Raw genomic sequence first — 57,671 nt, forward strand, 5'->3', positions numbered from 1 at the left:
CCATGGTTGGTTAAGTGAATCTGAATTTGGTTTACTTGAGCTTGTAGATTTTTATGTAAGCTTGGGCGTTATTGATTTTTTATGCACGGACATCAGTAAAGATGGCACCATGACTGGCCCATCGTTTGAGCTTTATGAAGATTTAACTCGCCATAACAGCAGCATTAAAGTGCAAGCTTCGGGTGGCGTAAGCTCACTTGATGACATTAAAAAGCTTAAAGAGCTGGGCGTAGGCGGCGTTATTTTAGGTAAGTCACTACTTGATGGCGCATTTAGTGTTGAGGAGGCGTTGGCATGTTATCAAAACGCATAATCCCGTGTTTAGATGTAAAAGACGGCCAAGTAGTAAAAGGCGTTAAATTTAAAGGCCACGAAATAGTGGGCGATATTTTAACAATGGCAAAAGCCTACAGCGATGCCGGCGCCGATGAACTGGTTTTTTATGAAATCAGCGCAAGCGTTGAAAAACGCCTACTTGATGTAAATTGGGTAGAGAGCATTGCCCGCCACATCGATATTCCATTTTGTGTGGCTGGCGGTATTAAATCGGTAGCCGATGCAGCACGTGTACTAGAGCGTGGCGCTGACAAAATAAGTATTAACAGCCCTGCTATTGCCCGCCCTGAGCTTATAAAAGAGCTACATGATGAATTTGGTAAGCAATGTGTTGTTGTAGGTATTGATAGCTTTTACGATGAAGTAACCGGTGAATACTTAGTGTATCAATTAACCGGCGATCCTAATGCATCAAGCCGTACACGTTATAAAACCGAAGAATGGGTTAAACGCGTACAAGACTTAGGCGCAGGCGAAATTGTTTTAAACTGTATGAACCAAGATGGCGTACGTAACGGTTACGACAATGAGCAGCTAAGTAAAATGCGCGCATTGTGTAATATTCCTTTAATCGCATCAGGCGGTGCAGGCAGTATGCAAGACTTTGTTGATGTATTTAAACAAAGCGAAGTCGATGGCGCATTAGCAGCAAGCGTTTTTCACAAAAATGTGATTAACATTGGCGAATTAAAACAATTTTTAACTGATAACCAAGTGGCAGCAAGACTATGCAAGTAACACAACAAAACCAAACTCAAGTAGATTTTGCTAAAAGCGAAATGATCCCTGCGATTGTTCAAGATGCTCGCTCTGGTGTTATTTTAATGCAAGGCTTCATGAACAGCGAAGCACTAAAGGTAACGCTTGAAAGTAACAAAGTAACCTTTTACTCGCGTTCAAAGTCACGTTTATGGACCAAAGGTGAGTCATCAGAAAACTACTTAAACGTAGTATCAGTGCATACCGATTGTGACTACGACTCAATTTTAGTACTGGCTAACCCAGAAGGCCCAACATGTCACTTAGGCACACAAAGCTGCTTTGGTGATGACGCAAAACCTAGCCTAAGCTTTTTAGCGCAATTAGAAGATGTGATTGTTGAGCGTAAAAACGACGACCCATCAAAAAGCTACACAGCTTCATTGTTTGCTAAAGACTTAAGCCGTAGCTGTCAAAAAGTAGGTGAAGAAGGCGTAGAAGTAGCGCTTGCTGCAATGAAACACGATAACGATGAGCTTACTAACGAATCCGCTGATTTAATTTACCACCTTACTGTATTACTACAACGCCAAGGCTTAGCCCTTGAAGACGTTGTAAAATGCCTGCAAGGTCGCCATAAATAATACAGCTGCTTTATTTTAGCGCATTTACAGGCCCATATTTTATGGGCCTTTTTACGTTATGGTATTTATTTTTTTACATAGGTTGCGTATGGTGCAGCTTATCGAATTCTTTTAGCGTTGCTTATGAATAAATCAATTATCACAGCCTTATCCTTATTGGTACTAACAGGCTGTGTAAGCCAAAAAGCCCCTGCGCCTAAAATAGTAAAAACGCAAAACGCATGTAGGCCACTAAACACATTACTTAATGCGCACACTAACGGCTTTAATGCAGTAAAAGCAAATAAAGTGGGAAATGATTTTATAAACCAGTGGCATGCTAATACTCATTTTATAGGCAATACCTGCACCATTACTCAACATAATAAGCAGTTTAGTTATCAATGCACGAGTGAGAACAAACAAGCCCATGCCACAAATCTACATATACAAACAGTGGATAAAATACGTCAATGTGTAGCGTCACAAGGCTGGTACGAAAATACGAAAGAGTCAGCAACTTCAATCAGTAGTAACTTTGTTTTGGATGAAGCTCATCCAGTTATCACCTTATTTACCTCTCAAAACAGAACGCGCTATATTACCCGTTTTGAAATTGCTCCACCGCTAGGAAATTAAATGCAAAAACCCACACACTCAAACACTAAGTTAAAAACAGACTGTTTAGGCATATGTGAGCGCCGCAGCGGTTATTGCACTGGCTGCGGGCGAACTAATGAAGAAATATTTGATTGGATCATCCTCAGCCAAGAAGAAAAAAACGCCATTTTAGCGCAGCCGCGAGCTGACTTAAAAAAGCCATAAATTTGCCACTTGCGTGTAACAGCCCCCCTTTAGTATTGCTAAAAACGGTAGGGGGTGAACATCATGGCAGCATTATTTGTAATAAACTTAGCGCGCTCCGCGCAGCGACTCGCAAATACTCAAACGCAACTGGCACGTGTTAACTTGTCATTTGAACGGATTGATGCCGTAGATGGCGCACAATTGAGTACACAACAAAAGCTCCTACATTACAGCCCGCAATTAAATAAACAGCAGTATCACTATCCGCTAAGCAATGGCCAAATTGGCTGCTATTTAAGCCACCGTAAAGCATGGCAAAAAATAGTTGATGAAAAACTAGATTACGCGATTGTGCTCGAGGATGACTTTTATATTGATGAGAGCATTCATAATGCGATAAAAAATATTGAGCTGCTACAGCAGCCCTGGCAGCTTATTAAACTCGCCGCTTATGAAAACCGCACTCGCCCTATTGCCTATCAGCAAAACCTAAATAACCACCAGCAATTAGTCATACATAAAAAGCTAATGACCGGCTGTTGTGCTACGGCAATAAGCTATGAAGGGGCTAAGCAATTACTTAAAGCCACAGCCCAATTTGGCCGCCCTGTAGATTGCGACTTACAGCATATTTGGGAAACCCACGTAAATGGTTTTTCGCTTATGCCATACCCTGTTTTGCAAAATACAGACATACAGAGCGATATTGCAAGCTGCGCTACTAAAACCAAGGTTAAAAAAGCTTTTTTTAAACGTAAGTTTCAACAATTACACAGCGGCGTTTTAAATAAACTTTATACAAATGCATTTATAAAACAAACCAAGCAAATTAAACTTAATAAAAAAGGCGCTTCAAAAGCACCTTCTTTACTTACGCAAGGTTCTTAATTTTATAACTATGCTTTATCGAGCGCTTGGCTTACATCGGCAATAATATCGGCAATGTTTTCAATACCGACTGATAGGCGAATTAAATCACGGCTCACACCTGCGCTTGCAAGCTCTTCATCATTTAATTGGCGGTGTGTAGTTGACGCAGGATGACAAGCCAACGATTTAGCATCGCCAATATTAACTAAACGCAAGATCATATTAAGCGCATCAATAAAGCGCGTGCCTGCTTCAAGGCCGCCCGCGATACCAAAGCTTAAAATGCCTGAGGCTTTACCTCTGGTGATTTTTTGGCTCATTGCATTATATGGGCTTGATGTTAAACCAGCGTAGTTAACCCAAAGTACTTTAGGGTGGTTTTCTAAGTATTCAGCCAGTTGCTGCGCGTTTTCGCAGTGACGCTCCATTCGCAAGCCTAAGGTTTCTAGGCCAATTAAAATGTCAGATGCGTTTTTGGGCGCAAGTGCTGCACCGGTATTTCTAAGTGGCACTACTCTACAACGACCAATAAAGGCTGCTTCTGCAAAGGCATCGGTATAGACCACATTGTGATAAGACGGATCGGGCTCATTCATCATTGCAAAGCGTGTGGCATTGGCTTTCCAATCAAATTTACCTGAATCAACAATCATACCGCCAATAGCTGTACCGTGTCCGTTTATATACTTTGTCAGTGAATGAACCACTATATCGGCACCTAACTCAAATGGGCGGCATAAATACGGTGTAGCCACAGTATTATCAACAATAAGTGGCACCCTTTTACTATGAGCAATGTTAGCTAAACGCTCAATATCGACAATATTACCTGCGGGGTTACCAATGGACTCACAAAATACTGCGCGGGTATTATCATCAATCGCGTCTTCAAAGGCGCTAAAATCATCAGCTTTAATCATACGTGCTTCAATACCTTGACGCGGTAACGTATGGGCAAATAAGTTATATGTACCGCCATATACTTGGCTGGTGCTCACAATATTAGTGCCTACTTCACACAAGCATTGAATAGCATAGGTAATAGCTGCCATGCCCGAGGCTACCGCTAGCGCGCCAATGCCCCCTTCCATTGCAGCAATACGCTGTTCAAGCACGGCATTGGTTGGGTTCATTATGCGGGTATAAATATTGCCTGGTACTTTTAAGTCGAATAAATCAGCGCCGTGTTGCGTGTTATCAAACGTGTAAGATGAGGTATTATAAATAGGCACTGCTGCTGATTTAGTGGTTTCTTCAGACTCGTAACCATGGTGCAGTGCTAATGACTCTAATTTCATAATTATTTCCTTCAATATTGTGATGATTAAACCTAGCATCATTAGCTTATAAAATGCACATGAATTAAATTAATGAATTATGAGTGTCAGGGGAATTAAAGTTTGCGGGATGAGTTTTGCTCAATCTAGAGGGTGTTTTATTTCACTGCATAGGTTTTGTTTTATCAAAATACCAAAGCAGAAGCAGTAAAGCCTTTAATATTAATGTGTAGCGTTATTTGGCTAAAGGGTTTAAATACTAAATGCGGTGGGCGGCTCAATTTACGCTATTTACAGCTCACTGGGTCTAGGTTAACAACTATAATAAATGTACTTATAACGCTTTAAAATCAAGTAACTGTAGCGCAGGCAGCGGTTTACTAAAATAGTAACCTTGAATCAAATCGCAATTTAGCTCGGCTAGTAATTTTTGTTGTGCTGATGTTTCTACGCCTTCAGCTACCACACTTAAGCCTAAGCTATGCGACATTGCAATTGTGGCTTTAACTAAGCTGTAGTCTTCTTGGTTTTCGGTAATACCACAAATAAAGCTGCGATCTATTTTTAATACCTCAAACGGATATTGCCTTAAATAGCGAAGCGATGAGTAGCCTGTGCCAAAGTCATCCATGGATAGTTTAATACCGAGCTTATTAAGTGCATGCAACGACTCTGTTATATTGGTTTGCACGCTCATTAACACGCCTTCGGTTATTTCAAGCTCGACATTTTTAGCACTTACTCCGGTTTTTTCTAACGTGCTTGCTATAAAACTTAGCAGCTCTGAATCTCTAAATTGGCTTGGTGATAAATTAATTGCCATGCTGTAGTTTTGTTGAGAGCTTGCCTGCCACTGCGTTAAAAATGCTAATGCCTGCTCAATAACAAACTTTCCAATAGGAATAATTAAACCTGTTTGCTCTGCTAACGGAATAAATTCATCGGGCATAACCTTACCAAGCACACTATTGTTCCAGCGTAATAGCGCCTCAGCCCCAATTATTTTAAGTGTTTTAGCATCGCATTTAGGTTGGAAATACAATTCAAATTCGTTTTTCTCAAGAGCAACATGCATCTGCTCTTCTATTGCTAACCGCCTCTTTATGGCGGTATTCATTTCGCTGGTAAAGCAGGCGTAGGTGTTTCTGCCAAGCGCTTTTGCTTGGTACATTGCTGTGTCTGCATGGCGTAATAAATCAGAGGCTGTTACCCCATTATCAGGGTACAAAGCCACGCCAATACTTAACGTTAATAACAATTCGCGGCCATCTATTTCAAAGGGGGTTCTAAAGCTTTTAAGTAAGCGTGTAACAATCGCATCTAGCTGTTTTTTACTGTGTAGCTCTGGTTGTAAAATAATAAATTCATCGCCCCCTAACCTGCCTACGGTCGCGTTTTCATTAACTATTTGGCTCAGTTTATTAGCGGCGCTGATAAGTAATGAATCGCCAATTTCATGCCCGAGTGTGTCGTTTACTTTTTTAAAGTCATCTAAGTCGATAAAAATAACAGCGGCTAAAGTATTTTTTTCGCTCGCAGTGCTAATCAGCTGAGTAAGTCGTTTTAAAGAATAAAAACGATTAGGAAGTAGCGTTAAGCTATCGTAATAGGCTTGTTTACGTATAAGTTTGTCTGACTCATGCTGCTCTGTTATGTCACGAATTATCACCATGACTTGGTCTGAATGATGTAAATAACTCACTCGCGCTTCGAAATACAACACGCCTTTGGGTACTAAAAGTTCGTATTCAAAGCATACATTACCTTTGTGAATTAACAGCTCTTGAATATTGTCTTTAAACATTTTGGCTACAGTATAGGGCAATACGCTAAACATCGATTTATTTAAAAATTGCTCAGGTTGTAAATGTAAGTTGCTCAAATCATTTGCGTGGTAATCAACTATGGTGCCATCCGGTTTGAGTAAAAAGTACAAATCAGGAATGGCTTCAAATACTTTTTCGAGCATCTGCTGTTTATCCATAGCTTGCGCTTGTGCTTGTTTTACATCGCTCAAGTCAATGTCGATGCAGTACATCTGTTTTACCCCATGCTGATTTGTAAACATAACATGGCTTGAAAACACAGTAACATTGCTGCCATTTTGGTGCTGTAATGTAAGCTCAGCCGCGGGTATTTCGATATCGTTTATGAGCCACTCACGATGAGCATCTATAACCGCATCTTGCATTGGGGGCGGAATAATTAAATCTTCTAGTTTTTTTCCGGTTGCGTACTCTTTTGTATAGCCATAAAGCAGCTCACTGCCTTTATTCCAATAAATAACGCGGCGCTGCTCATCGTATCCTTGCACAGAAATACTGTGTATCGCATCAAATAACTGATGCAGCGGATCGTTAAGCACAAATTGATGTGAGAGGATTTGAGTGGTTTTTAATGACTTCATTTATACGCAACCTAGAGTCGTTATTAACACAATAATAGGACGTACTCTTAAAATTAGCACTTTTAGGTTGGTTTTTAAGTGATATACCTTTGCATAAGATATAAAAAAAGGAGCCAAAGCTCCTTTAATAAAACGCTATTATGTTAATCAGCTTGCACATTAATGGGGTGCTCTACCCCCATCCATGCTTTAAATAAGGCGCGTTGAGATAAAGTTGCATTTTTATCAGCAACCACCTTTTTAGGTTTATCATAATCTTGCGATAAAACGAGGGTTGTCGATTGGAGCGCATCGCGACGAATAAAATCGATAGTGACTTTTTCACCCGCTTTAAATACTTCTAAGCTCGATTTTAAATCTTTTCCTACATGCTGCTTGTTAACCGCCACAATTTTATCGTCTGTTGTGAGGCCCGCCTGCCATGCTGCTCCACCTCTGCGAACGTGGGTAAGTGTTAATAACTCACCGCTATTTTTTGCAGTGGCATCAATGCTTGCTAATGGCTTAGCGCTCTTAGGGCGAGTAAGCTTTAAGCCAACTTTACCTAATAAAGCATCAAAATCTATATTAGCTGGGGTGCTCACGTTATCGTGCCACCACGTTGTGTAGTCTTCACCTGTTAGCTCTTTTAATATTGCCAGTACATCTTGCTCAGTAAACCCTTGTGGTAACGTGTGCTTGTTGTATAAAGCATTGTGTACTTGGCGGTAGTTAACTTTTGCCTGGGTTGTTTCTAATAAATGTATATCTAACAACATAGAAAGCAATGAGCCTTCTAAATATATATTGGTGCTGTAATTACGCGCGTGGTCGCCGCCTTGGTTTATCCATTTATCAAAACTTGTTTCGCTGGCACTTTGTACTTCTCGACCCGGTGTTTGTAAGTGGCGATTAATCGTTTTACTCATCACTTTAAAAAACTCATCGGTGGTTTCTATGCCTGAGCGCACTAATAGATGATCTTCAAAGTAGCTAGTAGAACCTTCCGAAATCCATAATAAATTTGAGTAGTTCATGTTGGTGTAATCATAAGGCGCCAGCCCTTTAGGGCGGTAAGCTTTTACATTCCAGGTATGAATAAATTCATGCGCGGCGGTACTTATAAAGCCTAAGTAGTCTTCGCGGCTACCAAAACGATTCCGTGGGCGCTGTATAATGGTTGAGTTTAAATGCTCAGTTGCCCCGCCAGCACCCGATGTAGCATGCACCATAAATACATAACGCTCATACGGGTAGCTATTCCAAATAACATTACCTGTGGTCACTAATTTTTTTAAATCAGTAAGCATTAGTTGCTCATCGTAGTTGCCTTCGCCCCATATAACTAACTCGTATTGGCGGCCATCTACTTCAAATTTATAAAGTTTGTTAATTCCTGTTTCTATTGGTGAGTCTACCAGTACATCGTAATCTGCGGCTTTAAAACTGTGTTTATTACTCGCATTTTCCATACCTGATACAGAGCGCCACGCTTTTGGCACCTTTAAATCTACGGTAACTGGTTCTTGGCGAAACGATTCACTAAACATAAAAAAGCCAGATGCATCAATAAACGCATGGCTATCGTCTATGTGGCGTGCACGTTTACCTAACTCGTTTGCATATACTTGGTAATCAATATTCACGTGTGTTGGCTCAGCTAAATGCACTCGCCATGTGCTGTGATTAATTTTTTCCCATTTTAATGCATTGCCATTGTCGTCTGTGGCCGCAAAGTAACGTACCCCATTGGCTAAGTTTAATATTTCGTAGCGACCAGTACGCCATGCAGGCAATTTAACATCGATATGCGATTGCGCCGACTTTGGAAACTCTACACTTACATTACCTAAATGATGTTGTGGCTGTGTAATACTTAAAGAATAATTTACATCGGCTAACGCAGGGGCTGCACAACAGGCCGCTAACATTGACAGGACTAAACGCTTTTTCATAATGACTCAAGGTTACTTATTATTTGAAATAAGCCTAACAAGGCATAAATTAAAAGTGAATTAAAAACGACAAACAACCTAATAGCTCAGTTTACATGCAGGGTCTAAGTAAAAATGCTAAGTTTTTAATTAGATAACTACACTTAATATGATTTTGTTGTAAACTGAAGGTAATGTAATTAATACGATGGCGGTATGCTTAGGTGTCTGAAAACTCTAACGCTGTAGATAAAAAGTTAAAGCAAGCAATTGAAGCAAGGATAGCCATTGAAAATGCGCGTAAGCTCCAAGTTGATACTTTATCAAATCTAACTGCAAAACTGTCTTTAAGCTGTAAAGGGCTTGATATTGAGCTTGATAATAAACTCGCCAAATTTAGAAGTTCGCTAAATAAAGGTGTCGGGTTTGAAATATTATCCCCTTTAATAGATGACATTTTATTGTTACTGCAAAACCAAGAGGCGTTACAAACAGCCCATCAGCGAGAGCTGTTTTCGAGCGTACAAACAGCCGGTAAGCTTTTACAAAAAACCAAAGGCTTACCAGATGATACCCGCCGCACCTTAAGACATTTACTCGACCACGAAATTAATAATGTACAGTCTACGCACGACTACATCCCGATATTAAATCAGCTTATTAACTTTTATCACCATGCTTTGCATAGCAAGCTTTCAACCACGGATGAAACAAGTACCAATGCTTCTCCTCGTATGGCTAAAAAGCTGTTAGAGCTTGCTAATGAGCTGGTGTTAGAGGATGAATCGACTGAACAAATTAAACAAATAAAAAATGCAATTACCGAAAACGATAATGTAGAAGCCCTGCTGCAAGCTGCTTTAAATATAATAAGCGTCGTGGTCAAAAATATCAGTAAAGAGCGCCAATCGGCACAAAGCTTTTTAGTCTCGCTTAACCAAACATTAGAAGAGTTGCACTCATCAATTGTATCTACCAGCCAGCACTCTAAATCAATGGGGGAAGAGTTCGATACACTAAATAAACGTATTGAAGGAAAAATAAAGCATTTAAACGAGCAAACCCAATCTGCTACGTCTATTTCCTCTTTAAAAGAATTAGTTGATAACGAGCTAAAATCACTCAGCCAAGACTTTATTGCTAAAGAGCAGCTAGAAAGAAAAGACCGCGAAACGCTGATTGCCAGCTTTGATGAAATTAACGAGCGAATCGGCAGCTTAGAAGGCAAACTAACCAAATATAAAAAACGCCTAAACGAGCAACGCTTTAAAAGTTTACTCGACAGCCTTACAAAACTTCCTAACAGAGCGGCTTTTGATGAACGTTACAATCACGAGCTTCACTTATTTAATGTCCAAGCCTCGGATGTTACCCTAGTGGTTATTGATGTGGATCACTTTAAGTCAATTAATGATAGATTTGGTCATACTGCAGGCGATATAACCTTACAAGTTATTGCAAAGGCGCTGCAAAAATCAGTAAGGCAGTCTGATTTTATAGCCCGCTACGGCGGAGAAGAATTTGTACTACTTATGCCTGGGCTTTCGTTGTTAAACGCAGCGCAGCCGCTTGAAAAACTTAGAAAAGTGATTAAAAATATTCCTTTTAAATTTAGAGAAAAAGAAATAGAAATCACCATTTCGTTAGGCGCTACACAATTTAAAAAAGGCGATACACCGCTCAAAGCATTCGACAGAGCAGATGACGCCCTTTATGAAGCAAAGAAAACGGGTCGGGATCGCCTTTGTATGAGTAAATAATGTCATAATTCTCAATTAGTTTGAGTGCTAAAGTAGATGACATGCAGTTTTTACATTTTAAGCAGCAAGGAGAATGCCGATGTTAATACAGTTAAACCCGACTGGGGTTCTAGATTTACTGTCACAATTGGAAGTTGATTTATTAGAGCAATCTTCAGCCAGTGAACGTTATCGACTTTTTAGAAACTGTGCCTTAGCCGTCCTTAACGTAGGCAGCCACACAGACGCAAGTAATGAAATTTACGACAAATACCAAGACTTTGATATTCGTTTAGTCAGTCGCGAGCGCGGCATTAAAATTGAGTTAGAAAACCCTCCCGAAACCGCCTTTGTTGATGGCGAAATAATTACCGGTATTCACGAGCATATTTTTTCGGTGATCCGCGATATTTTATTTATTTGCCAAAAATACGAAAAAGATCTTAAAGAACAAAAAGCCATTACCCACATGGTATTTGATATGCTTAGAAACGCCGGCGCGCTGCGTGTTAACAGCGAACCAAATATGATTGTGTGTTGGGGTGGACATTCAATTAACGAAATAGAATATAAATACACTAAACAAGTAGGTTACGAGCTTGGCTTACGTGGTTTAAATATATGCACTGGCTGCGGCCCGGGGGCAATGAAAGGCCCGATGAAAGGTGCCACTATTGGCCATGCTAAACAACGAATTAGCGAAAACCGTTATCTTGGTTTAACCGAGCCTAGTATAATTGCCGCAGAGCCACCAAACCCTATTGTAAATGAGCTGGTGATTTTACCCGACATTGAAAAGCGCCTTGAAGCATTTATTAGAACGGCGCATGCAATTATTATATTCCCAGGTGGTGCAGGTACTGCAGAAGAATTACTTTATTTATTAGGTATTTTGCTGCACCCGGATAACGAAAAACAGTGTTTGCCTGTTATTTTAACCGGCCCTAAAGAAAGCGAAGCGTACTTTAGCGAGTTATGTAAGTTTGTAGAGCTGACATTAGGCAAAGAAGCCCTTGATAAGTTTGAAGTAATCATTGATGATCCAGCTCTAGTAGGGCAAAAATTAAAATCAGCTATGGCAAATGTACGTAATTATCGTAAAAGCCAAGGCGATGCCTACTACTTTAACTGGACACTTAAAATCGATAACGATTTTCAGCAACCTTTTGCACCTACGCACGAAAACATGGCAAGTTTAGATTTGCACCTAGAACAGCCCAAGCAGCAATTAGCGGCTAACCTACGTAGAGCGTTTTCAGGAATTGTTGCTGGCAATGTTAAAGATGAAGGCTTACGCGCTATAAAAGCACATGGACCCTATGTGTTAAGTGGTGAGCCTGATTTAATGAAAGATATGGATAAACTATTACAAGCATTTGTAGACCAAGGTCGTATGAAGTTACCCGGTAGTAAGTATATCCCTTGTTATGAAATAAAAGCATGAGTTTGACTATTTGAAACCCCATTTACTTTTAATTGATGCGCTTAATTTAATTAGGCGCATTTACGCAGTTGACGCTAACCAAACACACCATAGTGAAGAGCAGATGCTAAAGGCCAGTTGCGCGCGCGTAGCACATGCTTGCAAAAAGCTTTTACAGTCAACAAATGCCACTCACGCTATAGCTGTCTTTGATGGCGACAAAAGCTGGCGCTACCACTTTTATAAGCAATATAAACACTCTAGGGCCCCCATGCCCGACACGCTTAAAAATGCGCTGCACTACTTTAAAGAAGCTATAGAGCAAACGGGTATCGTTGTATTTGAACCGCTCAACGATGAAGCCGACGATATCATAGCCACCTTAGCCGACAAAGCTGCAAAAAATAAGATAAACAGTACCATTGTTTCTACCGATAAGGGTTTTTTACCTTTTTTGAACGACTATATTTGTGTGTACGATTATTTTAAAAAGAGCTACCTAGATTGCGACAGCATTGAGCAGCGCTTTGGTATTGAGCAAAGTAAACTTATTGATTTTTGGGCCTTAGCGGGCGATAAAACTAACGATGTACCCGGCGTTAAAGGCATAGGGACTAAATCGGCTCAGCTTATTGTAAATACCTACGAAAGCATAGATAGCGCCATAGAAGATGATGCCCTATCAAGCAGTATTCAAAAAAAGCTAGTTGAGCAAAAAGACATGTATGTTATTTCTAAACAATTAGTCACTTTGCGTACAGATATACAGCTAGGTTTTAGTTTAAAGCAGTTAAGGTTGCATTAGTCGCATGTTGATAGCACTGTTTAAGCGCACAATATATACTCACTTTATTGTTGCGAGTGTGAGTTAAAAATGATTAAAAAGTTTATAAGATACTTAATATTAGGGTTAGGCTTGTATGCACTCATTGCGACTTTAGTGATCACCTTTTATAAAGATGACCCGCAAGCAATGATTTGGCAAGACCGTGAGGCCTTTAACGAGCGCTACATAAGAAAGCTGTCTATTGATGAGGCGGTTACTTTAAACAGTGTACTCGATTATTTAGGAAGCCCCGATTTAACCTATGCCAAACGTAATAAAGACCAAGTATGGCAGATTGTTTTTTACCGTACTCAGCACCAAACTTCAGATGGCATAACCACGATGGATGAATGCACCGGCTTATTATTTAAAAATGGTGAGTTATTTTTATGGGGCCCCAGCGCCTATACAACTTATCAGGAAAAGATCAGGTGATGGCCAATGGATGAGCCTATTTCAAAACAGTTAGTGCGGTTACTGCATAACACACATCAAATACTAACAATTTATAGTGACAAAACGCAGTGGCAACATCTTTATCCGCTTGTTGTACAAACAGCCCAGCACTATCGCGTTTTGTATCAGCAACACCCACACGCTTTACAAGCGCGTTTAAGCTTGTACACAAGCCAATACGACTTTGCTACAAACCTCGTTATTAACCAGTGTGTTATTAGCACCGCACTGTGCGCTAGCCAACAGTTTGATGATGAACTAACCGAGCTTTATATTGGTGTTGCATTAGTAGAGCATTGCTGCGTTGTAGCGCAACATAATAAAATTGCGCAGCAGCAAATGCTTACACTCAGCGATAAAAAAATATGGCGTTTTCGCCATCAGCTAGCAGCAAAAGTGTTGGTCAGTGCACAGCACCCTACCCAAAATAGCGTGCGTATGTTGGCTAAACTAAATAAGTATAAGCAAGCTTTACTAAGTACTAGCGACATAATGCTATATGACAATGCCATAACCTTGTGTGCATTAAGTAATATTATCGCGATGAACATCACCTATACATCGAAAAAGAACCCATTAAATTTTTACAAAGCTTTGGGTGAGTTGTATGTCAAAACAGCTAACCCATTTGCGCAAAGGTTAATTAAGGATTTAATAGCGCATATAGGCCCACACCTGCCAGGCAGTAAAATTGTTTACAGCGACCAAGCAATGGTTTACCTAGCAAGTGATGAGGCTAATAAGCATATACTTATTAATGCCAATAATGAGAAAAAACTGGCGTGGTACAAGGTTAAAACCTCACTTAAAGATCAACCAATGCAATGGCTATGTACTGATAAACGGGTATTATTTTTAGCCTGGAACAATGAGCACCTGGTACGTAAAGCCCCGGCGCAGATAAGTTCAAAGGCCGAATTAATAGCGTTAGTGAGTCATATAAAAGTAGCGCATGAATATAGTTTTAAAGGCTTAGATAAGTTACTAGCCCCTTTTAGTGAAATAACACAGAAGCTCTGCCAAGCCGTCAGGCCCTATAACAATCAGCACCAAGCCGCCAAAGACTTACGCCATAGCTTGTCGATGGTCGGCTACGATAATGCACCGGCGATTATTCAGCGGGTTATATTTGAGCAATTAGTGGATACATCACATCATCCGCACAAACACATCGTACTGAATAAACTTAATAGCTTTATTAGTATTTTAGCTTTAATGGTAAGTAATAACCCAAAACAGCAATTCGAACATATAGCCTTGCCCATCTATGGTTACGTACATTATTTATTAACCCATTGCAGTGCACAGCTCTGTGCAAAAGTAACCATAAGTAGCGTGCCTAACCAAACTTATAGTGCCCCATTAGCTGCCTTTTTTGGGGTGGAAACGATTAATAATGAACATTTAAATACAGAATTAACACAACTACTGAGTGATAATCCATGGACCAAGCCCCTACTCGATGCTGAACAACAACCTAAAAAAGAGCTAAACGAGCAGCACAAATTATGGATTAGTTTAAAGGTCGTGGCGCAAACTATTTTTAAACCCGCTCTGCCTTTAACGCCTTGGCAAAAACAAACTTTAAATGCGCAGCTAAAAGCACAAGGCTTTAAATCTGAGGATGATTTTTTTGCGCAACTGCAAGGCTTATCGCTATATAACAGCATTTAAGTCACTTATGCTGACTATAAGCACAGGTTATACCCTGTATTTATAGTATAAACTGGCAAAATGGGCGATAAGTTGGTATAAATGCGCCCTCAAAATATATCCACATACGTCACATAAATGACCTAACAAGCAGTTACTATTATTAGTAATAATTTATGTGCGTTTTTTATTCTTTTAAAGGAAAAGTCAATGGCCAAACAAACCATCACAGTGATCAAAGGCGACGGCATCGGTCCGAGCATTATCGACTCAGCACTTGAAATATTAAAAGCCGCAGGTTGCGATTTTGATTATGAATTTGTTGATGCAGGCCTTGCTGCACTAGAAAAAACTGGCGAGCTACTTCCTCAAGAAACAATTGATACAATCGCTAAAAACAAAATCACTCTTAAAGGCCCACTAACGACGCCGGTAGGTGAAGGTTTTACGTCTATTAACGTAACATTACGTAAGCAGTTTGGTTTATACGCAAACGTACGCCCTGTTAAATCATTTGTTGGTACTAAAGCACGTTACGATGATATCGATATCATTACTATTCGTGAAAATACCCAAGGTATGTACTCAGGTTTAGGCCAAGTAGTAAGCGAAGACGGTAACGAAGCAGAAGCTAAATCTGTAATTACTCGCGAAGGCGCTGAGAAAATCATCACTTTTGCCTACGAGTTAGCAGTACGTGAAGGCCGTAAAAAAGTAACCGCAGTACACAAAGCAAATATCTTAAAATCTACCTCTGGCTTATTTTTAAAAGTTGCACGTGAAGTTGCTGAGCGTTACCCGCAAATTGAATCAACTGAAATGATTGTTGACGCAACATGTATGAAGCTAGTTATGACACCAGAAGAGTTTGACGTTGTAGTAACAACTAACTTATTTGGCGACATTTTATCTGATCTTTGTGCTGGTTTAGTTGGCGGTTTAGGTATGGCACCAGGTGCAAACATTGGTGAAGATGCTGCTATTTTTGAAGCCGTTCACGGTAGTGCACCAGATATTGCTGGCAAAAACCTAGCAAACCCTACTTCAGTAATTTTAGCGTCTATCCAAATGCTTGAGCACTTAGATATGGGCGACACGGCTGAGCGTATTCGCAGCGCAGTAGCTGATGTAATTAAATCAGGCGATCGCACAACACGTGACTTAGGCGGCAGCCACGGTACAACTGATTTCACTCAATCAGTAATCGACCGTTTATAATTTAACAAGGTTAATCTTGTTTTAAGCCTAAAAGCCAGCATATTGCTGGCTTTTTTGTATTTTAACCTTTGCTGATAACATCACTTGGCATAACTACGCTATTTATTTTAAATAGAGTTTTTAATGCAGCGAGCATCATATTTATACCACTGGTGTTAAGTTATTAGACATTTAAGTCAAATGGTTTTACTTCACAAAATCATTAAACTTTATTGCTGGTACGCCGATAAAACCCACTTATCACTAATAGCGCAATAAAATAACCTATTGCCCCACCACTTGATGACGATTCACTTTGCGCTTCTTGTACCGAGACTGTTAGCTCACTACTTATAACTTCATTGGTTTGACTGTCTGTGAGCACAAGTTTTACTGAATAACTACCTGCATCTTGGTAATTATGACTTGGGTTTTGCGTTGTACCTAGTGGGCTGCTATCGCCATAATCCCAGCTATATGTATAATTACCAGATCCACCTAATGGTGAGCTATTAAATTGTACCGTTAAGTTATTTGCCGTATGGCGTGTACTTAATTGCAGCGGTGCGTTAACTCTCAAAGCATGTTGTTGGCTAACACTTATTCCTTGCGTATCAGTTACTATTAACGCGAGGGTGTAATCTCCAGAGTAGCTAAATTGGTAATCTAGGTTTTCAGTTTGCGATACGGGTTCACCATCTATAAGCCAACTCATGTTGTAAGGTGCTTCACCGCCAGTTACGATTGCTTGAGCAGATAAAGTCGCACCGTTTAACTGATACGTTAAATTTTCAATTTCTAGCGGCTTTGTGATGGTAATTTGTTTAGTTTGTGTTTGCGTAGACGTCTCACCCATTGCCGAAAAGGTAACGCTATAGGTGCCGTAATCGGCATAGGTATGTGTAGGACTTAGCTCAGTACTCGATTGCCCATCACCAAAGTCCCATAAAAATGTATCTGTGGGGGTTAACTTTAAACCGGCTACATTAAAGCTAACGGTTGCCTCGTTTACTGTTGTGGTTATTTGTTGTAGCGCATCATAGCTAAGCAAAAGCTCTGCTGTTTCACTTTCAGGGTGTTGGTTGACTATTTCAAAGTTAAACCCTTGGGGAGTAAGCACCACACCTGATACAGCCTGCTGCGTAAAGCTGTAATCAAAATGATCATTAAACTCATTAATGGCAGCTAAGTCTTGATCGCCTAAACCTGCACTTTGCTGATATAAACTAAATGCTGCATCGCGTACTTGTATAGGTGTATCTGCAAGTATGGTGCTACTTGTACCGCGATAAATTGGCTTTTGATCCGCATCAACCACTAAATTAAAACCACCCCCTGGGTGATCAGTTGTGTTGTTGTTATCAAATGCACTATTGCTATACCACAATAAAACTCCCGGTGAATATTGCTCTGCTTGTAAGCCGGCATCCACACCTCTGTGCGCACGTAGCTGTAAATAGTAGTGGGCTGGTTTAGCATAAATATAACTACTCACGCGGCTAAAACCATTTAACGCTAAGTTAGTACTTGGCTGCTCTGCGTTATTTTGCCAAATCACAGTATTGTTGTGTGTTATTTTTAAATCATCGGCTACAAAACCATAATACTGTGTGTTTGTATCGGTAATATACTCAATACTTAATGTAATGGTTTGTCCTGCATATTGTGTTAAATCAAACTCATGCATTAAAAAACCATTAGGTTGCTGCGCATCTGCATGTAAAAACGAATCACCAGTTATATACGGGCCTATATCGCCATAATAAGGGTTTGTCTCGATTGTATAATTACCAGCTAAAGGAGTTTGATTTACCTTTACTTGTACAAGGTCATAGTCGCGCTCAATACTGTAGTAAGCTAAAAAGCTAAGAGTCAGTGGTGTAGCAGTCTCAGGTAAGGTTACGGTTTGTGAGAGCGTGTGTGTTAGATTGTTACCTGTACCAGAGTAAAATTGAAAATCACCTTCAACCGGGGTTTTAAATTTTTCTAGCTGCTGCGCAAGTGTCACTTTAATTTGGCTTTGCTGCTGAGAAAGTGAGCTAGTATAAACTAGCGACTGCTGAGGCTGGCTGTTCACTTCCTCCATGGTTAAATTAAGCTGGTTCACCCAATTGCCTTGGTATCTGTTTTGTAAATACTCAAGCGCCTGTGCACTAAACATAACGGGCTGTGAACCCCTAGGCCCACCAGCCCAGCTACCAGTAGACATTATTGACCAAGACGATACAGGCTCACCCACGGTATTTGACTGTAAATCGTACTCATCTGCTAAACCTAAGTCGTGACCAAATTCATGCGCAACGACACCTATGCTGGCATCTATTGGGTTTATAGTATAACCCGATAACTTAACGCTACTACCGGCAATACTGACAGGTTCACTGTTTTCATCAAATACGTAGTAGCGGTGAGACCAAATTGCATCAACGCCTAAATAGCCTCCACCGGATTCTTCACCAATACTGGAATGAAAAACCATAACATGGTCGATAATGCCATTTGGCTCGTTGATAATGCCATCGCCGTCAATATCATCTAAATCTGTTAAATCATATTGCGTTAAATCAATATCAAATTGTGCAGTGGCTTTTTCGACTGCTTCTTTTATCAGTGCGGGGGCATTTATATCGCGTGTGTTACCTACGCGCTCACCATAAGTTTTTGCATTACTATTTGCCCTGACCCACCCATATACTTGCCCGCTAAAAGCTAAGCTAGCACCTGATGCGTCGTAATAATAATCGTATACGCTGCGAAGCGTTTCATTATTAGGACCAATAAACCCACCCTCATTAAAAAGCAATTGTTGGTAATGCTCTTTTGTATAATTTTCGTAATACATATCGGTATCATCATCAACTAGCTGATTGTCATCGTGCTTTAAATCAGGAAAATCAATTAAAATAGCCAGTACTTTAACCTCATTTAGCGCGCTACTGGGGCTAGCCGTACTTGCATATTGCAGCTGCTTATTGGCTTGCTTAGCGGTTAAGCGGGCTTTCATGGTAGAAACAGGTTTTAACTGCAAAGGGTTAAGCCGTTCAGTATTCGCTAAGTAGCTTTCAACCGTTGGCTTGTTAGTGGTTTGTTGGGTATCAGCGCGTTTATTTAACCAATACTCTATTCTTTGTTTGTTAATAATACCTGGGTCATGCGCACTGGTATTTGCTGCGTTAAGATTTAGGCTGCAAAGAAATAAGCCAAGCCATATTATTTTTTTCACTGTATCTTCCCCAGATAAATTATTGCTCTATCATACCTAATATATGCATTAAGCACAGCGCTCAAACCACCTATTTACCCATTATGGATACTCGGTAAAATTAGCATAATTTCTTCATATTTTTTATATAACTACAAATAGCGTGCAACTTTTTAGTATTAAAACAAATTAATTTGAAATTTTAATCCAAAACAGCTCTTTCAAGGTTGACATAAGCACGTAAAACCCTTAAAAATAACCCCATATAGAATTTTTAATCTAAAGCAGCATTTTGCTTTTTATAAAGTGACAATTATGAAAAAACAACTTCACCTTTTAATCGTACTCGTAGTGGTCTTAGTGATAAGCCCAGCGGGGATGTATTAAAAAGTGAAATTGCTTTTTAAAAACCCTCGCACTACGCGGGGGTTTTTTTATGCATAAACAGCGCACAGAGGAATGAGGATGAGCAAACAAGAATATAATGGTTCTGAACTAGTTGTTCAGGCATTAAAAGAGTTGAAGGTTAAGTATATATTTGGCTACCCAGGTGGGTCGGTTTTAGATTTATACGATGCACTTTTTCAACAAGAAGACATTGAACATATTTTAGTGCGTCACGAACAAGCCGCAACGCATATGGCAGACGGTTATGCCCGTGCTACTGGCGAAGTTGGTGTTGTACTTGCTACCTCAGGCCCCGGCGCAACTAACTGTATTACAGGTATTGCCACCGCTTATATGGACTCAATCCCGATGGTGGTATTATCGGGGCAAGTACCTACTAGCTTAATTGGTGACGATGCATTCCAAGAAACTGACATTGTTGGCTGCTCTCGCCCGGTTGTAAAACATAGTTTTAACTGCAGAAGTGCTGAAGAAATTCCGGCTATTTTGGCAAAAGCGTTTTATATTGCAAGTACTGGCCGCCCAGGACCCGTTGTTGTTGAGCTACCAAAAGATATGCTTAACCCTGCTATTAAGTTTGAGTACAACTTCCCTAAAACAACAGAGCTTAGAACGTACAGCCCAAATACAAAGGGCCACTCTAAACAAATTCGCAAAGCAGTTACCGCAATTTTAGAAGCAAAAAAACTGGTTATATACTCAGGCGGCGGTATTATTTTATCTAACACCTCTGAGCAATTAACCCGCTTAGTAGAATCGCTAAATGCACCTATCACTAATACATTAATGGGCTTAGGCGGTATTTCGGGTATTCACCCAAACTACGTGGGTATGCTGGGTATGCACGGCACGCTTGAAGCCAATAAAGCAATGGCAAATGCCGATGTAATTTTAGCACTGGGAGCGCGTTTTGATGATCGTGTAACTAATAATGTTAAAAAGTTTTGCCCTAATGCAACCATCGTTCACGTAGATGTAGACCCAACCTCTATTTCTAAAACGATTAAAGCACACATTCCGGTTGTGGGCTGTTTAGCCACTGTGATGGAGCAACTGCAAGCCGGCATAGATAAAAGTAGTATTCAAATTGATCGCAGTGCACAAGAGGATTGGTGGCGACAAATTATTAGCTGGCGCGAGCAAAAGTGCTTAAGCTACAACACCGATGGCGATAAAATAAAGCCTCAAGCTGTTATAGAAGCAGTGTATAAAGCCACTAATGGTGACGCATATGTAAGCTCTGATGTAGGTCAGCACCAAATGTTTGCAGCGCAATATTATCCATTTAAAAACCCTCGCCAATGGATCAATTCAGGGGGCTTAGGCACCATGGGCTTTGGCTTACCAGCAGCGATGGGGGTTAAGCTTGCCTTTCCTGATAAAGAGTCAGTGTGTGTAACCGGCGATGGCTCAATCCAAATGAATATTCAAGAGCTATCAACATGCTTACAGTACAACTTGGCTGTAAAAGTGGTTTCGCTAAATAACCGCTCATTAGGCATGGTACGCCAATGGCAAGATATGATTTACGGCGGTCGCCATTCATCTTCATATATGGACTCATTACCTGACTTTGTAAAACTTGTTGAAAGCTATGGCCATGTAGGCATAAAGGTAGATACTTTAGATGAGCTACAACCTGCTATAGATAAAGCCATGAGTATTAACGACCGTTTAGTATTTTTAGATATTAACGTTGATGAAAAAGAACATGTATACCCAATGCAAATTAAACTAGGTGGCATTGATGAGATGTGGTTACGTAAAGGAGTAAAAGCATAATGCGTCGTATATTATCTATTTTATTAGAAAACGAACCGGGAGCCTTATCTCGCATTGTTGGGCTTTTTTCACAGCGCGCCTACAACATAGATAGCTTAACAGTGGGCACCACTGATGATGAGTCACTGTCACGTATCACCATTACCACTATGGGTGATGATAGAATCGTTGAGCAAATTACCAAACAAGTTAATAAATTAGTTGATGTACTTAAAATTATTGATTTGACTGAAATGAGTCACATCGAACGTGAATTATTACTTGTTAAAGTATTTGCCCAAGACGAAACCACACGTGCAGCGGTTACACGCGTTGTAGATGTGTTCCAAGGTGCTATTTTAGATATGGGTCGCCAAAGCTACAGCTTACAACTGGTAAGCAGCACAGACAAAATAGAATCGTTTTTAGACACCCTACGCCATGAAACCGACATTATTGAAGTGGTGCGCTCTGGTGCTGTAGGGATCGGCCGTGGTGACAAAGCGCTAAAAGCGTAATTAATTAAAGCTTAAGCGTTTAATATTAAATCCCTGCTAAGCAATTAGCAGGGATTTTTATGTTAAGCCTTGCATTACAACGCTCTGCATTAATACCTAATTAGGCATGTGGGAATAAGCTTAACTTAGGTAAGCTCGCTACTTTAATACAGGCAAAAAAAAAGAGCTAAATAGCTCTTTTTTAAAAAATTCTGTAAAGCGACAATTAAGGGTTTACTTGGTCTTTAAGACCTTTACCTGCTTTAAAGCTTGGGATAGTTGCCGCTGCGATTTGGATCTCAGCACCCGTTTGTGGGTTACGGCCAGTACGTGCTGCACGTTCTTTAACTGAGAAAGTACCAAAACCTACTAATGCAACTGAATTACCTTCTTTTAAAGAAGAAGTTACAGCGCCAGTAAACGCGTCAAGTGCACGTGTAGCAGCAGCTTTAGAGATTTCTGCATCAGTAGCGATTTTTTCAACTAATTGAGCTTTATTCATTGTTAGATTCCTATTCGTTATTATTTTGCCTTCGCAAAACCTATCTTTATGCATTTTTAAGGAGTTAGCAACAGCAAATTGCATTTTTTGCTTAAATACTTCGAAAATGCGTAAAATTTTAATAATTCTCGGTAAAATACAGCGTGTTGGGTTAACTAAAACTTAATTTAAGTACACAAAAGGCACACTTTAAATAACACACTGCTCTATATTTTTTCGATAACTAAGGTCACTTCCCCAACCTCGACACCAAACTTAACAATAGACGTTCGGTTTATCAAGCGCGATTGTGTAACCAGGTACATCCAATCATCAAAATTCACCTCAAGCGTACTGCCGTCGTAGGGTAAGGCCACATTGTAGTTCCAATGAAACACACTGCCTGCGCTTTTACCGGTTGCAATGCCAAGTACATCATCAGCACGTCCCACTAAGCTATTATCGTCATTAAGGGTGACATACCAAATACGCTTTTGTGTTTCACCATCGTCATACATAAAGTCTTCCTCTATAACGCCCTCGTTCCCTTCCCAGCGCGCATTCATAGAGACAACAAGTTTACGTGTGAGTTCGCCTTTATAATCTTGCACAACGCCGTATGCTTTCAAATCGCCACTAAAAAACGCTTTAAAATCAAATTCTGGGTTGCTGCTATTGTAGTGCTCTACTTTTGGCGCGGAGCAGCTTACTAAAAATAATGCGGCCATTAAAATACATAGCTGTTTAAATTTATTTATATTGCACATGTTAAATCCCTAATAATTGTTTTCTAAGTGCTGGCTCTGAGGTGTTTGGGCTTAGCCAAATGGCTAAAAACTGATTGGCAAATTGTGAGTCACTAATTTCACCTAACTTTTTATCATTATGATAAAAAGTAGCCTCACCGCTTGGTGATGTTTGTAGGCTTAACGACTCGCCTTTTTTAATGCCTGGCCAAAGAGTGAGCAATTTATCAGCATACTTAGCAGATAAGTCACTTTTACCTAAATGCTGCCATTGCTCTTTAGTGGCTTTAACAATGTCTTTTGCTGCAAAGTCTCGCAAATAGGTGAGCGTAAATTTAACTGGGTGCGCCCCCTGTTTGTAACTCCCTGAGCGGGTATATAACGTTGCATCGTAAACATCCCAAAATAAATATTCCATGCGCGCCTCGCCCACTTTTTTAAAGTCAGTTTGCTCTTCGCTAAAGCTCAATGGGGTAAAAAAAGTAGCCATAATCATTGCGGCCGTTATTGCACATATTTTTGCGTTGATATTCATACAAGCTCCTGTTATTGCTTGCTAAAATTTATAATCGCTTTAATTTTTTGGTTAATAATAAGAAGTAATGTAAAGGCAGCAGCCCAAAGTGCGCCGTACAGAAGCCAAAACATCCACACAGGTGAATAAATACTAAGCACGCCAAATTGAGCGCCTGAATAATAACTAATTGGCGCAAAGGCTAAGCACACTAAATAGGCTTGCCAAAGTTTTAGGTTAGTAATAAACGCCATTGATGTGTTTAAGCAAAGCAATAATGCTGCCCATAGCAAGGCTAACCAAAGCGGAAAAGGGGATACTTTAAATTCCAAAAGGTTTAGCTGCACAGCAAGGTATTCACATAACAGCGCAATTGGTAAAGCTTTGACTAAAAGCAACGCGTCGAGCTTATGCTGCTTTGATAAAACAAACATAAGCACAACAATACCAGAGGTGTATAAAACAGATTGAGCTTCTAAAAACAGTGATAAAAACCACACTGTTTGAAAAAGCACAAAATTAATAATTAAGGGCAATTTCGTCATTTTGACTAGTAAAACGTGGTTTACGCGCCGTTAAATGAACGGTACTGGTTGCTCGCGTTCTAAAAGCGCCTTCGCAGTAAGCAAAGTAAAATAACCATAATCTGTAAAAACGCTCATCAAACTTGTCACTGTCTAGGGTGTGCCAGTTATCAATAAAGCGTGTGCGCCAATCGGCTAGTGTTCTAGCATAATGCGCGCCTATGTCGCTTACAGTGTGAATAACCATATCGGTATTGTTCTTAATTTGCTCGCTCATCTCATTAATTGAAGGCAAACAACCACCGGGGAAAATATACTGCTGAATAAAGTCAGAGTTTTTTAAATAATGTTGATAACGTTGATCGCCAATAGTTATCGCTTGGATAAGCATTGCACCGTCTTCTTTAAGCAAACTATTACATTGCTTAAAAAAGCTTGGTAGGTATTCATGTCCTACTGCTTCTATCATCTCTATTGATACAAGCTTGTCGTATTGACCTTCTAATAAACGGTAATCAAGCTTGAGCAAAGTTATATTATTTTCAAGTCCTAACTGTTTAACCTTGTTTTCAACATAGGCATATTGCTCATCAGAAATCGTTGTTGTGGTGACATGGCAGTTGTAATGTGTGGCCGCGTAAATCGCAAACGCCCCCCAGCCTGTGCCAATTTCAATAACTGAATCGCCTTCGTTTATCTCTACCTGCTCACAAATTTGTTTAAGCTTGTTTTGTTGAGCATCCTCAAGAGAGGCGTCTCTTGATGGATAAACAGCGCAGGAGTAGAGCATTTCCTCGCTTAAAAATGACTCGTATAAATCGTTACCTAAATCGTAATGTGCAACGATATTCTTTTTCGACCCAGATTCTGAGTTGCTGTTTTTGAGATGGTTAAAACGGTGGGCTAGGCCACTAAAAAACGAGAATTTTTTTTCAAAAGCATCTAGTTGCTTTTGGTTTATGGCAAAAATTTCGATGAGTTTGGTCAAGTTATCACATGACCATTGCCCAAGAATATAAGACTCACCTGCACCTACACTGCCAGATAGCGCAAATGCTTTATACATGGCAGTATCGTTAACGGTAATAGTGGTTTTTAAGTCTGAATGTTGTTGACCAAATACTGTTGAGCGACTGTTCTCAACTAACACTATTTGGCCTGTTTCAATACTTGCAAAGGCTTTGGTGACTAGCTTTTTATATAAGTTTGTAAACCAACCAGTTTGCTCTTGGCAGTTTATACTTGAGACTTTTTCCATCTTAAACCCTTTATAATTGTATCACTACCCGCAACTAAGCTTGTTTAACTATACTAAGGTTTTCCTGAATGACCTAAAAAAGGAACCCTTTTAATAAACAACTTAAGTGCTTGCACATAAATACCTTTGAAAATAGACAAAGTCATCGCAGGAAATTTTTTTAATAATTTATTAACTTCTTGCTTCGTTAACTGACTTCGCTTTAATCGTAAAGACGCGTCGAATAACAACTCATCCCCACGTTTATTTTCTATATGAATTAATGTGTTATCGGCTGTATGTTGTACCTGCCAATGGTAGTCCATATCTAAATTCATAAAGGGTGATACGGAGAAAGCCTTCTTAAAGTTCACTTTTTTTTGTAAGGGCACCAAATAATAATGGCGCTCATTCCACGGCGTATTGCTTACCTCAGCCACCATATATTTAAAGTTATCGGTGCTATTACCGTAAAAGTAAAAATTTACAGGGCTGAAATAAATGCCCATACACCTAAGTTGGCCAAGCATATAAATATGCGAAAACGTCTCTTTAACACCTAGTTTTTCTATTTGGCACTGTGCACGTTCAATAATACTTAATGGCTCTGAGTTTGGCAGTGTGTTTAAATAATCGGCTTGATTAAAACGCAGTGCTTTAAACCCAAAAGTACCTAACATAGGGTGAATGTTATTAAGCAATAACGGATTTTTTAAATCTACCCACATCATATAAAGCGGGTATTTAAACTGATGGTTTTTTACCGCAAAGCGCCTGTGCCTTACATCGCCTAAGTATACAGCGCTATTCAAATTCAACACCTAATTGCTTAGCCACATCTACCCCGCTGCGAACACCATCTTCATGAAAACCGTTATACCAATAAGCACCACAAAAATAGCTATTATTTTGGCCATCAACAGTGTGCTTGAGTTTTTGTGCGGCAATGGATGCTTCGTTAAAAACAGGGTGATGATAAGTAAACTCACGTAATATATTTGCTTTGTTAATCCCTTCTAAGTGATTAAGGGTTACACAAAATTGTGTATCTGAGTCAATACCTTGCAGTATATTCATTTGGTATGTAACAACCGCTGCTTTGTCGGTATTTTCGTTTAGTAAGTAATTCCAGCTAGCCCAGGCGGCTTTTCTATCTGGCAGTAAACTGGTATCTGTATGCAATACTACCGAGTTTTCGGTATAAGGGATTGCACCTAATACAGCCTGTTCTTGCTCAGTCGCATCACCAAGTAATGCAAGGGCTTGATCTGAGTGACACGCAAATACCACTTTATCAAATTCAGCTTGTTCGCCATTTTCAAAAGTAATAATTACTTTATTATCAACACGCGTAACCGTCTCAATGTCGGTATTTAGTTTTATCCGCTCTGCAAAACCTTTAATAAGCGGCTTAATATATTGCTTAGACCCACCAGGGATTACATACCACTGCGGCCTGTTTGTAACATCAAGTAAGCCATGGTTGTAAAAAAAGTTTACAAAAAACTCAACCCCTACATTTTGCATCTCTTTGATGCTGGTTGACCAAATAGCCGCCCCCATAGGTAAAATGTAATGGTATTTAAAAAAGTCATTAAAGCCGTGCGTATCTAATAACTGACCCAGCGTTTGATCTTTAGGGTAGTTTTGCTCGCTGTGCATTGCTTTACATAATTTATTAAACTTAACTATATCGCTTAACAAGCGCCAAAACTTAGGCCTAAATATATTTCTTTTTTGAGCGAATAAGCTGGCAAAGGTGTGTCCGTTGTACTCAAAACCACTTGCTTGATTATGAACACTAAAGCTCATTTGTGTTTCTTGTCTGTCTACGCCAATGCGCGCGAGTAGTTTTTCAAAGTACGGGTAAGTGCGGTCATTAAATACGATAAAGCCCGTGTCTATTGCGCGTTTAACCCCAGCATCAGATATCTCTACTGTCGCGGTATGACCACCAATGTAATCGTTTTTTTCAAATACAGTAATATCGTAATGCTTATGCAGTAAATGAGCACAGGTTAAACCCGATACGCCAGAACCTATTATTGCTATTTTTTTCAACGGGCTAATCCTTTTGCTAAACGTAACCAAAGTGGTAACGGTAAAATACGTAATGCTTTTAAAATAAGCGTAAACCGATAAGGAAAATGAACTTCTTTACGGCGTTTATTGATCCCCTTAATCATATAATCGGCGGCCTCTGTAGCAGTAACGGCCATAGGCATTGGGAAATCGTTTTTATCAGTAAGGGGGGTTTTAACAAAACCAGGGTGCACCAACGTAACATCAACATCGTTTAAGTCGATTGCTAAGCTTTTCGCTAAATAGCTTACCCCAGCTTTAGATGCGCCATAAGCCTCAGAGCGTGGCAGAGGTAAATACGTAACGCTTGAGCTAACAAGCACAAGTTGTCCGCCCGCACTAATTTTTGGTAATAGTGCCTCTAGGCAGTAGCCCATTGCCAGCAGGTTTACTGAAATAACTCGCTCAAACAAAGCGCTGTCAAAGTTACGGGCATCATCTACATACTCACAGTTACCAGCGTTAAGAATAACCTTATCAAAAGCACTAAACCCAAGGGTTGCTTGCTTTATGTCTTTAAGGTCTGTGGCATCAAACTGACACGCTTTAATATTGGTGTGTTTTTCAAGTTCAGCTAACTTTTCAAGGTTCCTACCGCAAGCAATTACCGTGTTGCCTTGCTGAGCGTACTTTATTGCAAGCTGCTCGCCAATACCTGAGGTTGCACCTGTAATTAAAATATTCATCGCTACCCTGCTCGTTTATCTATGTAATTTATAACGCCACCCAAAATAGGAATATGCTTGTATAGCATTTCACCGACATTAAAATAGTCGCGGTGGTTAATAATTTTACCTTCTTTAAAAACCAGCTTACTGTGCCCTTCTACCGATATAGTTTTGCCAGAAGCCAGTTTTGGGTGGGCGTAATGCATTGTCCAATACAAAAAAGCTTTGTCGTCACACTCGTAGGTGTCACTAATATCAAACTGACAATGCTTAACATTACTATATAGATTAGAAAAATATCGGGTAAGCTCGCTTAGCCCGTGTATTTCGTGCATTGGGTCTTTAAATTTAATTTGCTCGCTGTAAATATCATTAAGCAAATGCAGGTTTGATTTATCGAGTTGTTGATATATTTCTACAAATTTTGCTACCGGTAATGCTGTTTCCATATCACCCCTTAAATGCAGCTATTGCACGCTCGCGAGCTGCTTTATGATCTACGATTGCCGGCCAGTAACATTGCTTATCAGCCCCTATTGACGCTAAATATGCATGAGGAAAATGAATATGTTTATCTGGCACTTTTTCAAGCTCTGGTAAATATTTACGTATAAATTTACCATTAGGATCAAAGCGCTCACTTTGAGTGATAGGATTAAATACGCGAAAATAAGGCTGCGCGTCACAGCCAGTGCTTGCAGCCCACTGCCAACCACCATTATTAGAGGCTAAATCGCCATCAATAAGGTGCTGCATAAAAAACTGCTCGCCTTCACGCCAATCAATTAATAAATGTTTGGTCAAAAAGCTGGCAACTACCATTCTTAAACGGTTATGCATCCAGCCGGTTTGAACTAACTGTCTCATCGCTGCATCAACGAGTGGGTAACCTGTTTTCCCCTCGCACCAGGCTTTAAACTCAGCCTCGTTTTTACGCCATTTAACGCCATTGTACTTTTCGTTAAAGTTATCACCACGAGAAAGCTTAGGAAATTGCGCAATTAAATGACGATAAAATTCGCGCCAAATAAGCTCGTTTACCCAAGTAAAAGTTTTACTTTTAGATGTTGTTAAAATATCTGGGTAGCGGTTTTGAATATTAACCAGTAACTGCTTAGGGCTTATAATACCCAGAGCTAGATAAGGGCTTAAACCCGATGTGCCTTTAATGCTGGGTATATCACGCTGATCGTCGTAGCTACTTAATTTGTCGCAAATAAAATTATCAACAATGGTTGCTAAGCTTTCATCATCAACTGGCCATTTTTCTGAGCAGCCATCACTTTTAATTGCCTGTGCGTTGTTATTTATCGGCTGTTTTTTTAAAGGCCACGGTAATAAGCTAAAGTGAGTATCTTGGAGTTGTTTAAGCCACTGTTTTTTAAATGGCGTAAACACTTTGTACATTTCGTTACTTTGGTTTTTAACACTGCCTACAGGCGCTATTACATCTCCCTCATAGAGGGTAAACGTAATATTTTTATCATCACACTTTGCAAGTATTTGCGCATCACGATTTACTTCATTTAACTCATACTCTTTATTAGCAATTACATGTTCTACTTGATGTTTATCGCAAAATGATAAAAGCGCACTTTCACAATCGTCAAAGTAAGGGGCGTCAAAAATATGCAGCTCTATTGCGTACTGTGCTAGCTGCTCGCGTATATAATTGAGGCGTCTTTTTAGTAAATCTATTTGAATGGGAGCGGCGTTGTGTTGTTGCCATTGCTTTTCGCAGATAAAAAAAATGGCCTGTTTAGCGCCATTATTTAGCGCTTCAATAAGCGCTTCGTTAGAAAAAAGGCGCAAATCGCGCCTAAACCAAAAAAGTGTATTCATTATATGCCGTAACGTAATTTTAGTTCATTAGGGTAAGGATTAAAAAACACCTGCTTTTCTAGGTATTCATTAGGGTGTACTTTCAGATGATGTTTTAACAAAGTAAGCGGTACGTACAAAGGCACTAAACCTTGACGGTATTCATCGATTGCATCGCGTAGCTCTTGCTTTTCAACCTTAGATAAGTCTTTTTTAAAGTAGCCCTGCAAGTGCATTAACGTGTTGCAGTTATTCCTACGTGATGCAGGCTTTTTAAGGCCGTTCATTAACCCAAGAATGTACTCATCTGCTAAAGCGTTAATATCATCACCTTTATAAGTACCAAGTAAATTACCTAAGTCGCGGTAAGCTTGATAATTATGAGCCATTAATAAGTACTTATATTGCGAATGAAACTGGGTAAGCTTATGCACTGTGAGCGGCTCAGAAGCTAATAACTGCCACTGTTTGTACGCGTACACGCGCATTACAAAGTTTTCGCGTAAATGCATGTCGTTTAAGCGGCCGTTTTCTTCACATGGCAGTAATGGATTGTGCTTCATTATTTGCTCAGCAAAAAAACCAACGCCTTCAGAGGTATTGCCGGTACCCGCCTCGTTATAAATTTTAATTCTTTCCATACCGCAGCTTGGGCTTTTCGCACAAAAAACAAAACCACTTAGGTTTTTAGCTTGCTCTGTGGCTACTTTTTTACCGTATTCAGTTAGCTTAGGCCCAACATCGCCAGTGCCATCTGGGCGACAAACTTTTATTGTATCGCCTACGCGTACTTGGCGTATGGTTGGCCTAGGAATAGGTAACCCTACGGCTACCTCTGGGCAAAAACGCGTGTACTCTACATGTTTTCCAAGTTCGTCCATACAAAAATTAGACTTTTTATGGCCTGTATCAAAACGTACTTTTTCGCCTGCTAAGCAGGCGCTAATACCTATTTTTATTGTGTCTGTTTGCATAAATTCTCTTAATAAATCAAGTTACCTATAGGATTAAGTAACTTACTGAGCCCTTTATTAAAATGTAGCGCACTACTGACGACTGTAAAGCATAAACAGCCATCTTTTGTAAGTGGGGTGTGCTGATGAGAGCCATCTTGCCAAATAAAGTCTCCTGGCACGTAACTGCCCTCTTCATCACTAAATTCACCATCAAGTAGCAATGTTACTTCAAAACCAGTATGAGTATGCTCGGGGATTTCGCCACCTGCGCCAATATGTAAAAGGCTTGAGCGCAATGGGCCATCATCAATAGCAACGCGAGAGCGAGCAAGCTTACCCACTTGCGTAAAACGCCCATGCGAAATGCGTGTTAAGGCGCGTGGTAATTCGTAGTTATGCTCATTAACTTGTACGGTTACCGGCTCAACTTCGTAAACTTCATCAATGCTAGCATCGGCGGTTATCAAATCTAGCAGGTCAGCGTCAAAATCTGGTACTTGTAAATCGTTACTTAAATTTAATGTATCAGGGGCGTGTGGCGGCTCGCTAAATACATCCTTTGCATTAGCAGCTTCAAGTTTTGCCACTTTTGCTTGGCAAACTGGGCACATATCAACGTGTATAGATACCGCAACGCTTAACGATGCAGGTAACTGCGCTGAACAATATTGTGCTAGTAAAGATTCACTAGGGTGATGTTTAATCATGCTGATCTCCCATTTCATTACGTAATTTTTGCAAGGCTAAACGCAATCGTGATTTTACCGTGCCTACAGGAATATTTAATTGTTGAGCAAGTTGCTCTTGCGACATATCTTGGAAATAAACGCCTCGGACTACCTCTCGTTGAGCGGTTGGTAGTTTGTCTAGGTAACGTTTAATTTGTTGATCTTCCAAGTGGTCGCTAAATTCAAGTGTTGTATCTTGAGATTCGTTAATAAGTGGCCAAATATCTTCGCTTATATTTTCTTCTTTATTACTTTTCATTTTACGAAGCATATCAAATGAGGCATTACGCATTACGGTATATACCCAGGTCGTCGCAGCCCCTTTATCGCTGTGATACAAATGCGCTTTACGCCACACTGAGGTTAATGTTTCTTGTACAAGCTCCATTGCTTGTGCCTCAGAGCCAAATTGCTTAATTCCAAAGCGTTTGATTTTTGGCGAAAAGTATTCAAATAAGTAAGCAAACGCTCTTTTGTCTCGCGAAGTAGCTACATCAAGCAGAGCTTGCATAAGCTCTGCACTTGGCGTTTCTGGCATGGCAGTATATTTACCTGTATTAGGTTCACAACGTGGTGAGGGTTGTTGACTTACCATAATAATTTATCCCGTGTATGCTTTTGGACATATCTATACGCCAAGCAATTAAACGCAGATCACATTATTTTAGGCAAATTCATTGTTAATCACAGTATGGAGGAAGTTTAGTAAGTTAGCAAAGTTACTTTCGAACGCAAGTTGCTGTTTTTTATCGATAGATATAGGTAATAGTTCAAGCCAGCGCGCAGCTACCCAAGCTAAATTATCAAACTTGGTTTGCCTATATAAACTAGAAAGCTCTTTATTGTTTAAAAATATGTCCTGCAAAGAATCAGACAAGCGTTGATTATCAGCCGAAATTTCACTATGGGAGTCATTGTACCAATACGGCGTATTGCAATCGCTTAATAAGCCATGGCGTAATTCACTTTCATCTTGGTAAACGTCATTTATTTGCACGCTTTTAGCAGCGTACACATCAATGAGTAGCATATTGCTAGGGTCTTGATCAAAGTCGATAATATCGACCAAACAGCCCTGAGCGCTAATATTAAATGGCGTGTCGTGCTGGTAGGTGCACAGTACAAAACCGACATTATTTTGTAGTGCGGTTTTTACCATGTTTAAATACCTAGGCTCAAATATACGCAAACGCGTATAGCCTTCTGGTAACACAAATATTGGTAATGGGAAAATCGCACGTTTCATAAAGTCTACTTCTTTAAATTACACTGCCTTTATTTACGTGCGCTTTTACTAAGTCGATCAGCTTACTCAAATCGAATTATTTACCTATAAATTAAAAGTTGATCCAACTTCCCATACTTTTTATTACTTGTACCATATAGTAAACACTAATCATGCTTACAACAGGCGCCAACATAAGTGCAAATAATCCTAATTCGTTACTCATCGTCTTATCCTTTTACACTTATTTAGCTTTAACTTGCGTAGTTTCCGGCATTGAAGACTGCGTGGTAACGTCAGCTTGTTCTTGCGCTTGATTTACAAATTGCTCAAGTACTGCCTGGGCATCAAAACTAAGGCTCTGCGAAATTGATTGTTCAAGCTCTGCCGTTGCTTGATTAATATAGCTTGTTACGTTTTGCGTTATAATATCAGTTACATCTAGGTCCACTTCACTAGCATGTACTTGCGAAGAACCTAATACTAATAAACTTGCCATAGCGATTTTAATTGAATGTTTCATAATGGTATTCCTTGTTGTGTATATTGTTTAGACGCAATAACATAATCAAGGGTTGTGCCAACAGAAAAATAAAAATTAAACCATTGATATTTAAAGACTATATCAAAATCCATATTGCAACGCAGTATTCAGGCTTGGTTAATTTAACTAACCTTTTTAATTTTTTGACTAACTATTAGTAAATATTTTTAGTTCACTATTTGCAGTTTAAAACAACGACTACCATTACTTTTTATTTTGCGTATCGGGTTTAACTTTTTTACCTAACCGATAAGCATCAACCATACTTAGTAACCAAATGACCACCATTAAAGGAAGATATTTATATTCCCCAAGCTGAGCACATTCACCTGATGGATTACGGGCGGCTTGTAAAATGCCTGAAGCCGTCATCGGAATTTTACCTGCTAAAATTTCATTTGCGCTACATTGAGCTATAGCCAAAATATCACCTAATGTCATAAACAAAAGTAGCGTGAATACACTTGCAAAAATACAGCCTATTAAACGCTTTTTAAGCGAAAAATGCCCTGCCCCAGGATACACAATGGCAGTAAGTAAAACGGCTTTGAGCTCTTTTTTCATGATAAACGTGCCTTAATTAATTGAGACTATACGACCACACTATACCCGATTAATTCCCTTTAAAATCAATAAAAGTACGGTGACTAATTTACAGTAACAATGCTGACATTGAAACATTGAGCGTACACCTGTACACTCAAGTTTAATTAATAAGTGGTAGGACTAGTATGACTATAGATGCACCCTATTCTCGCAAAGAAGAAAAACTCAATGTATTAAGCCATGCACTGGGAATATTTTTTGCTGTGTTTGTAATGTGGGATTTATTTAAACAAGCCACCAGCGTAAAAGCTTATATTAGCACCGCTGTATATGGGGCTAGTTTATTTGTATTGTTTTTATCATCCACACTTTATCACGCCAGTGTACAGCCAAAATTACGCGCTTTTTATAAAAAGTGCGATCACTGCGCTATTTACGTATTAATAGCAGGTACGTACACCCCATTTTTATTGCTATCTCTTAATGGATGGTGGTCTTGGGGCACACTGAGTTTTATTTGGGCAGTCGCGCTTGGTGGCGTTGCTTATAAAGTGCTGGTTAAAAATGGTAATAAAAAAGTCTCGCTGGCTACCTACTTACTTATGGGCTGGTTTGCCCTTGCGATTGTATACCCACTTTATTTAAATATTGATGTAAAAGCACTGTACTGGTTACTGGCCGGTGGCATTTTTTATAGCTTAGGTACATTATTTTATAGCGCTAAAAGCACTCAATTTAGCCACGCAATTTGGCACCTCTTTGTAATAGCTGGGTGTGTGTGCCACTACATTTCAATTACTAATTACGTGTATTAATGCATGTAATTAGTAATTTTTACGCTACGTACATAAACCGCAATAATTTGGCTACCCTTTTATATAAAAGCGCAATAAAAGCACGTTGTAGCTTAGGCGTTATCACCTAGGCCTTAATTAAAAACGCTGTTATTTACGGCTTTGACTATAAGCCTATCACTGTCCTTACTCGCCTAATTAACTAGCTCGATAAACAGCGTGTAACATTTTCGGTACTCTTATCCATTTTTTACCCATTTTATTCATTTACTCTTTTCTTAGTTTAAAAATAAATGCATTAAAATAAGTGACATAGCTTCATATTTTAAATGTAACGCTATGGCATATCTATTGCTCCTTCAATATAAATGGTCAGTAAAACCTTGGCCAAGCAAATACGTTAAAGGAGATACAAAGTGAGCGCATTCCAAGCTGACTCTACAATTGAGGCAAGTGCTAGATTAGTAAGTTGCTACTTATACTCAATATTTTACAACCACACCCACTTTTACGTCTATTCCCGCAAAGCAAAGAGGTAGGTAACACGCATTGCTGCGTTATATGCCATTAGGCTCTTTGTGATTACATGCAGTTAATCCAACTTAAACTTTACGTTAAAGGAGACGTTGATATGCCAACTAACCAATTTACGATGCAAGACCCTAGAAGCCAATATCAAATGGCACGAACCGAAAAAGACAGTGATCAACCAGACCCTGGCCTAGATGAAATTTTAAAACCTAAAGCAGATCACGGCGAAGATACCTATGTAGGTAGCGACAGATTAAAGGGTCGCAAGGCGTTGATCACCGGGGGCGACTCGGGCATTGGCAGAGCGGTTGCCATTGCATTTGCCAGAGAAGGTGCCGATGTAGTTATTAATTACTTAGCCAGCGAAGAAGCTGATGCGAAAGAAACACTCGATATATTAAAAGCCAGCGGTAACAAAGCATGGGGAATTGCAGGCGATATCTCTGATGAGAGTTTTTGTAACGACCTTGTGGCGCAAAGCGTTGAAAACTTAGGCTCAATCGACATATTAGTGAATAATGCGGGTAAACAACAGTTTGTTGCCGAGCTAGACGATTTATCTACCGAGCAATTTTGCCAAACATATGCAACAAATGTATTTGCTATGTTTTGGATAACAAAAGCGGCGGTAAAACATATGCCACCGGGCGCTAGTATTATTAATACAACCTCTATCCAATGCTATCAACCCTCTGCTGGGCTTCTTGATTACGCATCGACTAAGGGCGCAATTACAAGCTTTACTAAAAGCTTAGCAAAAATGGTGATTGATAAAGGCATTAGGGTTAATGGGGTTGCTCCAGGGCCAATTTGGACCCCGCTTCAACAAAGTGGCGGCCAACCGGCTAAAAAATTGCCTGAATTTGGTGATAACGTACCATTAGGCAGACCAGGTCAGCCTGCTGAACTAGCACCCACCTATGTATACTTAGCGTCGCAAGAGTCAAGTTACATTACCGCGGAAATAATGGGCGTGACAGGTGGGCAGCATCTACCTTAATCATACTGACTCACTCATATTAGTTAATCTTAGCTTATTAATTTTATAAAATAATAGCGGCGTATTTACGCCGCTATTTTTACCTAGCCTTTTTCAATTATACCTAAATAAGCCCCACTAAGTATTAGTGAGGCTCTGGTTAACAATACCTTAGAGACACACTAAAATCTGTGCTTACACAGCAGTATTTATACGCGCATAAATTAACGGCTTAAATAACTCAAGCCGATTAAGTGTTATCTTTTTTAGCACGTATACCGCGAATGAACTCTTCTAAATAAGGCGTAAATTCTAGCGCAAGTGCTATAAATAGTACCGTTGCCAAGTAAGTTATTGGTAAAGGAGAGGCTTTTAATTGCAGCGTAAAGTCAGGAGGAAATCCGCCTGGAGTAAATAAAGCGGTAAATTGCTCCCAATGGCGCGCAATAATTAATACCAAAGCTAACAGGGGTATCATTTCTAAAAAACTGTGTATATGTTGCTCTATAGGCCCTACCCTTCGCTTACTTACTGCATAAGTTACATCCCACATTGCTGTAAGCTCATGCAGAAAAAACAACACAATACAAAGGGCAATAATCAAACTATTAACTTCAAAAATTAAAACGAGGATTAACGGAATGCCCACTTCGGCAAACATTAATAAATGAATAAATGACTCTTTAGCACCGCTGGTTGTAGAAATATTACTACGTCGATGACAAAACCAATCAGCAATACCAGCAGCAAGCCAAACAGGGATCACAAAGTACATTAAAATCAATAAAGTTGGGTCAGTCATAGTTTGTTAGTCCTTAATATTTGGTTTTAATAACCCTCATGCTTAAAACTAAACATTTACACTTCATCACCTTGATCATTCATCACTAGCGATGTGAAAAACCGTATTTTTCAAATAATTTATCAGTCACTTTTAAAATGGCTTGAGGATTACTTACGTTTTACCTTAATGTAAATGAGATACCATTTTTAAACGCGCCCTTGAGCCAACATTTGGTATGCTCAATATCTATTTACAACTAATAAGTAGTTCAAGTGTTATGCCAAATCTCGACGCTTAATTGATTTAATGCCATTTTAGCTATAGGTAGGTGTGGAGGTGTTTTTACTTTGCCGTATATATTTTTATTGTGTAAAAAATAGAAAATATATCGCTTTTCATTGTAAGTTTTTCATTCACAAAACTAGGTAAGGGGGTTTTGTTAAAGGTAAAACTACAAGCTGAATAACCCTATTTTTTGTAGATTTACGATAGCTAAAAACAAAAAAGTAAGCCGCACACTTGTAATAAAGCAGCCTTTAAAAGCTCTTTTACGATAATACGTTCACTACTGCCATCTACACTCACGCATATTTACTTTGTCGTTTTTAAAGCTAACCCCTTCTAATAATAGCTTTTGGCGCTGCTCTTGATATTTATCACTGCCTGCAGGGAATGATATTTTACCTTGGCTGTTTACTACTCTGTGCCACGGTATAACAGAATCATCTGGCATTTGCTTTAATAAGCGCCCTACCAAGCGTGAATTTTGCGGATAACCGGCAAGCGTTGCTACTTGCCCGTAACTTGCTACAAAACCTACAGGTATATTTGCAATAATGGTGTAAATGAGGGTTTCTTTATCAATATTATCGGTCATTAACGTACGCCTCACTGAGTACTTTAAATTGCTCCCAAATAGAGCGCGCAACAGGGCCATGGTGTATTGCATCACGCCTAAATGCACGTACTTCTATACCAAACTCATCTTCTCTGTCGTTTATCTGTATTTGCTGCAACAGCCCAGCTTCTATTTCAGGGGCGCAATAGTCTATGTTCATCATTGCCCAGCCGGCACCAGCAAGCAAAAACGACTTTAAATTGGTTACATCGTCAATCTTCATTAAGGCAGAGCCTTTTGAGTAAGAAAGCTTGTCGCTGTCTATGCTTAAGTCACTTTCAAACATGGCCAAACACGGGTAATTTTGTAGCTCGTTAAAGGTCATGTACTTAGGAAACGCATTAGTAGATGCAATAATTCCAATGTTTAATTTACCAATTGGTAGGCTTTCTAAGTGCCCTGTTGCATGAAATAAGTCAAACCAGGGGCCTATGCCTAACTCCACTTGCCCACTATTTACTTGCTCTAAAGAGACAAAGCGTTTGCCACTGGTTAAATTAAACTCTGTACGCTTAAATAGTCTAAAAGTATTACTTATGATCTCGTTATAATTGTCTTTTTGACAAATTTGCTCGTAGCAAATTCGATATTGTGGCTCGTTACCCAGTGCAAGCTCTTTAGCAAGCTGTGCTAGCTCATCATTTGCATGCAATAATTGTTGTGCTTCGCGATGAAAAACACGCCCTTTTTCAGTTAACTGTAATCGGTACTTGCTTCTATCGAGTAGTTCAAAGCCAATTTTTGCCTCTAAGTTTTTAATTGCTAAGGTAAGTGCAGGTTGAGTTTTATGTAATTTAAGCGCCGCGCCACTTAAACTTGCACTTTGTACAATGGCATCTAAAATTTGTAATTGATTCAGCTTCATACTGCGCTCAACATGATCATAAATAAAACTTATTATGTTTCTAAAATTTAATGAATTTTATTTTATATGGTTGCGGCGTATCCTGCACTTAATTATTTTGCCCATCATTGCCACGGAGAAGACATGAAACTCTTTCGTCTATGTATACTTACTACGACTTTACTTACCTTAATGGCCTGCTCAGAGCCAGAAAAGCAAGTAAAAGAAGAGCCCATTAGGCCTGTAAAGTTATTCAATATAGGACATGATTCGCAAACAAATGTGCGCAGCTTTCCTGCTGAGGTGGTTGCTAACCAAGGCTCGTACTTAGCATTTAGAGTCAATGGTGAACTGGTAGAGTTTCCGGTATTAGCAGGTGAAGAAGTTGAAAAAGGACAACTTTTAGCAAAGCTTGACCCAGAAGACTTTCAGTTACAGTACGATGATAGAAAAGCCCGTTATGAGCTTGCTAAATCACAACTTAGCCGCATTGAACAATTACTTGAAAAAAGAATCGCGAGTCAATCAGAGTACGATGAAGCATTGGCCAATATGCAAGTGGCAGAGTCTGCCTTTAAAATTGCCGAAACCAACCTAGAATACAGCGAACTGCGCGCCCCATTTGCAGGGACTGTAGCCAAAGTATTTGTTAAAAACTTTGAAAACATTCAAGCCAAGCAAAACATTTTACGCCTAGAAACCCGCGATTTAATGGATGTAGAAATCCAAGTTCCAGAAAAAATAATAGCGCGCATTAAAAAAGGCAGCGACTACCACCCTACCGTTGTGTTTGACGGTTATGATAATAAAGAGTACACCCTTGATTTAAAAGAGTGGGACACGCAGGCCGATCCTACTACGCTTACCTACAAAGTTGTTTTTTCGCTACCAGTGCCTAAAGACTTTAACCTACTTGCAGGGATGACGGGCCGTGTATTTATCGATTTATCAAAAGTAACCAGCTCGCAAGTGGCTTACACTATTTTACCGGTAGAGTCGGTTTTTTCTGAAGCTAAAGAAAGCGTGTCAGATAACGCCTATGTGTGGATATATAACCCAGAAACCGGCGTTGTTAATAAACAAGCCGTTAAAGTAGGCCAAGTACACCGCGACGGCATTGAAGTGCTAAGCGGTATTAAAGAAGGCCAAATTGTCGTCTCCGCTGGCGTACACTCATTAGATGAAGGCATGAAAGTACGTCCATGGAATAAAGAGCGAGGCTTATAATTATGAGCTTTGCGCAACTCTCCATAGAGAAAAAAGTAATTAGCTGGATGTTTGCACTACTGCTGTTAATTGGCGGGAGTGTGTCGTACTTTGATTTAGGCCAACTAGAAGACCCAGAGTTTACACTTAAAACCGCCATGGTTATTACTATGTATCCGGGTGCATCGCCACAACAAGTAGAGGAAGAAGTCACCTTTCCTATCGAAAATGCGATTCAGCAACTCCCCTACGTAGATTATGTGACCTCTATTTCATCAAATGGTAAGTCGCAAATATCGGTAGAAATGAAAAGCACCTACCGAAAAGAACAGCTGCGCCAAATTTGGGATGAAATGCGCCGTAAAATTAACGATTTAGCGCCTTCACTCCCGAGTGGCGTTTACCCAAGCACCATTTTAGATGACTTTGGTGATGTATACGGTGTTATGTATGCGGTTACCGGCGATGGCTACTCTTATGATGAACTAAAAGATTACACCGATTACTTAAAGCGTGAACTCGTACTGGTTAAAGGTGTGAGTAAAGTGACCATTGCTGGTGAGCAACAGCCTCAAGTAATGGTTGAAGTGTCTACCCGTAAATTAGCGCAGCTCGGTATTGCCCCAAGCCATATTTTTGGTTTACTGCAATCGCAAAATACAGTCTCTAACGCAGGTAAAATTAGAGTGGGCGATGAGTCTATACGCTTTCACCCAACTGGCGAATTTAAAGATGTTAAAGAGCTCGAAACCCTACTTATATCTAAACCCGGTGCTAGCGAGCTTATTTACTTAGGTGATGTAGCAAAAGTATTTAGAGAATACGCAGAAGTACCCAGCAATGTTATTCGCTACAACTCAGAACAAGCGCTTTTAATTGGCGTCTCGTTTATGAACAGCGTGAACGTAGTAGATGTAGGTAAACGTATTGACGAGCACTTAGCAGAGCTTGAATACCAGCGCCCACATGGCATACATGTAGAATCGGTGTATAACCAACCTAAAGAAGTAGAAAAATCGGTAGATGGCTTTATTGTCAGCCTAGTAGAGGCGATTGCCATTGTAATCGTGGTACTGCTTATATTTATGGGGTTAAAAAGTGGTATTTTAATTGGCGGTATTTTATTACTCACCGTTTTAGGCACCTTTATATTTATGAAGTTGTTCGCCATAGACCTGCAACGTATTTCTCTGGGTGCGCTTATTATTGCCCTTGGTATGCTGGTAGATAACGCCATAGTAGTAACCGAAGGCATATTAATAAATTTAAAGCGTGGCCAAACTAAGTTAAAAGCTGCGGTTAATATTGTAGAACAAACTAAATGGCCGCTACTAGGCGCTACAGTTATTGGTATTACTGCGTTTGCCCCTATTGGCCTAAGCTCTGATGCGACCGGTGAATTTGCGGGTAGCTTATTTTGGGTATTGTTTATATCGCTTTTACTAAGCTGGATCACCGCCATTACGCTTACGCCATTTTTTGCAAATTTAATGTTTAAACAAGATGAATTTAAAAAAGCTAAAAATGCTGAGGGCGAAGAGGAAAATGACGACCCATACCAAGGCTTTATTTTTACCGGCTATAAAGCACTTTTAGATGTGTCTATGCATTATCGTAAAACCACGCTTGTGCTTATGGTCGTGCTTCTTTGCTCGGCTGTGGTTGGTTTTGGTGCGGTTAAACAATCGTTTTTCCCAGCCTCTAACACGCCTATGTTTTATGTAGATTACTGGCAGCAACAAGGCTCCGACATAAGAGCAACGCTAGAGGGAATTAAAAAGCTTGAAAACTACCTTCAAAAAGAAGAGCTAGTTGAAGAAATAACCAGTACTACAGGCCAAGGTGCTCCACGCTTTATGCTTACTTATGCACCGCAAAAGTCGTACTCGTCATACGGGCAGCTCATTATTAGAGTAAAAAACCGCGAGGCGGTGGCTGTAGTAATGAAAAAAGTGCGTGAATACTCACAAAATACACCGCTTTCAGCTGAGCTTAAAATTAAGCCCATGGAAATTGGCCCCTCAACCGATGCTAAAATTGAAGCACGCTTTACAGGCCCCGATCCGGTAATACTTAGACGATTAGCAGCCCAGGCTGAAGAAGTTATCGCACAGGACGATGGCGCTTATAATATTCGTGATGATTGGCGCGCACGCACTAAAATGATTCGCCCACAATTTAACGAACAAAAAGCGCGTCGCTTAGGTATTAGTAAGTCAGACCTTGATGATGTTCTGCTTACAAGCCTTTCAGGCAAGCAAGTGGGTGTATACCGCGATGGTACACAACTATTGCCAATTATTGCTCGCTCGCCGGCAAATGAGCGCCTAAATGTAGAAAGCGTTCACGATTTACAAATATACAGCCCAGTACTGGGTGTATTTGTGCCAGTAACACAAGTGGTTGACGAATTTGTGGTTGAATGGGAAGACAGCCTAATTATGCGCCGCGACCGAAAGCGCACAATAACGGTAATGGCCGATCACAACGTATTAGGCGATGAAACTGCCGCTAAGTTATTTGCACGCGTGCGCGGACCCGTAGAAGCAATAGAGCTACCGCGTGGCTATAAATTAGAATGGGGCGGCGAGTATGAGTCGTCATCGGATGCGCAAGCCGCTATATTTGGCTCATTACCGCTGGGTTATTTAGCGATGTTTGCGGTAACCGTACTGCTGTTCAATTCACTTAAACAGCCTTTAGTTATTTGGGCTACAGTGCCACTTGCCATTATTGGTGTGAGTGCGGGCATGTTAATAATGAATGCGCCATTTAGCTTTATGGCACTACTTGGATTACTAAGTTTAAGCGGTATGCTGATTAAAAACGGCATAGTGTTGGTCGATCAAATAAATCTTGAGCTTCGCGATGGTAAATCGCCTTATCAAGCTGTGTTTGAATCTGGCGTTAGCCGTGTACGTCCTGTAGCGATGGCGGCTATTACCACCATTTTAGGTATGATCCCGTTGTTGTTTGACGTGTTCTTCCAATCAATGGCGGTAACTATTATGTTTGGTTTAGGCTTTGCAACCATACTCACGCTTATCGTAGTGCCTGTGCTTTATACTGTTGTATTTAGAATAGACTACGAGCCTAGAAAGTAATTTAAAAGCCTTAAAGGACGTTTAAAACGCAGCTTACCTCACAGTAGCTGCGTTTTTTATTATTTAAACCGAGGTTAAAGATGGACTTAATAAACTAGGTTGTATTTGTATTCTCTTTCGCTATTTTCACTTTATAACCGACGAAAATGGCAATGTAGATTTAAACAACTACCGTTTCACGGGCGGTATTGCACTGGTAATAACAGGCATGTTTGACGGTACTTACGATTTAATTAAACGACTGCGCTCTAAAAACAGCGTATCTGCATTAGCCGTTTATTTAGGGCTTTTTTTACTTTATATTGGCGTTGTGTTTTATAAATAACCCCTCAAATGACAGCAAAACAACTTTTTAGAATAATAATTACCGCTAGTTTACTATTCCCACCCCTATTTTTTATTGCTTGGGATGAAAATCTCGATCCCCCCTTTATTGCCAATACCGCTTATGATTTTTTAACACATAAGCTGCTTCCTGTTTTGTCAGTAATAATTAGTATTGCAGGGGGGATGTACGGATACAAAAAGTACAACGCATGCATAACATTTAAATCAAATTTTAAAGACTACTTAGAGGATGATGGGAAGCTTAGGGGCTGGCTGGGTATTTTGTTTATACCGGTTTTAGTTTATTTATGGCTGTGGGCTAGTTTTTGTATTTCAGTAAAGTTATGGACGTATTATTATAGCGACAATAGCTGGCAGCAAGATTACCAGCTACTGGCTGTAGAGGCGTGTCCGAGTGATTACGAATACAGCTGCGCAAAACTGGTTGTGCTTGATTTACAAACTTACAGAAAGCGCTCTTTTAGGTGGTATTTAGATAAACCAGCATTAAAGCGGCTAAAAAATGAGAAAATAAACATCGTGGGCGTTAAAAGCCCACTCGGTAACGTCGTGCATCAAATACAATGGTAAGTGCGCACGCTATTTTTTTAAACTTAATGTGCCAGATGAACGCGCTTTACCGTTTGCTGGCTTTTTGTTGTTTGCGCTTTTGCTATCGCCTTGCGTATTTTTACTAGCTCCGCCTTTACCTACATAGGTGGTGGAGCGCTTTTGAAAAGGGGTGTTACTTCTTTGAGTGCGAGCGCCTCGCTCATTATTAAAGGCACGTGGGTTTTCACCCTGAAAATCACGCTTTTTAGGCTCGCCTTTGTTATTGGCATTTTGCTTATTGGTATCAACCGAGTGCTCTTGCGTTTTACCCGAATCAGCAATGGAGTCATTAATTTGCGCCATTTCTACGTCGGTTAAATGTCGCCACTGGCCTACTTTTAAGCCCTTTAACGTTACATTCATAATGCGGGTACGTTTAAGGGTTACAACTTCATAACCTAGGTATTCACACATACGGCGAATTTGGCGGTTTAAACCCTGCGTAAGCACAATTTTGAATTCTTGCGGAGCTGTTTGCGTCACTTTACATTTTTTTGTAACGGTATCTAAAATAGGAATACCGTTGGCCATTTTGCTCACAAATTGGCGATTGAGTGGTTTATCAACTGTCACCACGTATTCTTTTTCGTGGTTATTACCCGCTCGCAAAATTTTATTAACGATATCGCCTTCGTTAGTTAAAAAGATCAATCCTTCTGAAGGTCTGTCTAAACGGCCGATAGGAAATATACGGGTGGGATAATTAACGGCTTTGACAATATTACTTTGAATTTTACTCTCGGTGGTACAGGTAATACCCACTGGCTTATTATACGCAATGTACACGCGTTTTGGTTTTTCGCGCAGCGGTTTTCCATCTACTAAAACAGTATCGGTATCAGCCACTTTTACGCCCATTTCAGGCGTATTACCATTAACTGTTACACGACCTTGCTCAATATATTTATCGGCTTCACGGCGTGAACAAAAACCTGTTTCACTAATAAATTTATTTAAACGTTTTAATTCGGTCATGGCACTTAATGGTCCTAATTTTAAAGGCGACTAGTGTAAACCACACGCCATTATTTTTCGCCCCTAATTTAAACCTTTACGCATTAATTTTTGCAATTTTAGCTTGAGTTAACCTGCGCCAAACATATTCCAGTGGCCCTTGCTCATAATAGCGACAATATAAAGCTGTAAACAATAGCTGCACGCTAACTAGCCCAGTCGCGACTATCCAATAGTCTATTCGGTTAAAACTTAATACCCACTGCGGATACAACACTTTATAAAGCAATAGCTGCATCAGTGTTTGGCATATATATAAGGTAAAAGCTAAGCGCCCAGCTTGCTGAATAAGCTGGCCCACATGAGCACGGTTATTACAAAATTTAACGATGAGATGAATATAAAATACAGCCATGAACAATGCGGCAAAGGTATTTATAAACTCTTGTATGGCGAACCCTGCTCCCCCTGTAAACTTTGACGCATAAAGCCTCATGCCTGAAAAAATAAAGGCGCCAGCTATACAAACAATAAGATGCGGATTGGTTAAACCTTTACTAAAAACCTCATTTTTATATAAATATATGCCAATCAGCATTAGCCCTACGCACAGCCACATGATCATGATAGGAACAGCTACCAGCATTAATATATTCATACCTAGATTACTCAAAAAGTAATCGCTGTAATGCGGGCTATATAAATCGATATACTGTGCTGAATCACGATAAACGACTTCATCTGGCGCACTAAAGAGCACCAACCCCGTGGTTACACAACCAATTAAAAGAAACTCCCCTGCTCTTTTTATAAGCAGTTGGTTATTACTTTGTAAATATTTTAGGGCAAACCAGCCAGATACACCGTACAAAAATAAAATGTCGCCAGCCCAAAGTAAAAAACCATGTACCAAACCAAAAATGATGAGCCAATGCAATCGCGCTTTTAAAGGCGCTGTTGATTTAACTTTTTGCCATTGAATATAAAGCCCTGCACCAAACAGTAAGCTAAACAGCGTTCTAAATCGGCCATCAACAAAAAAAATACTCACTGCATGGATAAGGGTGTCGCTAAAAGGCGGGGTAGTTAAAGGAATATAGCTATAATCCATTAAGCCAAACGCATAGCCATTCATATACACTAAGCAAAGCACGGCAATGCCGCGAATAAAGTCCATATTATAATTTCGCATAATGAGCGGTTACTGTCCTTTAACTATTATTTTTATAATTATCTGCCCAATCTACGGCTTGATTATATAACCCTGGCAGCACATCACTTTTAACATTAAGTAATATAACGGCTTTTTCTAATGTCCACCAGCTACCTGTTTCGTACGCTTGTACTACATTTAAAATATAATATAGGGTGTTTTTTTCGTTTAATAATGCCGCTTTAATATCATCAGGAAAAGGTAACTTTTCGACTAATAAACTCATAGGTTGATCGAGTATCGCATCTAGTAACGAAAACAAGCCGGTTAAAAACGCCTCACCCGCCAACGATTTAGACACCTGCTTTGCTATTAGCTCACAAAAGCGTGCTCTAACTACACACACTTGCATTAGCTCTGCTGGCTTTTTACCCGCGGTGTGCGCGGTAACAATTAAACTAACAAACTTTTTTAAACGCTCATGCCCTAAATACACTAACGCCTGCTTAATAGATGATATTTTACTTTGAATAGGAAAAACACCGCTGTTAATTAGCCGCATAAGCTTATAAGCCAAGGCCGCATCGGCTTCAAATAACGCACTAATTTGCTTTATATCTGGGCTTGGTTTCATTACTTGCGCGTAAATAGCCACAACTAACGCATAGTTATAATCAATGTCTTGCTGTTCGTGCATTGTGGGCTTGGCAAAAAAGTAGCCTTGAAAGTAATCAAACCCCATTTTATGTGCTTGGTGATAATCGGCTTGGGTTTCTATTTTTTCTGCTAATATTTTTATTTTTTTATGCTGTTTTAGTTTTTCTACAATCTCGGCAATATCTGATAAAGGCGTTTGCGCAATATCAAATTTTACTAGCTTAATAAACTTTAAAAATCGCTCCCATTGCTCGTTATAAACAAAGTCATCTAATGCGAGTTTATAGTTTTTATGAAAAAGCTCTCTGCAAAGCTGATAGTTATCGTCGGTGGGTTCAATGGTTTCTAATAGCTCAATGACCACATCTTTGCAGGGTAAAAAGTCACATAAATTGTGCTTTAAAGAGTCTGGGCCTATATTTATCAGTGCCGTTTTACCTGAGGTGATGTGGCGTGTGCCTAAATTAAGCTGGTTTTCCATTATTAGGCGAGCAGTTGCTTGACCTTCTTCTATATCGGGAAAAAAGTTTTCAGCACTATTACGAAATAAAAGCTCGTAAGCAACTACATTTTGCTTACGATTGAATATTGCTTGCCTTGCAACAAATACAGACACATTACCTACTTCTTATTTATATACTCAAACTAAGTAATTAATAGCGTAAATAGGTATAAATGTCACTTCTACTGCGTTTAATTTTAATGATTTAGCAATACATGCTTGAAATATAATCAGCAGCGACCGTTTCCCACGAAAAACGTGCTCCTTTAGCATTAGCTGTAATGTTACTCCATTGCTTAGGATTTTGCTGTTTTAGCGTAAGGGTTTCAGTCAAGCATGTCATTAACCCATCAACTTGTTCATTCAACGAGCCGCCAGAAAATGCAAAGCCATTGTTGTTGTGGCTTACGGTGTCTTTTAGACCGCCAACACTGTGTACTAAACAAGGTTGCCCTGCGCGCATAGCAAGCATTTGACTAATTCCGCATGGCTCAAACGAGCTTGGCATTAAAAATAAATCCCCTAGCTCATATAGGCTATCGCCAATACCTTGCCCATAACCTTTTAAAAACAATAAGTTTGCATTGCGTGCCATAGCCTTGGTAAAAATGCTTTCAAGGGCTTTGTCACCAGAGCCTAAAATAATAAGACGACCATTAAAACGGTTAATTATTTCACACACGTTATCAAGCGCTAATGCATTACCGTATTGTTGGCAAAGTAATAACACCTTTTGCTCGGTCAGCCTGCCAACACTTGTTACGAGGGGCCCATCTATTGGCGTGTTTTTAAACTGCAGCATGCGCTGATGCGCCACATAGTAGCTCGTTTCAAGCTGCTCATGTTTTGCCATCCAGTTAAATAAAGTATGTTCAATACGCTCATACAAGAGCGATAAAGTAACCTGCTCAGGGTTTTTCTCAGGGTATTCACAGCCATTTAATATTCCCACCACCTTGCCTTGAGCCGATTGATTTTGTAAATCAAGCTCTAAGCTTTCTCCACCAAAAAAACCTTGCTGATAATTACTCGGCTTTAGTACCTCGGTACTGTAAGTAGGTGAGACTAAATGAACTTTATCTGCCAAATTTATAGCACTGCGCATAGGATTAAAACAGTGTGGGTAACGAGGGTCACACAAATGTTGCCCGTTATAACCTAACGAAGGAAACCAAGCCTCTAAACTCGAGTCGTCGTGTTTAAAAGGCCTGATCCCTTGCAGTGCTAAATTATGAACTGTATAGGCAATATGTAAATTAGCGAGGGTATCGTAGCGTTTATCAAATTTTAATAATACGGCGACACACGCGCTATGCCAATCATGTAGATGCAGTGCTTGAGGGCGCGTTATTAAACCCTGAAGCAGCGCTTCACATAGAGCGGCACTAAATAATGCATATTTTGTTGCATCAGTAGCAAAAGGTCGCCCGGGTTCGTCATTGCAATACACCGAACCCGATTGGCTAAACAGTGGGTGCGAAATAACAAATTGATTAATGTGTGTGTTGTCATCACTTATTTTAAATAAAGATAATACCTGTGGCTGCGCTCTAAATATAACAGTGACATCACCTATATATTCACGTTGCAGTTGCTCAAACCCATAATCAGGAATAACAACATCTACGCTCACGCCTTGTGCTGCTAGTGCTTTTGGGGCATCTCTGACTACATCTGCTACCCCGCCCACTTTAGCGTTTGGTAAAGCATCGTTTTCTGCGGCAACCATTAATACATGCATTTATTTACTACTTCCTTAACCTTTGTTATTCGCATCCGATTTTAAGCGAACTTTTTATTTTCGTGTGCTTGACGTTCAAGCTTTTTAGCAAGTTCCGTGAGCATATCACGGGTGACTAATACGATGCCTTTTTTAGATACCCTAAAGCCATTTTCTTCATCGGCTTTTCTATCGTAGCCAATTTCTAGCCCTGCGGGTATTTCACAGCTTCGATCAATTATGGCTCGCTTAATTTTACAATGACGATTAATGAGAGCCCCGGGTAAAATAACCGATTGCTCTATTTCGCAAAATGAACGCACGTGCACGTTTGAAAACAGCAGTGATTTTCTAACTACTGAGCCCGATACAATACACCCTCCTGATACCGTTGAGTCTACCGCCATACCTCGTCTATCTTCATCATCAAAAATAAACTTAGCCGGTGGCAACTGCTCTTGATAGGTCCAAATAGGCCAGGTTGGATCGTATAAATCTAGCTGTGGCTCGGGCATTACCAATTCCATATTGGCTTCCCAAAACGAGTCTAACGTTCCAACATCGCGCCAATAAGGTTGCCCTTCTTGCATGGGATCTCTAAACGGAAACGCATACACACTGTGCTCTTCTATAATTGCCGGAATAATATCGTGCCCAAAGTCGCGGCCGGAACCTTCATTTTCAGCATCTTTTTTTAGCTGCTCAAATAAAAACTCAGTATTAAACACATAGTTGCCCATAGAGGCTAAGCAGGTACCTGGCTTACCAGGGACAGAGCTGGGGATCGAAGGTTTTTCATCAAAGCGACATACCCGATTTTTTTCATCAACAGTCATTACCCCAAAGGTATCTGCAGCCTCTTCAACAGGTACTTCAAGGCAACATACTGTCATGTCGGCGCCTTTTTGCACATGCTCGGCTAATAGTGCGCCGTAATCCATTCGATAAACGTGATCGCCTGACAAAATCATCACATATTTTGGCAGTTCGTGGCGAATAATATCCATGTTTTGAAAAACCGCATCGGCAGTCCCACAATACCACTCATCACCATTACGCTGAGATGCGGGTAAAATTTCAACCGACTCCCCCAGCTCCTTTTTAAAATGGCCCCAAGCGCGATTAACATGGCGAATCAAAGAGTGCGATTTATATTGTGTGGCTATTCCTACACGCCTCACACCCGAATTGATACAATTTGATAATGGAAAATCGATAATACGGTGCTTACCGCCAAAATAAACAGCGGGCTTTGCGCGCCAATCTGTCAATTCGTGTAAGCGTGAGCCGCGTCCACCAGCCAGTATTAACGCGTACGTATCTCGGGTTAAGCTACTTATGTAACGATTTGCATAACTAGGCATAATACTCTCTCCGTTTAGTCTGTGCTCTTAGTGGCATGGCTCGTAGTTGCATGTAAGTCTGTTTCACTAATAGTTAGGGGGGTTAGGTGCCAAATATCTTCACTGTATTGGCTTATGGTTCTATCGCTTGAAAATATGCCGCTTGCGGCCGTATTTAAAATACTCATTTGCGTCCAATGCGTTTGGTCTTGATACGCAGCCTCTACCTGCTTTTGCGCTGCCACATAGCTTTCAAAGTCATGTGCAACCAACCACGGATCGTGAGGGCTTTTAATAGCATTTATAATGTCGTCAAATAAATTAGGCTCAAACAGGTTAAATTGCCCGCTTTCGAGTAACTGCATTACGTGGCTTAGGTCGCTGTTTTGCTCTATTAAATGTGAAGGGTTATATCGCGATTTAATATCATCAATTTGATGAGCCTGGGCACCAAACAAAAAGAAGTTATCAGCGCCAACAGCGTCTCTAATTTCAATATTCGCCCCATCTAACGTGCCAATAGTAAGCGCACCATTCATCATAAACTTCATGTTACCAGTGCCTGATGCTTCTTTACCTGCGGTCGATACTTGCTCTGATAAATCGGTTGCAGGGCAAATAGTTTCCATTGCGGTTACATTATAATTTGGCAAAAACGCAACTCGTAAATAAGGCGCTGCAAGTGGGTCTTTATTAATAACCTCAGCTACATTATTAATTAGCTTAATTATTTTTTTAGCCATGTAATAACCAGGGGCAGCTTTACCCCCTAAAAGCACACAACGTGGTACTAAGTTTGTAGTATCGCCTCTGCGTATACGGTCGTATAAATGAATAACATGAAGTACATTTAATAACTGGCGTTTGTATTCGTGAATACGTTTAACTTGTACGTCAAACATCATCTCTACATCAAAATCAACATCACAGCGCTCTTTCACTAAATCGACGAGACGTTGTTTATTTTCGCGTTTAACATTTTGCCATTGCTGATGAAACGCGGTGTCGTCGAAGTAGCGGCGTAATTGGCTTATATCTGCAAAATCGCTAACCCATTTTGAGCCAATTTTTTCTGTAATTAAATGACTCAAGGCCGGGTTGCAGTGTGCTAACCAACGCCTTGGCGTAACCCCGTTGGTTTTATTATTAAACTTGTTAGGCCAAAGCTCATAAAAGGTTTTAAATAGCCCTTCTTTTAAAAGTTGGGTATGTAGTGCGGCCACACCATTTACCGAATAACTGCCCACAATCGCTAAATAAGCCATGCGTATTTGCGGCACGTCGCCTTCTTCAATTAACGAAAGAGCACGCTGTTTACTTGCATCGCCTGGCCAATGCTGAGCCACTTGCGCTAAAAAGCGGGCGTTTATTTCATAAATAATTTCTAAAATTCGCGGCAATAGTTTTGCAAAAAGCGGCACTGACCATTTTTCTAAAGCCTCTGGCAATAGCGTGTGGTTAGTGTAAGCCATTGTGCTGGTTGTAATTTCCCACGCGTTATCCCAATCAAGCTCGTAGTCATCAACCAAAATGCGCATTAACTCTGCCACGGCAATACTTGGGTGCGTATCGTTTAATTGAAATACATGATGTGCAGCAAAGTCACTAAAGTCTTCGCCGTATTGTTCAACCCATTGCGATACGATATCTTGAATACTCGCTGATGATAAAAAGTACTGTTGGCGCAATCTAAGCTCTTTACCATTTTCACTGCTGTCATTTGGGTAAAGCACCATTGTGATTTGTTCTGCTAGGTTTTTTTGCGCTACCGCTTCTGAATAACTCCCCGCATTAAACTCGGTTAAGTTAAATTCATCGGTCGCTTCTGATTTCCATAGCCTTAGCGTATTAACAATGTCGTTTTTATAACCAGGAATAGGCACATCATATGGCACAGCTAATACGTCGTGACAACCAACCCATTGACGGTGTTCACGCCCATGTTTGTCGGTATAACTTTGTACGTGCCCAAAAAACTTCACTCGTTGTGATTGCTCAGGCGCGGCAAGCTCCCACGGGTGCCCCTCACGAAGCCAGTTATCGGGTTGCTCAACTTGGTGGCCATTTTTTAATGATTGGTTAAACATGCCGTATTCGTAGCGAATACCGTAACCAACCACGGGAAGCGCAAGGCTTGCACAACTATCTAAAAAGCAGGCAGCTAAACGCCCAAGGCCACCATTACCTAGCCCTGCATCGTGCTCTGCCTGGGCTACGGTTTCAATTGTGGTGCAATACTCTTGCAGTGCACTGGAGACTTGCTCGTCTAAGTCGAGATTTAAAATTGCATTACCAAGTGCTCTACCCATTAAAAATTCTAGCGATAGGTAAGCTGTTTTACGGCGTTTTTCTTGCTTGATTTGTTGTTTGGTTTCTCTGCAACGAGCAACCAGCCGATCTCTGATTGTCAGCGCAAGCGCATGATATAAATACAGTTGCGACTCACCCACTTTGTCACGCCCTAAACTGTAATAAAAGTGCCGAGTTAAATCATCTTTTAAAGTGCTTTCATCAATTACAGGGCCTTCTTGCCACCCTTTTACCACACACACATTTTCGTCTTGCTTAGACATGACCATCGTCCTCTAAATTTGCACTAAAAACCCAGCTGCTTTGTGCTGAAATTTCGACTATTGCATCCTCTTTACTACTCACCGATGCGTTATGTACACTTGATAAAACCATGTCCCATTGCGCCGCGATAGGCGATGGGGGTAACTTACAAAAAACTGTTTTTTTACTCGCATTTAAAATGATTAATAAGGCGTATTTATTTTGCTTATCTAACAAGCTATACATTAAAAACTGGCGCTGTGGCTCGTGCCAATGCTCGTTAGTCATTTTTACGCCTTGCTCGGTAAACCATTTAACTGTAAAGCGCTCGTCTATATCTTCTGAAAATACACTGTGTTTAAACGCACTGTGACCACGCCTTATTTTTAGTGCATCGTCAATAAATCGGGTTAGTGAATGATTTAGCTGTGAGTCTTTCCATGCCAACCAACTGGTGCGGTTATTTTGACAATACGCATTATTATTGCCCCCTTGCGAGTGACCCATTTCACTGCCTGAGGCAATCATAGGCACCCCTTTTGAGAGTATTAGCGTAAGTAAAAAGTTCTTTTGTTGCTGCAGCCTTAGGGCAATAATTTTGGCATCATTAGTAAATCCTTCAACACCACAATTGGTGGAATGATTAGCGCTGTGGCCATCGCGATTTTGCTCGCCATTCGCTTCGTTATGTTTGTGCTCATAACTCACTAAATCGGCAAGCGTAAAACCATCATGGCTGGTAATAAAATTAATGCTGTTTAGCGGCCCGCGCTGGCTGTGCTCAAAAATATCAAATGAGCCATGAATACGTTTTGCCACATTTGCAATAACGCCTTCTTCGCTTTGCCAAAATCGGCGTATTACATCTCTGTATTGGTCATTCCACTCTCGCCAAGGTGCAGCAAAAGCCCCCAGTTGATAACCTCCTGGCCCTATATCCCAGGGCTCACTAATAAGCTTTACACGGCTCAATACAGGGTCTTGCTCAATGGCTTGAAAAAACGCATGGGCGCTATTAAAACCATGGGCATTTCGGCCTAAAATGGTGGCTAAATCAAATCTAAATCCGTCTACTCCCATTACTTGCACCCAATAACGTAAGCTATCAAGTACCAGCTTTAAGGTTTTAGGATGATCAATATTAATGGTGTTACCGCAGCCTGTATCGTTTATATACACCTGAGGCTTATCAGCCACCGTTCGATAATAAGCTAGGTTATCTAGTCCTCTGAGCGATAAAATCGGCCCATCGGCGCCCGCTTCTGCGGTGTGGTTATAAACCACATCTAAAATAACCTCTATATCCGCTTTATGAAGCTCGCTAACCATGCGCTTAAATTCGTTAATGTCATCATCAACTAAATAATCTTTATGGGGGGTAAAAAAGTTGAGTGTGTTGTAGCCCCAATAATTTTGCAGCCCTTTTGCTGTTAAAAACTGCTCACTTATAAAAGCATGTACAGGGAGCAGCTCTAGTGCGGTGACCCCTAAATTATGCAAATGCTCAATAAAGCTAGGGTGGCTTAAGCCTAAAAACTTACCTTGTAAATTTTTAGGGATATTAGGGTGTCGGCACGTGGCGCCTTTTACATGGCACTCATAAATAACGGTATTAGACCAGCTATGGTTTGGCTTTTTATGTTTATAAGGCTGGCTATTAATAACCCGTGATTTAGGTATATCAATGGCATTATTAACGGTGCTTTTCGTGCCAATAGGCATTTGCCCATAGTGGCGCTCACTCCATGTGAATTCGCCAAATAAGTCTTTTGCATAAGGGTCAATCAGCAACTTGTGCTCGTTAAACAGCAGACCTTTTTCAGGGCTGTACTCCCCTTCTACGCGATAACCATATAATGCGCCTTCGGCTAAGGGCGCTACATGGGCTGTCCATATACCGCCTTCGTTAATATGCATGGTTACTTTTAATATTTCAGAGTGCCCACTTTTATCAAATAAACACACATAAGCTTGTGTTGCTTTAGGTGCGTACAAGCTAAAGTTAACGCCGCCACTGCTAATAGATGCGCCAAGTGGATGTGGTTGCCCATGTGAAACCTCAAATCGATTACTCATCTTCAACCTTTTGTAAATAAATAGTCGTTAACCCGCCCATTGCAATTTTAATGCTATGCGAAAAGCCATGAGCGCTTGCCTTAACGCTACTAACCGTGGCGTTTTTGTTTGCTGTTACTTTAATACCTGAGCCAAAAAAAGCGTCATCATCGGTGTTTAAAATAACCTTATATTTACCCGCTGCGGGTACCCCAATTTCATACTCTTGATAAGAAACGGGCGTAAAGTTTGCCACTACTACAATAAAGTCGTGGGCATTTTTAGCATAACGTACAAAACTAAATATACTTTGCTCGTTATTGTTGTTATCTATCCATTCAAAACCCGCAGGGCTTGAGTCGAGTTCATACAGTGCAGGCGACTTTTTATAAACAGTATTAAGCGCTTGTACAGTGTTTTGTATACCGCGGTGGCTTTTATGCTCTAGCAAATGCCAATCAATAGAATGGTTGTGATCCCACTCTTTTCGCTGTGCTATTTCGCCTCCCATAAACAACAGCTTTTTACCGGGGTGCGCCCACATAAATGCGTAATACGCACGTAAATTCGCAAATTTTTGCCAATCATCACCAGGCATTTTTTCAATTAATGAGCCTTTACCATGTACAACTTCGTCATGACTTAGCGGTAAAATGTAATTTTCGCTAAATGCGTACACCATAGAAAACGTCATTTCGTGATGATGATGCTGCCTATAAAGCGGGTCATGTTGCATGTAATGAAGGCTGTCGTTCATCCACCCCATATTCCATTTGTAGCCAAAACCTAAGCCATTGTGATCAACACTTTGAGTGACTCCCGGCCACGCGGTCGACTCTTCAGCCACCATCATAATGCCCGGATTGTTTTTATAACTACGCAAATTTACCTGCTTTAAGCACTCAATAGCGCCTAGGTTTTCTCGCCCACCATAACAATTGGCAACCCATTCACCTTCTTTGCGGCTGTAATCTAAATAAAGCATTGAAGCCACCGCATCTACGCGCAGTCCATCAAGGCCAAATTGCTCTAGCCAATACATCGCATTAGAGATTAAAAAGCTTTTAACCTCCGGGCGGTCGTAATTATAAATATAGGTATTCCAATCAGGGTGAAAGCCCTGTCGAATATCGGCATGTTCAAATAAATGCGTGCCGTCAAAGTGGTGTAAACCATGCGGATCACTAGGAAAATGCCCAGGCACCCAATCAAGTAGCACGCCTAAGTTTGCTTTGTGGCACTGCTGAACAAAGTATTTAAAACTGCTGTAATCACCAAAGCGACTAGTTGGTGCAAACAACCCCACCGGCTGGTAACCCCAAGAGCCATCAAACGGGTATTCACTTATTGGCATTAATTGAATATGCGTAAAGCCCATTTCAAGCGTGTAATTAACCAGTTTGTCGGCAAGTTCGCTATAGCTTAAATAGCGGTTTTCTTCAGCCCTTTGCCATGACCCTAAGTGCACTTCGTAAATACTTATGGGCGCGTCTATATGGTTACGCTTTTGACGATTTTTAAGCTCGCTATCACTGAGCGAAATAGCCGCTGCTTGCTGTTGTAACACACTGGCCGTACCCGGAGCTTGCTGCATTTTAAAGGCAAACGGATCTGCTTTTTCAAGCACATCGCCTTGCTGTGTCGCAATAGAAAATTTATAACAGGTATCGGGCTGAAGCCCTGCGATAAAAAGCTCCCATACACCACACGCAGGATGAAAACGCATATAATGACGATTAGCTTGCCAAAGGTTAAATTCGCCAATAACAGATACACTGGCTGCATTAGGCGCCCACACACAAAAACGCACTCCATCAACCCCTTGTTGATTAATAAAGTGAGCGCCTAAATGTTTATATGCATGCTCTAAACTGCCTTCGTTAAATAAATACATTGCATCCGTATCTAGGCTGCTTGCAAAGCTATATTCATCGTAAAAACATAATGCTGAGTTTGCATATTCAACGTTGCACTTATAAGGCTGCGTGGGCATTTCGTTGCTTGGTGCAATAAATAAATCGCTACTGTTATAACGCTTAGCAATAACTTTTTTATCATTAATAATAATATTTACATTTTTAGCCGCGGGTAAATACACGCGTATTTCGTAGCCATTTTTATAAGCATGTGCCCCTAAAAAACTAAAAGGGTCTTTAAATCTGCCGCCTTGAAGTGCAGTTACCTGTCCGTCGTAATGGGTCTGTAATGAATCCTTTGGTGCGGTACTACTCATATCCTTTCCTTATTGAATTAACTGCAGCCAAGGTACTGGCATTATTTTTAAAAATAGCGTTGCTTGAATGAGTTAAAACACGTCGCCAATTTGGGTATTCGGTATTAGTACCGGGTATATTCACCGGATACGTTTGTTTATCTAAATCATCAAGCTGAAGTGCAAATAAACGGGTCTCACTGCGTGCAAGTGCTTTGGCAAGTTCACCGTAAACACACATAGCATCGCTAGTTTCGCTAAGTTGCTCTGCGCTATG

51 protein-coding genes (1 of these 51 running past the window's edge) are annotated in these 57,671 nt (G+C 40.2%); 19 read left to right on the forward strand and 32 right to left on the reverse strand.

All coding sequences use genetic code 11. The annotated features are described in order from the left end of the window. The 6 genes from B4F91_RS05690 to B4F91_RS05715 all read left to right on the forward strand — a co-directional run. On the forward strand, positions 1–313 hold a 313-nt coding region (locus B4F91_RS05690; RefSeq protein WP_288635422.1), incomplete at its 5' end, for a HisA/HisF-related TIM barrel protein. Beyond that, positions 295–1,074 carry an imidazole glycerol phosphate synthase subunit HisF gene (gene hisF / locus B4F91_RS05695; RefSeq protein WP_006793443.1) on the forward strand — a complete coding sequence of 260 codons (780 nt, stop codon included), beginning with the start codon at positions 295–297 and terminating at the stop codon, positions 1,072–1,074. The genes B4F91_RS05690 and hisF, both read left to right, overlap by 19 nt. Next, on the forward strand, positions 1,065–1,679 hold the full coding sequence (gene hisIE / locus B4F91_RS05700) for a bifunctional phosphoribosyl-AMP cyclohydrolase/phosphoribosyl-ATP diphosphatase HisIE (RefSeq protein ID WP_054981937.1): 615 nt from the start codon (positions 1,065–1,067) through the stop codon (positions 1,677–1,679). The genes hisF and hisIE overlap by 10 nt, the downstream gene beginning before the upstream one ends. 123 nt (positions 1,680–1,802) lie before the next feature. Further along, positions 1,803–2,297 carry a lipoprotein gene (locus B4F91_RS05705; protein ID WP_054981936.1) on the forward strand — a complete coding sequence of 165 codons (495 nt, stop codon included), beginning with the start codon at positions 1,803–1,805 and terminating at the stop codon, positions 2,295–2,297. Further along, positions 2,298–2,483: a DUF1289 domain-containing protein gene (locus B4F91_RS05710; protein ID WP_024031736.1), complete on the forward strand. Its 186-nt coding sequence runs from the start codon at positions 2,298–2,300 to the stop codon at positions 2,481–2,483. A gap of 63 nt (positions 2,484–2,546) precedes the next feature. Continuing rightward, the gene (locus B4F91_RS05715; protein WP_096042983.1) at positions 2,547–3,353 is read left to right on the forward strand and encodes a glycosyltransferase family 25 protein; all 807 of its coding nucleotides are present in this window, start codon (positions 2,547–2,549) and stop codon (positions 3,351–3,353) included. An 8-nt stretch (positions 3,354–3,361) separates the two neighbouring features. Here B4F91_RS05715 and B4F91_RS05720 read toward each other — a convergent pair whose 3' ends face one another. From B4F91_RS05720 to B4F91_RS05730, 3 genes are all read right to left on the reverse strand, one after another. Further along, entirely contained in the window at positions 3,362–4,633 is a 1,272-nt protein-coding gene (locus B4F91_RS05720) for an O-acetylhomoserine aminocarboxypropyltransferase/cysteine synthase family protein (RefSeq protein ID WP_096042982.1), read from the reverse strand. Between the two features lie 313 nt (positions 4,634–4,946). Beyond that, positions 4,947–7,019, reverse strand: coding sequence for a sensor domain-containing protein (locus B4F91_RS05725; protein WP_286936720.1), 2,073 nt, complete (start codon positions 7,017–7,019; stop codon positions 4,947–4,949). Between the two features lie 143 nt (positions 7,020–7,162). Beyond that, complete coding sequence (locus tag B4F91_RS05730; protein WP_286936722.1) at positions 7,163–8,953, reverse strand: M61 family metallopeptidase; 1,791 nt, start codon at positions 8,951–8,953, stop codon at positions 7,163–7,165. Between the two features lie 203 nt (positions 8,954–9,156). Here B4F91_RS05730 and B4F91_RS05735 point away from each other — a divergent pair, with 203 nt between their 5' ends. The 6 genes from B4F91_RS05735 to B4F91_RS05760 all read left to right on the forward strand — a co-directional run bounded on the left by B4F91_RS05735 (position 9,157) and on the right by B4F91_RS05760 (position 16,247). Beyond that, positions 9,157–10,692 (forward strand): GGDEF domain-containing protein, encoded by a 1,536-nt coding sequence (locus tag B4F91_RS05735; protein ID WP_121638513.1) that lies wholly within the window; start codon positions 9,157–9,159, stop codon positions 10,690–10,692. Positions 10,693–10,771: 79 nt separating this feature from the next. Beyond that, positions 10,772–12,115, forward strand: a complete 1,344-nt coding sequence (ppnN, locus tag B4F91_RS05740) for a nucleotide 5'-monophosphate nucleosidase PpnN (protein WP_004586396.1) — start codon at positions 10,772–10,774, stop codon at positions 12,113–12,115. Between the two features lie 10 nt (positions 12,116–12,125). After that, positions 12,126–12,899: a flap endonuclease Xni gene (gene xni / locus B4F91_RS05745; RefSeq protein WP_264389898.1), complete on the forward strand. Its 774-nt coding sequence runs from the start codon at positions 12,126–12,128 to the stop codon at positions 12,897–12,899. A gap of 69 nt (positions 12,900–12,968) precedes the next feature. Continuing rightward, positions 12,969–13,355 (forward strand): DUF3192 domain-containing protein, encoded by a 387-nt coding sequence (locus tag B4F91_RS05750; protein WP_004586398.1) that lies wholly within the window; start codon positions 12,969–12,971, stop codon positions 13,353–13,355. A 6-nt stretch (positions 13,356–13,361) separates the two neighbouring features. Next, complete coding sequence (locus B4F91_RS05755) at positions 13,362–15,050, forward strand: hypothetical protein (RefSeq protein WP_286936725.1); 1,689 nt, start codon at positions 13,362–13,364, stop codon at positions 15,048–15,050. A 189-nt stretch (positions 15,051–15,239) separates the two neighbouring features. Continuing rightward, positions 15,240–16,247: an isocitrate dehydrogenase gene (locus tag B4F91_RS05760; RefSeq protein ID WP_004586400.1), complete on the forward strand. Its 1,008-nt coding sequence runs from the start codon at positions 15,240–15,242 to the stop codon at positions 16,245–16,247. 202 nt (positions 16,248–16,449) lie between these two features. Here B4F91_RS05760 and B4F91_RS05765 read toward each other — a convergent pair whose 3' ends face one another. Next, positions 16,450–19,449 carry an immune inhibitor A domain-containing protein gene (locus B4F91_RS05765; RefSeq protein ID WP_286936727.1) on the reverse strand — a complete coding sequence of 1,000 codons (3,000 nt, stop codon included), beginning with the start codon at positions 19,447–19,449 and terminating at the stop codon, positions 16,450–16,452. 444 nt (positions 19,450–19,893) lie between these two features. Here B4F91_RS05765 and B4F91_RS05770 point away from each other — a divergent pair, with 444 nt between their 5' ends. Next, positions 19,894–21,618, forward strand: a complete 1,725-nt coding sequence (locus B4F91_RS05770; RefSeq protein WP_054981927.1) for an acetolactate synthase 3 large subunit — start codon at positions 19,894–19,896, stop codon at positions 21,616–21,618. Next, positions 21,618–22,115: an acetolactate synthase small subunit gene (ilvN, locus tag B4F91_RS05775; protein WP_004586403.1), complete on the forward strand. Its 498-nt coding sequence runs from the start codon at positions 21,618–21,620 to the stop codon at positions 22,113–22,115. The genes B4F91_RS05770 and ilvN overlap by 1 nt, the downstream gene beginning before the upstream one ends. Positions 22,116–22,320: 205 nt before the next feature. Here ilvN and B4F91_RS05780 read toward each other — a convergent pair whose 3' ends face one another. From B4F91_RS05780 to B4F91_RS05855, 16 genes are all read right to left on the reverse strand, one after another. Then, entirely contained in the window at positions 22,321–22,596 is a 276-nt protein-coding gene (locus tag B4F91_RS05780) for an HU family DNA-binding protein (protein ID WP_004586404.1), read from the reverse strand. A 206-nt stretch (positions 22,597–22,802) separates the two neighbouring features. After that, positions 22,803–23,342: a DUF3833 domain-containing protein gene (locus tag B4F91_RS05785; RefSeq protein ID WP_286938443.1), complete on the reverse strand. Its 540-nt coding sequence runs from the start codon at positions 23,340–23,342 to the stop codon at positions 22,803–22,805. 1 nt (position 23,343) lies between these two features. Continuing rightward, positions 23,344–23,817, reverse strand: a complete 474-nt coding sequence (locus B4F91_RS05790) for a chalcone isomerase family protein (RefSeq protein WP_286938462.1) — start codon at positions 23,815–23,817, stop codon at positions 23,344–23,346. A gap of 50 nt (positions 23,818–23,867) precedes the next feature. After that, positions 23,868–24,380: a DUF2878 domain-containing protein gene (locus B4F91_RS05795; protein ID WP_096042975.1), complete on the reverse strand. Its 513-nt coding sequence runs from the start codon at positions 24,378–24,380 to the stop codon at positions 23,868–23,870. After that, complete coding sequence (locus tag B4F91_RS05800) at positions 24,355–25,617, reverse strand: SAM-dependent methyltransferase (protein WP_029774496.1); 1,263 nt, start codon at positions 25,615–25,617, stop codon at positions 24,355–24,357. The genes B4F91_RS05795 and B4F91_RS05800 overlap by 26 nt, the downstream gene beginning before the upstream one ends. Before the next feature lie 53 nt (positions 25,618–25,670). Continuing rightward, the gene (locus B4F91_RS05805; protein ID WP_054981923.1) at positions 25,671–26,408 is read right to left on the reverse strand and encodes a DUF1365 domain-containing protein; all 738 of its coding nucleotides are present in this window, start codon (positions 26,406–26,408) and stop codon (positions 25,671–25,673) included. Continuing rightward, positions 26,401–27,657 carry an NAD(P)/FAD-dependent oxidoreductase gene (locus B4F91_RS05810; protein ID WP_096042974.1) on the reverse strand — a complete coding sequence of 419 codons (1,257 nt, stop codon included), beginning with the start codon at positions 27,655–27,657 and terminating at the stop codon, positions 26,401–26,403. The genes B4F91_RS05805 and B4F91_RS05810 overlap by 8 nt, the downstream gene beginning before the upstream one ends. Beyond that, positions 27,654–28,364 (reverse strand): SDR family NAD(P)-dependent oxidoreductase, encoded by a 711-nt coding sequence (locus B4F91_RS05815; RefSeq protein ID WP_004586411.1) that lies wholly within the window; start codon positions 28,362–28,364, stop codon positions 27,654–27,656. The genes B4F91_RS05810 and B4F91_RS05815 overlap by 4 nt, the downstream gene beginning before the upstream one ends. 2 nt (positions 28,365–28,366) lie before the next feature. Continuing rightward, positions 28,367–28,795, reverse strand: coding sequence for a nuclear transport factor 2 family protein (locus B4F91_RS05820; protein ID WP_096042973.1), 429 nt, complete (start codon positions 28,793–28,795; stop codon positions 28,367–28,369). Position 28,796: 1 nt separating this feature from the next. Further along, a complete protein-coding gene (gene phrB, locus B4F91_RS05825; RefSeq protein WP_286938445.1) occupies positions 28,797–30,188 on the reverse strand; it encodes a deoxyribodipyrimidine photo-lyase in 1,392 nt (463 codons plus the stop codon). Further along, complete coding sequence (locus tag B4F91_RS05830; protein WP_096042971.1) at positions 30,188–31,141, reverse strand: YbgA family protein; 954 nt, start codon at positions 31,139–31,141, stop codon at positions 30,188–30,190. The genes phrB and B4F91_RS05830 overlap by 1 nt, the downstream gene beginning before the upstream one ends. 8 nt (positions 31,142–31,149) lie before the next feature. Next, positions 31,150–31,830 carry a ChrR family anti-sigma-E factor gene (locus B4F91_RS05835; protein WP_096042970.1) on the reverse strand — a complete coding sequence of 227 codons (681 nt, stop codon included), beginning with the start codon at positions 31,828–31,830 and terminating at the stop codon, positions 31,150–31,152. Beyond that, positions 31,823–32,446 (reverse strand): sigma-70 family RNA polymerase sigma factor, encoded by a 624-nt coding sequence (locus B4F91_RS05840; protein ID WP_004586416.1) that lies wholly within the window; start codon positions 32,444–32,446, stop codon positions 31,823–31,825. Before B4F91_RS05840 ends, B4F91_RS05835 begins: the two co-directional genes overlap by 8 nt. A gap of 69 nt (positions 32,447–32,515) precedes the next feature. Then, the gene (locus B4F91_RS05845) at positions 32,516–33,097 is read right to left on the reverse strand and encodes an LON peptidase substrate-binding domain-containing protein (protein ID WP_004586417.1); all 582 of its coding nucleotides are present in this window, start codon (positions 33,095–33,097) and stop codon (positions 32,516–32,518) included. A gap of 223 nt (positions 33,098–33,320) precedes the next feature. Beyond that, positions 33,321–33,599 carry a hypothetical protein gene (locus B4F91_RS05850; RefSeq protein ID WP_096042969.1) on the reverse strand — a complete coding sequence of 93 codons (279 nt, stop codon included), beginning with the start codon at positions 33,597–33,599 and terminating at the stop codon, positions 33,321–33,323. 225 nt (positions 33,600–33,824) lie between these two features. Further along, positions 33,825–34,184, reverse strand: coding sequence for a hypothetical protein (locus tag B4F91_RS05855; protein ID WP_096042968.1), 360 nt, complete (start codon positions 34,182–34,184; stop codon positions 33,825–33,827). Positions 34,185–34,351: 167 nt separating this feature from the next. Here B4F91_RS05855 and trhA point away from each other — a divergent pair, with 167 nt between their 5' ends. Further along, entirely contained in the window at positions 34,352–34,981 is a 630-nt protein-coding gene (trhA, locus tag B4F91_RS05860) for a PAQR family membrane homeostasis protein TrhA (RefSeq protein ID WP_096042967.1), read from the forward strand. A gap of 610 nt (positions 34,982–35,591) precedes the next feature. Beyond that, positions 35,592–36,491 carry an SDR family oxidoreductase gene (locus tag B4F91_RS05865; RefSeq protein WP_096043038.1) on the forward strand — a complete coding sequence of 300 codons (900 nt, stop codon included), beginning with the start codon at positions 35,592–35,594 and terminating at the stop codon, positions 36,489–36,491. 229 nt (positions 36,492–36,720) lie between these two features. On the opposite strand, the gene B4F91_RS05870 is transcribed toward B4F91_RS05865, so the two are convergent. From B4F91_RS05870 to B4F91_RS05880, 3 genes are all read right to left on the reverse strand, one after another. Then, positions 36,721–37,272, reverse strand: coding sequence for a hypothetical protein (locus B4F91_RS05870; RefSeq protein WP_004586422.1), 552 nt, complete (start codon positions 37,270–37,272; stop codon positions 36,721–36,723). Positions 37,273–37,819: 547 nt separating this feature from the next. Next, positions 37,820–38,131, reverse strand: a complete 312-nt coding sequence (locus tag B4F91_RS05875; RefSeq protein WP_248462015.1) for an MGMT family protein — start codon at positions 38,129–38,131, stop codon at positions 37,820–37,822. Then, positions 38,121–39,017 (reverse strand): LysR family transcriptional regulator, encoded by an 897-nt coding sequence (locus tag B4F91_RS05880; protein WP_248443538.1) that lies wholly within the window; start codon positions 39,015–39,017, stop codon positions 38,121–38,123. Before B4F91_RS05880 ends, B4F91_RS05875 begins: the two co-directional genes overlap by 11 nt. 123 nt (positions 39,018–39,140) lie before the next feature. On the opposite strand from B4F91_RS05880, the gene B4F91_RS05885 reads away from it, so the two are divergent. The 3 genes from B4F91_RS05885 to B4F91_RS05895 all read left to right on the forward strand — a co-directional run bounded on the left by B4F91_RS05885 (position 39,141) and on the right by B4F91_RS05895 (position 44,224). Further along, positions 39,141–40,223 (forward strand): efflux RND transporter periplasmic adaptor subunit, encoded by a 1,083-nt coding sequence (locus tag B4F91_RS05885; protein WP_024031767.1) that lies wholly within the window; start codon positions 39,141–39,143, stop codon positions 40,221–40,223. A gap of 2 nt (positions 40,224–40,225) precedes the next feature. After that, positions 40,226–43,306 (forward strand): efflux RND transporter permease subunit, encoded by a 3,081-nt coding sequence (locus B4F91_RS05890; protein WP_273611111.1) that lies wholly within the window; start codon positions 40,226–40,228, stop codon positions 43,304–43,306. Between the two features lie 333 nt (positions 43,307–43,639). After that, the gene (locus tag B4F91_RS05895) at positions 43,640–44,224 is read left to right on the forward strand and encodes a hypothetical protein (protein WP_138577239.1); all 585 of its coding nucleotides are present in this window, start codon (positions 43,640–43,642) and stop codon (positions 44,222–44,224) included. Positions 44,225–44,233: 9 nt separating this feature from the next. On the opposite strand, the gene rluF is transcribed toward B4F91_RS05895, so the two are convergent. The 9 genes from rluF to malQ all read right to left on the reverse strand — a co-directional run. Continuing rightward, entirely contained in the window at positions 44,234–45,220 is a 987-nt protein-coding gene (rluF, locus tag B4F91_RS05900; RefSeq protein WP_286938450.1) for a 23S rRNA pseudouridine(2604) synthase RluF, read from the reverse strand. 76 nt (positions 45,221–45,296) lie between these two features. After that, a complete protein-coding gene (locus B4F91_RS05905) occupies positions 45,297–46,376 on the reverse strand; it encodes a DUF418 domain-containing protein (protein WP_286938465.1) in 1,080 nt (359 codons plus the stop codon). A gap of 34 nt (positions 46,377–46,410) precedes the next feature. Then, positions 46,411–47,625 (reverse strand): EAL and HDOD domain-containing protein, encoded by a 1,215-nt coding sequence (locus tag B4F91_RS05910; RefSeq protein ID WP_029774480.1) that lies wholly within the window; start codon positions 47,623–47,625, stop codon positions 46,411–46,413. A 91-nt stretch (positions 47,626–47,716) separates the two neighbouring features. Next, the gene (locus B4F91_RS05915) at positions 47,717–49,252 is read right to left on the reverse strand and encodes a glycogen synthase (protein ID WP_288635426.1); all 1,536 of its coding nucleotides are present in this window, start codon (positions 49,250–49,252) and stop codon (positions 47,717–47,719) included. Positions 49,253–49,293: 41 nt separating this feature from the next. Beyond that, entirely contained in the window at positions 49,294–50,595 is a 1,302-nt protein-coding gene (gene glgC, locus B4F91_RS05920) for a glucose-1-phosphate adenylyltransferase (protein ID WP_004586432.1), read from the reverse strand. Between the two features lie 14 nt (positions 50,596–50,609). Further along, a complete protein-coding gene (locus B4F91_RS05925; RefSeq protein WP_286938456.1) occupies positions 50,610–53,147 on the reverse strand; it encodes a glycogen/starch/alpha-glucan phosphorylase in 2,538 nt (845 codons plus the stop codon). Beyond that, positions 53,140–55,203 carry a glycogen debranching protein GlgX gene (gene glgX, locus B4F91_RS05930; RefSeq protein WP_286938458.1) on the reverse strand — a complete coding sequence of 688 codons (2,064 nt, stop codon included), beginning with the start codon at positions 55,201–55,203 and terminating at the stop codon, positions 53,140–53,142. Before glgX ends, B4F91_RS05925 begins: the two co-directional genes overlap by 8 nt. Continuing rightward, on the reverse strand, positions 55,196–57,415 hold the full coding sequence (gene glgB / locus B4F91_RS05935; protein ID WP_286938459.1) for a 1,4-alpha-glucan branching protein GlgB: 2,220 nt from the start codon (positions 57,413–57,415) through the stop codon (positions 55,196–55,198). Before glgB ends, glgX begins: the two co-directional genes overlap by 8 nt. Beyond that, a protein-coding gene (malQ, locus tag B4F91_RS05940) for a 4-alpha-glucanotransferase (RefSeq protein ID WP_288635427.1) crosses the window boundary here: on the reverse strand, positions 57,408–57,671 show its 3' end. 1,734 nt of this gene lie beyond the right edge of the window; the window shows 264 of its 1,998 coding nt (coding positions 1,735–1,998); its start codon lies off the right edge, out of view; the stop codon is at positions 57,408–57,410. The genes glgB and malQ overlap by 8 nt, the downstream gene beginning before the upstream one ends.

The organism is Pseudoalteromonas sp. UBA6610, assembly GCF_002433295.1.
GTDB lineage: Bacteria > Pseudomonadota > Gammaproteobacteria > Enterobacterales > Alteromonadaceae > Pseudoalteromonas > Pseudoalteromonas atlantica.

What these genes read in the sequence shown, in the direction of transcription:
- hisF (WP_006793443.1), top strand. Translation starts at nt 295, where the DNA reads ATGTTATCAAAACGCATAATCCCGTGTTTAGATGTAAAAGACGGCCAA.
- hisIE (WP_054981937.1), top strand. Translation starts at nt 1,065, where the DNA reads ATGCAAGTAACACAACAAAACCAAACTCAAGTAGATTTTGCTAAAAGC.
- B4F91_RS05705 (WP_054981936.1), top strand. Translation starts at nt 1,803, where the DNA reads ATGAATAAATCAATTATCACAGCCTTATCCTTATTGGTACTAACAGGC.
- B4F91_RS05710 (WP_024031736.1), top strand. Translation starts at nt 2,298, where the DNA reads ATGCAAAAACCCACACACTCAAACACTAAGTTAAAAACAGACTGTTTA.
- B4F91_RS05715 (WP_096042983.1), top strand. Translation starts at nt 2,547, where the DNA reads ATGGCAGCATTATTTGTAATAAACTTAGCGCGCTCCGCGCAGCGACTC.
- B4F91_RS05720 (WP_096042982.1), bottom strand. Translation starts at nt 4,633, where the DNA reads ATGAAATTAGAGTCATTAGCACTGCACCATGGTTACGAGTCTGAAGAA.
- B4F91_RS05725 (WP_286936720.1), bottom strand. Translation starts at nt 7,019, where the DNA reads ATGAAGTCATTAAAAACCACTCAAATCCTCTCACATCAATTTGTGCTT.
- B4F91_RS05730 (WP_286936722.1), bottom strand. Translation starts at nt 8,953, where the DNA reads ATGAAAAAGCGTTTAGTCCTGTCAATGTTAGCGGCCTGTTGTGCAGCC.
- ppnN (WP_004586396.1), top strand. Translation starts at nt 10,772, where the DNA reads ATGTTAATACAGTTAAACCCGACTGGGGTTCTAGATTTACTGTCACAA.
- B4F91_RS05750 (WP_004586398.1), top strand. Translation starts at nt 12,969, where the DNA reads ATGATTAAAAAGTTTATAAGATACTTAATATTAGGGTTAGGCTTGTAT.
- B4F91_RS05755 (WP_286936725.1), top strand. Translation starts at nt 13,362, where the DNA reads ATGGATGAGCCTATTTCAAAACAGTTAGTGCGGTTACTGCATAACACA.
- B4F91_RS05760 (WP_004586400.1), top strand. Translation starts at nt 15,240, where the DNA reads ATGGCCAAACAAACCATCACAGTGATCAAAGGCGACGGCATCGGTCCG.
- B4F91_RS05770 (WP_054981927.1), top strand. Translation starts at nt 19,894, where the DNA reads ATGAGCAAACAAGAATATAATGGTTCTGAACTAGTTGTTCAGGCATTA.
- ilvN (WP_004586403.1), top strand. Translation starts at nt 21,618, where the DNA reads ATGCGTCGTATATTATCTATTTTATTAGAAAACGAACCGGGAGCCTTA.
- B4F91_RS05780 (WP_004586404.1), bottom strand. Translation starts at nt 22,596, where the DNA reads ATGAATAAAGCTCAATTAGTTGAAAAAATCGCTACTGATGCAGAAATC.
- B4F91_RS05785 (WP_286938443.1), bottom strand. Translation starts at nt 23,342, where the DNA reads ATGTGCAATATAAATAAATTTAAACAGCTATGTATTTTAATGGCCGCA.
- B4F91_RS05790 (WP_286938462.1), bottom strand. Translation starts at nt 23,817, where the DNA reads ATGATTATGGCTACTTTTTTTACCCCATTGAGCTTTAGCGAAGAGCAA.
- B4F91_RS05795 (WP_096042975.1), bottom strand. Translation starts at nt 24,380, where the DNA reads ATGACGAAATTGCCCTTAATTATTAATTTTGTGCTTTTTCAAACAGTG.
- B4F91_RS05800 (WP_029774496.1), bottom strand. Translation starts at nt 25,617, where the DNA reads ATGGAAAAAGTCTCAAGTATAAACTGCCAAGAGCAAACTGGTTGGTTT.
- B4F91_RS05815 (WP_004586411.1), bottom strand. Translation starts at nt 28,364, where the DNA reads ATGAATATTTTAATTACAGGTGCAACCTCAGGTATTGGCGAGCAGCTT.
- B4F91_RS05820 (WP_096042973.1), bottom strand. Translation starts at nt 28,795, where the DNA reads ATGGAAACAGCATTACCGGTAGCAAAATTTGTAGAAATATATCAACAA.
- phrB (WP_286938445.1), bottom strand. Translation starts at nt 30,188, where the DNA reads ATGAATACACTTTTTTGGTTTAGGCGCGATTTGCGCCTTTTTTCTAAC.
- B4F91_RS05830 (WP_096042971.1), bottom strand. Translation starts at nt 31,141, where the DNA reads ATGCAAACAGACACAATAAAAATAGGTATTAGCGCCTGCTTAGCAGGC.
- B4F91_RS05835 (WP_096042970.1), bottom strand. Translation starts at nt 31,830, where the DNA reads ATGATTAAACATCACCCTAGTGAATCTTTACTAGCACAATATTGTTCA.
- B4F91_RS05840 (WP_004586416.1), bottom strand. Translation starts at nt 32,446, where the DNA reads ATGGTAAGTCAACAACCCTCACCACGTTGTGAACCTAATACAGGTAAA.
- B4F91_RS05845 (WP_004586417.1), bottom strand. Translation starts at nt 33,097, where the DNA reads ATGAAACGTGCGATTTTCCCATTACCAATATTTGTGTTACCAGAAGGC.
- B4F91_RS05850 (WP_096042969.1), bottom strand. Translation starts at nt 33,599, where the DNA reads ATGAAACATTCAATTAAAATCGCTATGGCAAGTTTATTAGTATTAGGT.
- B4F91_RS05855 (WP_096042968.1), bottom strand. Translation starts at nt 34,184, where the DNA reads ATGAAAAAAGAGCTCAAAGCCGTTTTACTTACTGCCATTGTGTATCCT.
- trhA (WP_096042967.1), top strand. Translation starts at nt 34,352, where the DNA reads ATGACTATAGATGCACCCTATTCTCGCAAAGAAGAAAAACTCAATGTA.
- B4F91_RS05865 (WP_096043038.1), top strand. Translation starts at nt 35,592, where the DNA reads ATGCCAACTAACCAATTTACGATGCAAGACCCTAGAAGCCAATATCAA.
- B4F91_RS05870 (WP_004586422.1), bottom strand. Translation starts at nt 37,272, where the DNA reads ATGACTGACCCAACTTTATTGATTTTAATGTACTTTGTGATCCCTGTT.
- B4F91_RS05875 (WP_248462015.1), bottom strand. Translation starts at nt 38,131, where the DNA reads ATGACCGATAATATTGATAAAGAAACCCTCATTTACACCATTATTGCA.
- B4F91_RS05880 (WP_248443538.1), bottom strand. Translation starts at nt 39,017, where the DNA reads ATGAAGCTGAATCAATTACAAATTTTAGATGCCATTGTACAAAGTGCA.
- B4F91_RS05885 (WP_024031767.1), top strand. Translation starts at nt 39,141, where the DNA reads ATGAAACTCTTTCGTCTATGTATACTTACTACGACTTTACTTACCTTA.
- B4F91_RS05890 (WP_273611111.1), top strand. Translation starts at nt 40,226, where the DNA reads ATGAGCTTTGCGCAACTCTCCATAGAGAAAAAAGTAATTAGCTGGATG.
- B4F91_RS05895 (WP_138577239.1), top strand. Translation starts at nt 43,640, where the DNA reads ATGACAGCAAAACAACTTTTTAGAATAATAATTACCGCTAGTTTACTA.
- rluF (WP_286938450.1), bottom strand. Translation starts at nt 45,220, where the DNA reads ATGACCGAATTAAAACGTTTAAATAAATTTATTAGTGAAACAGGTTTT.
- B4F91_RS05905 (WP_286938465.1), bottom strand. Translation starts at nt 46,376, where the DNA reads ATGGACTTTATTCGCGGCATTGCCGTGCTTTGCTTAGTGTATATGAAT.
- B4F91_RS05915 (WP_288635426.1), bottom strand. Translation starts at nt 49,252, where the DNA reads ATGCATGTATTAATGGTTGCCGCAGAAAACGATGCTTTACCAAACGCT.
- glgC (WP_004586432.1), bottom strand. Translation starts at nt 50,595, where the DNA reads ATGCCTAGTTATGCAAATCGTTACATAAGTAGCTTAACCCGAGATACG.
- B4F91_RS05925 (WP_286938456.1), bottom strand. Translation starts at nt 53,147, where the DNA reads ATGTCTAAGCAAGACGAAAATGTGTGTGTGGTAAAAGGGTGGCAAGAA.
- glgX (WP_286938458.1), bottom strand. Translation starts at nt 55,203, where the DNA reads ATGAGTAATCGATTTGAGGTTTCACATGGGCAACCACATCCACTTGGC.
- glgB (WP_286938459.1), bottom strand. Translation starts at nt 57,415, where the DNA reads ATGAGTAGTACCGCACCAAAGGATTCATTACAGACCCATTACGACGGA.